At 70.9% G+C, this 57671-nt stretch carries 49 protein-coding genes, 2 tRNA genes and 2 pseudogenes (1 of these 53 running past the window's edge); 10 read left to right on the top strand and 43 right to left on the bottom strand.

The features are described 5' to 3' along the window. The 10 genes from AB0D85_RS43750 to hrcA form a co-directional block, all read right to left on the bottom strand. On the bottom strand, positions 1 to 46 hold the 5' portion of the coding sequence (locus AB0D85_RS43750) for an adenosine deaminase (RefSeq protein ID WP_362333986.1). The gene continues 980 nt to the left of window position 1, outside the view; 46 of the gene's 1026 nt are visible here — the first part of the coding sequence; its start codon is at positions 44 to 46; the stop codon falls past the left edge of the window. A gap of 20 nt (positions 47 to 66) precedes the next feature. Further along, entirely contained in the window at positions 67 to 981 is a 915-nt protein-coding gene (locus AB0D85_RS43745) for a ribonuclease Z (protein ID WP_362333984.1), read from the bottom strand. 6 nt (positions 982 to 987) lie between these two features. Further along, positions 988 to 1341 (bottom strand): histidine triad nucleotide-binding protein, encoded by a 354-nt coding sequence (locus tag AB0D85_RS43740; RefSeq protein WP_362333982.1) that lies wholly within the window; start codon positions 1339 to 1341, stop codon positions 988 to 990. 147 nt (positions 1342 to 1488) lie between these two features. Continuing rightward, positions 1489 to 4698: a S41 family peptidase gene (locus AB0D85_RS43735; protein WP_362333980.1), complete on the bottom strand. Its 3210-nt coding sequence runs from the start codon at positions 4696 to 4698 to the stop codon at positions 1489 to 1491. A gap of 46 nt (positions 4699 to 4744) precedes the next feature. Next, a complete protein-coding gene (locus AB0D85_RS43730; RefSeq protein WP_362333977.1) occupies positions 4745 to 5296 on the bottom strand; it encodes a hypothetical protein in 552 nt (183 codons plus the stop codon). A gap of 108 nt (positions 5297 to 5404) precedes the next feature. Continuing rightward, positions 5405 to 5797 (bottom strand): VOC family protein, encoded by a 393-nt coding sequence (locus AB0D85_RS43725; protein ID WP_362333975.1) that lies wholly within the window; start codon positions 5795 to 5797, stop codon positions 5405 to 5407. Positions 5798 to 5838: 41 nt separating this feature from the next. After that, a complete protein-coding gene (locus tag AB0D85_RS43720) occupies positions 5839 to 6588 on the bottom strand; it encodes a 16S rRNA (uracil(1498)-N(3))-methyltransferase (protein ID WP_362333973.1) in 750 nt (249 codons plus the stop codon). After that, positions 6585 to 7688 (bottom strand): nitronate monooxygenase, encoded by a 1104-nt coding sequence (locus tag AB0D85_RS43715; protein ID WP_362333970.1) that lies wholly within the window; start codon positions 7686 to 7688, stop codon positions 6585 to 6587. The genes AB0D85_RS43720 and AB0D85_RS43715 overlap by 4 nt, the downstream gene beginning before the upstream one ends. Positions 7689 to 7810: 122 nt before the next feature. Beyond that, positions 7811 to 8947, bottom strand: a complete 1137-nt coding sequence (dnaJ, locus tag AB0D85_RS43710) for a molecular chaperone DnaJ (protein ID WP_362333967.1) — start codon at positions 8945 to 8947, stop codon at positions 7811 to 7813. After that, positions 8948 to 9964, bottom strand: coding sequence for a heat-inducible transcriptional repressor HrcA (gene hrcA, locus AB0D85_RS43705; RefSeq protein ID WP_362333964.1), 1017 nt, complete (start codon positions 9962 to 9964; stop codon positions 8948 to 8950). Between the two features lie 172 nt (positions 9965 to 10136). Here hrcA and AB0D85_RS43700 point away from each other — a divergent pair. From AB0D85_RS43700 to AB0D85_RS43690, 3 genes and pseudogenes are all read left to right on the top strand, one after another. Continuing rightward, a pseudogene (locus tag AB0D85_RS43700) lies at positions 10137 to 10397 on the top strand (MBL fold metallo-hydrolase); the annotation flags it as partial. Positions 10398 to 10525: 128 nt separating this feature from the next. Further along, positions 10526 to 10870, top strand: a pseudogene (locus AB0D85_RS43695) (MBL fold metallo-hydrolase); the annotation flags it as partial. A gap of 34 nt (positions 10871 to 10904) precedes the next feature. Beyond that, complete coding sequence (locus AB0D85_RS43690; RefSeq protein ID WP_362334190.1) at positions 10905 to 11720, top strand: DUF3097 domain-containing protein; 816 nt, start codon at positions 10905 to 10907, stop codon at positions 11718 to 11720. Here the strand turns inward: AB0D85_RS43690 and AB0D85_RS43685 are convergent. The 3 genes from AB0D85_RS43685 to AB0D85_RS43675 form a co-directional block, all read right to left on the bottom strand. Then, positions 11698 to 12276, bottom strand: a complete 579-nt coding sequence (locus tag AB0D85_RS43685) for a Uma2 family endonuclease (protein WP_362333960.1) — start codon at positions 12274 to 12276, stop codon at positions 11698 to 11700. The two genes, AB0D85_RS43690 and AB0D85_RS43685, sit on opposite strands and share 23 nt — an antisense overlap. A gap of 103 nt (positions 12277 to 12379) precedes the next feature. Beyond that, positions 12380 to 13612: a radical SAM family heme chaperone HemW gene (gene hemW, locus AB0D85_RS43680; protein WP_362333956.1), complete on the bottom strand. Its 1233-nt coding sequence runs from the start codon at positions 13610 to 13612 to the stop codon at positions 12380 to 12382. A gap of 44 nt (positions 13613 to 13656) precedes the next feature. Then, entirely contained in the window at positions 13657 to 15561 is a 1905-nt protein-coding gene (locus tag AB0D85_RS43675; protein WP_362333953.1) for a SpoIIE family protein phosphatase, read from the bottom strand. Positions 15562 to 16131: 570 nt separating this feature from the next. Here AB0D85_RS43675 and AB0D85_RS43670 point away from each other — a divergent pair. Then, positions 16132 to 16692 (top strand): response regulator, encoded by a 561-nt coding sequence (locus tag AB0D85_RS43670; protein WP_362334187.1) that lies wholly within the window; start codon positions 16132 to 16134, stop codon positions 16690 to 16692. Positions 16693 to 16753: 61 nt separating this feature from the next. Here AB0D85_RS43670 and AB0D85_RS43665 read toward each other — a convergent pair whose 3' ends face one another. Continuing rightward, complete coding sequence (locus AB0D85_RS43665; protein WP_362333950.1) at positions 16754 to 18628, bottom strand: AMP-dependent synthetase/ligase; 1875 nt, start codon at positions 18626 to 18628, stop codon at positions 16754 to 16756. Between the two features lie 273 nt (positions 18629 to 18901). Further along, positions 18902 to 20776 (bottom strand): translation elongation factor 4, encoded by a 1875-nt coding sequence (gene lepA, locus AB0D85_RS43660; protein WP_362333947.1) that lies wholly within the window; start codon positions 20774 to 20776, stop codon positions 18902 to 18904. Positions 20777 to 20997: 221 nt separating this feature from the next. On the opposite strand from lepA, the gene rpsT reads away from it, so the two are divergent. Next, positions 20998 to 21264 (top strand): 30S ribosomal protein S20, encoded by a 267-nt coding sequence (gene rpsT, locus AB0D85_RS43655; RefSeq protein ID WP_046733201.1) that lies wholly within the window; start codon positions 20998 to 21000, stop codon positions 21262 to 21264. 262 nt (positions 21265 to 21526) lie between these two features. Here rpsT and holA read toward each other — a convergent pair whose 3' ends face one another. The 9 genes from holA to leuS form a co-directional block, all read right to left on the bottom strand. Further along, complete coding sequence (gene holA, locus AB0D85_RS43650; protein WP_362333942.1) at positions 21527 to 22516, bottom strand: DNA polymerase III subunit delta; 990 nt, start codon at positions 22514 to 22516, stop codon at positions 21527 to 21529. A gap of 83 nt (positions 22517 to 22599) precedes the next feature. Further along, positions 22600 to 22845 (bottom strand): hypothetical protein, encoded by a 246-nt coding sequence (locus tag AB0D85_RS43645; RefSeq protein WP_362333939.1) that lies wholly within the window; start codon positions 22843 to 22845, stop codon positions 22600 to 22602. An 84-nt stretch (positions 22846 to 22929) separates the two neighbouring features. After that, positions 22930 to 23811 carry a YceI family protein gene (locus tag AB0D85_RS43640; protein ID WP_362333936.1) on the bottom strand — a complete coding sequence of 294 codons (882 nt, stop codon included), beginning with the start codon at positions 23809 to 23811 and terminating at the stop codon, positions 22930 to 22932. 174 nt (positions 23812 to 23985) lie between these two features. Then, on the bottom strand, positions 23986 to 24831 hold the full coding sequence (locus tag AB0D85_RS43635; protein WP_362334184.1) for an arylamine N-acetyltransferase: 846 nt from the start codon (positions 24829 to 24831) through the stop codon (positions 23986 to 23988). A gap of 13 nt (positions 24832 to 24844) precedes the next feature. Continuing rightward, entirely contained in the window at positions 24845 to 27418 is a 2574-nt protein-coding gene (locus AB0D85_RS43630) for a ComEC/Rec2 family competence protein (RefSeq protein ID WP_362333933.1), read from the bottom strand. Continuing rightward, entirely contained in the window at positions 27415 to 28536 is a 1122-nt protein-coding gene (locus AB0D85_RS43625) for a ComEA family DNA-binding protein (RefSeq protein WP_362333930.1), read from the bottom strand. Before AB0D85_RS43625 ends, AB0D85_RS43630 begins: the two co-directional genes overlap by 4 nt. Before the next feature lie 130 nt (positions 28537 to 28666). After that, positions 28667 to 29512: a DegV family protein gene (locus AB0D85_RS43620; protein ID WP_362333927.1), complete on the bottom strand. Its 846-nt coding sequence runs from the start codon at positions 29510 to 29512 to the stop codon at positions 28667 to 28669. Positions 29513 to 29584: 72 nt separating this feature from the next. After that, the gene (locus AB0D85_RS43615; RefSeq protein ID WP_362333924.1) at positions 29585 to 30313 is read right to left on the bottom strand and encodes a hypothetical protein; all 729 of its coding nucleotides are present in this window, start codon (positions 30311 to 30313) and stop codon (positions 29585 to 29587) included. 148 nt (positions 30314 to 30461) lie between these two features. Beyond that, positions 30462 to 33341, bottom strand: a complete 2880-nt coding sequence (leuS, locus tag AB0D85_RS43610; RefSeq protein WP_362333921.1) for a leucine--tRNA ligase — start codon at positions 33339 to 33341, stop codon at positions 30462 to 30464. Between the two features lie 427 nt (positions 33342 to 33768). Between leuS and AB0D85_RS43605 the strand changes: the two genes are divergently transcribed. After that, a complete protein-coding gene (locus AB0D85_RS43605; RefSeq protein ID WP_362333918.1) occupies positions 33769 to 35085 on the top strand; it encodes a cytochrome b/b6 domain-containing protein in 1317 nt (438 codons plus the stop codon). Further along, positions 35082 to 36695: an NADH-ubiquinone oxidoreductase-F iron-sulfur binding region domain-containing protein gene (locus AB0D85_RS43600; RefSeq protein ID WP_362333915.1), complete on the top strand. Its 1614-nt coding sequence runs from the start codon at positions 35082 to 35084 to the stop codon at positions 36693 to 36695. Before AB0D85_RS43605 ends, AB0D85_RS43600 begins: the two co-directional genes overlap by 4 nt. A 179-nt stretch (positions 36696 to 36874) precedes the next feature. Here AB0D85_RS43600 and AB0D85_RS43595 read toward each other — a convergent pair. Next, positions 36875 to 36947, bottom strand: a tRNA-Ala gene (locus AB0D85_RS43595). 113 nt (positions 36948 to 37060) lie between these two features. Here AB0D85_RS43595 and AB0D85_RS43590 point away from each other — a divergent pair. Continuing rightward, positions 37061 to 38272: a glycosyltransferase 87 family protein gene (locus AB0D85_RS43590; protein WP_362333912.1), complete on the top strand. Its 1212-nt coding sequence runs from the start codon at positions 37061 to 37063 to the stop codon at positions 38270 to 38272. Here the strand turns inward: AB0D85_RS43590 and AB0D85_RS43585 are convergent. The 3 genes from AB0D85_RS43585 to AB0D85_RS43575 form a co-directional block, all read right to left on the bottom strand. After that, positions 38251 to 38484, bottom strand: coding sequence for a hypothetical protein (locus AB0D85_RS43585; RefSeq protein WP_006136074.1), 234 nt, complete (start codon positions 38482 to 38484; stop codon positions 38251 to 38253). The two genes, AB0D85_RS43590 and AB0D85_RS43585, sit on opposite strands and share 22 nt — an antisense overlap. Positions 38485 to 38487: 3 nt before the next feature. Further along, positions 38488 to 38661 (bottom strand): hypothetical protein, encoded by a 174-nt coding sequence (locus AB0D85_RS43580; RefSeq protein ID WP_351954997.1) that lies wholly within the window; start codon positions 38659 to 38661, stop codon positions 38488 to 38490. Positions 38662 to 38729: 68 nt separating this feature from the next. Further along, complete coding sequence (locus AB0D85_RS43575) at positions 38730 to 40199, bottom strand: MFS transporter (protein ID WP_362333908.1); 1470 nt, start codon at positions 40197 to 40199, stop codon at positions 38730 to 38732. 134 nt (positions 40200 to 40333) lie between these two features. Here AB0D85_RS43575 and AB0D85_RS43570 point away from each other — a divergent pair, with 134 nt between their 5' ends. Continuing rightward, complete coding sequence (locus AB0D85_RS43570) at positions 40334 to 41245, top strand: helix-turn-helix transcriptional regulator (RefSeq protein ID WP_362333905.1); 912 nt, start codon at positions 40334 to 40336, stop codon at positions 41243 to 41245. A 61-nt stretch (positions 41246 to 41306) separates the two neighbouring features. Here the strand turns inward: AB0D85_RS43570 and AB0D85_RS43565 are convergent. The 7 genes from AB0D85_RS43565 to AB0D85_RS43535 all read right to left on the bottom strand — a co-directional run bounded on the left by AB0D85_RS43565 (position 41307) and on the right by AB0D85_RS43535 (position 45691). Continuing rightward, positions 41307 to 41379: transfer RNA gene (locus tag AB0D85_RS43565), tRNA-Ala, on the bottom strand. Between the two features lie 135 nt (positions 41380 to 41514). Then, positions 41515 to 42183 (bottom strand): histidine phosphatase family protein, encoded by a 669-nt coding sequence (locus AB0D85_RS43560; RefSeq protein WP_362333901.1) that lies wholly within the window; start codon positions 42181 to 42183, stop codon positions 41515 to 41517. Next, positions 42183 to 42626 (bottom strand): ribosome silencing factor, encoded by a 444-nt coding sequence (rsfS, locus tag AB0D85_RS43555; RefSeq protein WP_362333898.1) that lies wholly within the window; start codon positions 42624 to 42626, stop codon positions 42183 to 42185. The genes AB0D85_RS43560 and rsfS overlap by 1 nt, the downstream gene beginning before the upstream one ends. A 102-nt stretch (positions 42627 to 42728) precedes the next feature. Beyond that, positions 42729 to 44447, bottom strand: a complete 1719-nt coding sequence (locus tag AB0D85_RS43550; RefSeq protein ID WP_362333895.1) for a LytR C-terminal domain-containing protein — start codon at positions 44445 to 44447, stop codon at positions 42729 to 42731. 16 nt (positions 44448 to 44463) lie between these two features. Continuing rightward, a complete protein-coding gene (gene nadD, locus AB0D85_RS43545; RefSeq protein ID WP_362333892.1) occupies positions 44464 to 45156 on the bottom strand; it encodes a nicotinate-nucleotide adenylyltransferase in 693 nt (230 codons plus the stop codon). A gap of 69 nt (positions 45157 to 45225) precedes the next feature. Next, the gene (locus tag AB0D85_RS43540) at positions 45226 to 45393 is read right to left on the bottom strand and encodes a hypothetical protein (protein WP_355727877.1); all 168 of its coding nucleotides are present in this window, start codon (positions 45391 to 45393) and stop codon (positions 45226 to 45228) included. A 136-nt stretch (positions 45394 to 45529) separates the two neighbouring features. Further along, a complete protein-coding gene (locus AB0D85_RS43535; protein ID WP_362333889.1) occupies positions 45530 to 45691 on the bottom strand; it encodes a hypothetical protein in 162 nt (53 codons plus the stop codon). A 98-nt stretch (positions 45692 to 45789) separates the two neighbouring features. Here AB0D85_RS43535 and AB0D85_RS43530 point away from each other — a divergent pair, with 98 nt between their 5' ends. Beyond that, entirely contained in the window at positions 45790 to 46902 is a 1113-nt protein-coding gene (locus tag AB0D85_RS43530; RefSeq protein WP_362334181.1) for a M48 family metallopeptidase, read from the top strand. Between the two features lie 42 nt (positions 46903 to 46944). On the opposite strand, the gene AB0D85_RS43525 is transcribed toward AB0D85_RS43530, so the two are convergent. The 8 genes from AB0D85_RS43525 to AB0D85_RS43490 form a co-directional block, all read right to left on the bottom strand. After that, complete coding sequence (locus AB0D85_RS43525; protein WP_362333886.1) at positions 46945 to 48015, bottom strand: hypothetical protein; 1071 nt, start codon at positions 48013 to 48015, stop codon at positions 46945 to 46947. Positions 48016 to 48116: 101 nt separating this feature from the next. Beyond that, entirely contained in the window at positions 48117 to 48692 is a 576-nt protein-coding gene (locus tag AB0D85_RS43520; protein WP_362333883.1) for a hypothetical protein, read from the bottom strand. A 151-nt stretch (positions 48693 to 48843) separates the two neighbouring features. Next, on the bottom strand, positions 48844 to 50130 hold the full coding sequence (locus AB0D85_RS43515) for a glutamate-5-semialdehyde dehydrogenase (protein ID WP_362333880.1): 1287 nt from the start codon (positions 50128 to 50130) through the stop codon (positions 48844 to 48846). A gap of 122 nt (positions 50131 to 50252) precedes the next feature. Next, on the bottom strand, positions 50253 to 50681 hold the full coding sequence (locus tag AB0D85_RS43510) for a hypothetical protein (protein WP_046733220.1): 429 nt from the start codon (positions 50679 to 50681) through the stop codon (positions 50253 to 50255). Between the two features lie 123 nt (positions 50682 to 50804). Next, positions 50805 to 51911 (bottom strand): glutamate 5-kinase, encoded by a 1107-nt coding sequence (gene proB, locus AB0D85_RS43505; RefSeq protein ID WP_362334178.1) that lies wholly within the window; start codon positions 51909 to 51911, stop codon positions 50805 to 50807. A 150-nt stretch (positions 51912 to 52061) separates the two neighbouring features. After that, a complete protein-coding gene (locus AB0D85_RS43500; protein ID WP_362334175.1) occupies positions 52062 to 53222 on the bottom strand; it encodes a glycosyltransferase family 2 protein in 1161 nt (386 codons plus the stop codon). 386 nt (positions 53223 to 53608) lie between these two features. Further along, positions 53609 to 55666, bottom strand: coding sequence for a hypothetical protein (locus tag AB0D85_RS43495; protein WP_362333876.1), 2058 nt, complete (start codon positions 55664 to 55666; stop codon positions 53609 to 53611). A 154-nt stretch (positions 55667 to 55820) separates the two neighbouring features. Continuing rightward, positions 55821 to 57320: a bifunctional cytidylyltransferase/SDR family oxidoreductase gene (locus AB0D85_RS43490; protein ID WP_362333873.1), complete on the bottom strand. Its 1500-nt coding sequence runs from the start codon at positions 57318 to 57320 to the stop codon at positions 55821 to 55823. Positions 57321 to 57671 lie beyond the last annotated feature (351 nt).

Raw genomic sequence — 57671 nt, 5'->3', positions numbered from 1 at the left:
GGGTGCCTTCGATGTGGAGGTGCAGTTCTGCTTTGGGGAGGGGCATCAAAGCATGGTACGGCTGTGTCACCTGCGCTTCGGAACCGGCACACGGAGCAGATCCCGCGCGACGGTCAACTCCCCCTCGTATCCGGCGGCCCGCGCCTGCCGCTCGAAGCTCTCGGGGTTCTCGGGTTCGGAGTAGCGCTGGCTGAAGTGGGTCAGCACGAGGTGCCGTACCCCCGCGTCCCGTGCGACGGCGGCGGCCTGCCCGGCGGTCAGGTGGCCGTGGTCCTCGGCGAGTCCGGCGTCCTCGTCGAGGAAGGTCGACTCGATGACGAGCAGGTCGCAACCCTCGGCGAGCTCGTGCACGCCGTCGCACAGCCGGGTGTCCATGACGAACGCGAACCGCTGGCCGCGGCGCACCTCGCTGACCTGGTCGAGGGTGATGTCCCCGAGGACGCCCGTGCGCTGGAGCCGGCCGACGTCGGGGCCGGTGATGCCGTGCGCGGCGAGCCGTTCGGGCAGTATGCGGCGGCCGTCGGGTTCGACGAGCCGGTAGCCGTACGACTCGACGGGGTGCGACAGCTTCCGGGCGTGGAGCGTGTACGACGGGGTGCGGGCGAGGTCGCCGTCCGCGTCGACCGGGGCCTCGGTGATGCCGACGGTCTCCCGGTAGGCGGTGGCGTAGCGGAGGCGGTCGAAGAAGCGCTGCCCGGACTTGGGGTAGTGCGCGGTGACCGGGTGCGGGACCTTGTCGAGGTTGATCCGCTGGATGACCCCGGCGAGGCCGAGGGAGTGGTCGCCGTGGAAGTGGGTGACGCAGATCCGGTTGAGGTCGTGCGCGGCGACCCCGGCGCGCAGCATCTGCCGCTGGGTGCCCTCGCCGGGGTCGAAGAGGATGCCCTCGCCGTCCCAGCGGAGCAGGTAGCCGTTGTGGTTGCGGTGCCGGGTGGGGACCTGGCTGGCCGTGCCGAGGACGACCAACTCACGTACGGACATGGTGAGTTACCCGGGCGGCCACTGCAGACCACGGCCGCCGAGGACGTGCGCGTGGGTGTGCCAGACGGTCTGGCCGGCGCCGCTGCCGGTGTTGAAGACGATGCGGTAGCTCTCCAGCTTGTCCTCGTCGGCGACGGCCCGCGCCTCGCGCAGTATGTCGGCGGCGACGGCGGGCTCGGCCTCGGCGAGCTCGGCGGCGTCCCTGTAGTGGACCTTGGGGATCACCAGGACGTGGGTGGGTGCCTGGGGGTTGATGTCCCGGAAGGCGACGGTGGTGTCCGTCTCACGGACGATCGTCGCGGGGACGTGGCCTTCGACGATCTTGCAGAAGAGGCAGTCGTCCTGGGGTTCCCCAGCCATGCGGCTTCCTTCCTGGGCGCCGTGATCGATCTTCCGGGGCATCGTATCGCCGTTGGGTGCGGGTCCGGTGGGGGCTGGTCGCGCCCACGCGGCGGAGCCGCATATCGACTCGGCCCCGCGCCCCTTGGCCGGACCCGGCACCCCTCCCTACATCGGCAACGTCGGCGGAGTCTTCGCCGGCGTCGTCTCCAAGGCCTCCAGCGCCATCCGTACCGCCTCGTCCAGCTGGGGATCTCTCCCCGCCCCCCAGTCCTGCGGGGTCTGCAGGACCTCCACGTCCGGGTCGACGCCGTGGTTCTCGACGCCCCAGCCGTAGCCCTCCAGCCAGAACGCGTACTTCGGCTGGGTGACCAGCGTGCCGTCGACCAGGCGGTAGCGGCTGTCGATGCCGATCACGCCGCCCCAGGTGCGGGTGCCGACCACCGGGCCGATGCCGAGCGCCTTGATCGCCGCGTTGACGATGTCGCCGTCCGAGCCGGAGAACTCGTTCGCGACCACGACCACCGGCCCCCGGGGCGCGTCCCTCGGGTAGCTCTGCGGCCGCATGCCGCGCGGCAGGTCCCAGCCGACGATCCGCCGGGCCAGTTTCTCCACGACGAGCTGGGAGGTGTGCCCGCCCCGGTTCTCCCGGACGTCGACGACGATGCCCTCGCGGGCCATCTCCACGTTCAGGTCGCGGTGGATCTGGGCCCAGCCGGGCGCCTGCATGTCGGGGACGTGGAGGTAGCCGAGCCGGCCGCCGGACAGTTCGTGGACGTGGGCACGGCGGTCGGCGACCCACGCGTGGTACCGCAGCGGCTCCTCGTCGGCGACCGGCACGACGACCGGGTGGCGCAGCTCGCCGCCGCCCGCCGGGGACACGGTCAGTTCGACCGCCTTGCCCGCCGTGCCGACGAGCAGCGGGCCGGGGCCGGTCACCGGGTCGACGGGGCGGCCGGCGACGGCCACGATCGCGTCGCCGGGGCGGACCGCGACGCCGGGTGCCGCGAGAGGGGAGCGGGCGCCGGGGTCGGAGGTCTCGGCGGGCAGGATGCGGTCGATGCGCCAGCTGCCGTCCGCGTGCCGGGAGATGTCGGCGCCGAGCAGACCCTGGCGGGCGCCGCCGCCGTGGCCGCCGCGCGGGGTGACGTAGGCGTGCGAGGTGCCGAGTTCGCCCTGGACCTCCCAGAGCAGGTCGACGAGGTCGTCGTGGGTGGCGACACGCTCGACGAGCGGCCGGTAGCGGGCGAGGACGCCGTCCCAGTCGACGCCGCCGAGGTCCGGGCGCCAGAACTGGTCGCGCATGATGCGGCCGGTCTCGTCGAACATCTGCCGCCACTCGGCGGCCGGGTCGACGGTCTGCCGTACCCGGGTCAGGTCGACGGTGATGTTGGTGTCGCTGTCGTCGTCGCCCGAGGCGCGGCGGTCGCTGGGTACGACCTTGAGCTTGCTGTCGGCCCACAGCAGGACGCGTTTGCCGTCGCCGCTGACCTCGAAGTGGTCGGCGTCGGAGGCGAGGTACTCGATGCGCTGCTGGGCGAGGTCGTAGCGCTCCAGCTCGGTCTTGGGGTCGGGGTCCTCGGGGTGGGCGCGGGAGGCGCCGAGCACGCCGCGCACCGGGTGGCGCAGCCACAGGACGCCGTCCTTGGCGGCGCGCAGTCCGGAGTAGCGGCCGGCCTCGACGGGGAACGGCACGATCCGGTCGGCGAGGCCCTCCAGGTCGATGCGGGTGGCGGGGGTGCCCTCGGCGTCCGGGGTCTCGTCCTTGTCCGGGGTCTCGAAGGGGCGGCCGTGCCGCTGCGGTCCGAACGGCGAGGGGGTGGTGGCCGCGAGGGTGATCAGGTGGGGGCGGTCGCCGACCACGAAGGCCAGGTCGAAGACGTGCTCGTCGTAGACCGGGTCGAAGGAGCGGGTGGAGAGGAACGCCAGGTGTTTGCCGTCGCGGGTGAAGGCGGGGGCGTAGTCCTGGAAGCGCAGCGGGGTCGCCTCGGTGACGGTGAGGTCGGTGGTGTGGGCGATGCGGAGCTGGGCGAGCCCGCCGGCACCGGGGTGCGACCAGGCGAGCCAGCCCGAGTCCGGTGAGAAGGCCAGCCCGGAGACATCGCCGTCCTCGCTGCGGTCGACCTCGCGCACCTCGCCCGTCTCGCGTTCGACGAGCAGCAGGCGTCCGTCGTGCGCGGCGACGGCGACCCGGCCGCCGTCGGGGGCGACGGCGAGTTCCAGGACCCGGCCGAGCTGCCCGGCGGCGAGCCGGCGCGGGGTGGAGCCGGGCACGACGCCGGTGGCGGGGGCGAACTCCAGGGCGTCCTCGCCCTCGGCGTCCGTCACCCACACCACCCACTCCTCGGTGTCCGCGCGGAAGGTGACGGGCCGCCGGGCCCGCACCCCGGGCTGGGCGGCGAGGGCCCGCGCCGGGCCGGAGCGGTGGGTCACCCAGTGCACGCCGCCGCGTACCAGGACGGCGCTGCCGCGCGCGGTGTGGTCGGGCGAGGCGGAGCCGAACCAGCGGGCCGCGTTGACCGGGTACGGCTGCCGGTCGACGCGGGGCCCGCCGAGCCGGATGTCCAGCGGGCGCGGTTCGGCGCCCTCCAGGTCGTCCAGGAGCCAGAGTTCACCGGCCGAGGCGTAGACGACCCGGGTGCCGTCGCTCGCCGCGTGCCGGGCGTAGAAACCGTCGAGGGGGGTGTGCCGGCGCAGGTCGGAGCCGTCGGCGAGGGAGGAGTAGAGCGCCCCGGTGCCCTCGTGGTCGGAGAGGAACGCGAGCCGGTCGCCGACCCACGCCGGGTACTCCAGCTGGCCGTCCAGCTCCTCGTGCAGCCGTACGAACTCCCCGTCCCCCTCGCGGTCGATCCACAGCTTGCCGGCCGTGCCGCCCCGGTACCGCTTCCACCAGGCCGCGTCCCGTCCCATCGGCGAGGACAGCAGCACGGCGCTCGGCCCGAAGGCGACATGCCCGACCGGGCCGTACGGCAGGACGGTGGAGGGGCCGCCGTCGAGCGGGACGGTACGGGCCCAGCTGCGCCTCAGGCTGGCCTGGCCGTACGTGCTGATCGCGAGGACCTGCCCGTCGTCGGTCCAGCCGCGCACCTGGGTGCGCATGCTCCCCCAGTGCGTCAGCCGGGTCGAGGAACCGCCGTCGACGGGGGCCACATGGATCTCGGGGGCGCCGTCGCGGGTGGAGGTCCAGGCGACCGTGGTCCCGTCGGGCGAGATGCGGGGCAGGGTCACCGGGACGTTGTCGGCGCTGACCCGCCAGGCCCGGCCGCCGTCGAGGGGCGCGAGCCACACGTCGTCCTCGGCGGTGAAGGCGATCAGATCGCCGTGGACATGGGGAAATCGGAGGTAGGACCGCGGTCCTGTCGCTGCACCCTGAGTCACCCGCTCAGCCTATGCACCGCGGCGCATTTCCGGCGGTCGATTTCGATCACTTTCCCTGCACGGGCCAGCACTTGGGGTCACCCTGGCACCAGATGGTCCTGGTGACGGTGACCGTGGGACCGGGCTGCTGCCCGTACGTGGGCGGCCGGTAGCTGTACGACGGGCCGGGCGTGGCGGTGCAGTTGCCCAGGCCCTTCACATGGAACCACTCCTTGCCGCCGACCTCGGCGACGAGGTCCCCGCGCACGCAGGCCCCGTTGACCGCCTTCGTGACCTTCCCGGTGACGGTGATGTTCCGGCCGTCCTTCGTCTTCCCCCTGCAGTCGACGGAGACGACGGTGGTCTCGGAGGGGGACGGCGTCCCGGTGGCCTTCGACGCCGAGCCGTAGTTGCCGGTGCAGGTGAGCCAACTGACGTCGACGTGCTGCCGTTTCAGCTCGGCGGTGGCGGTCTGGTCGGTGGTGTACGCGACGGTCGCGGTGTTCAGGTCGCTCGGCTGGCACGCCACGGCACCGCCCGCGCCGAGCACGACAAGGCCCGCCACGGCCGCCACCCTGGTCGCGCGCGGCCGACGCCAAATCCGCCTCAATGCCCCCATGGAGGGCAGCCTGCCACCGCCGGGCCCGTGACGGTAGGGGGCATACGGCCACTCAGGTGTTCGGTCATGTCCCCCTGGGGGACCGGGAGCCGCTCCCGGCGGCCGCCGTCAGGGGCGCAGCAGCAGCCACTCCTGCAGTTCCACCAGGTTCCCCTCCGGGTCCTTGAGGTGGGCGACGCGCATGCGTTCCGTCATCGGCGCCGGGCCGTGCACGAGGACGGCGCCCTGTGCGGTGATCTGCTCGCAGTAGGCGTCGAGGTCGTCGACGCGCAGCACCACCAGCGACCGGTGCCCGGTAGCCGGCTCTCCCAGTTCCTCCAGCACCTCGGCCATCATCGCCCGGTCCTGCAGGGCGATCCCCGCGGACCCGGCGTGCGGGCTGAACTTCTCGTACGGTCCCTCGCTCGCCCCCGACTGCGGCTTCAGCCCGAGCACCTCGGAATAGAAGCGGTAGCAGGCGGCGAAGTCGGTGACCAGAAGCCGGACCTGGGCAAGTTCCACGGCGTGTTCCCCCCGGGGTGTGTTCGCGGTCGTGTCGCGGTTCAGGACCAGCGGCCGGTGCGGCCCAGCAGCAGGGCCGCCGCCGCCGTGCCGGCGGTCGATGTGCGCATCACGGTGGGCCCCAGGGTGCAGGCCCTGGCACCCGCCTCCTCGAAGAGCGCCAACTCGTCGCGGGCGACGCCCCCTTCGGGCCCGACGACCAGCACGATCTCGCCGCCGGCGGGCAGTTCGGCCGCGGCCAGCGGCTCGCTGTCGTGCTCGAAGTCGGAGTGGAGTACGGCGGCGAGGTCGGCTTCGGCGAGAAGTGCGGCGACCTGCTTGGTCGTCGCCGCGTCCGCGACCTCCGGGAACCGCACCCGGCGGGACTGCTTGCCGGCCTCGCGGGCGGTGGCCCGCCACTTCGCCAGCGACTTCAGGCCCCGCTCGCCCTTCCACTGGGTGATGCAGCGGGCGGCCTGCCAGGGCACGATGCGGTCGACGCCGACCTCGGTCATGGTCTCGACGGCGACCTCCCCGCGGTCGCCCTTGGGGAGGGCCTGGACGACGGTGATCCGGGGCCGCGGCGCGGGTTCTTCGGACACCGTCGTCAGGTGCACGACCAGCCGGTCCTTGCCCTCGACGGCGACCACGTCGCACACCGCGTAGCGTCCGGCGCCGTCGGTGAGGACGACCTCCTCGCCGGGCTGGAGCCGCTTCACGGAGACCGCGTGCCGCCCCTCGGGCCCGTCCAGGACGTACTGTCCGGTGCCGTCCGCGGGGAAGTGCTCGACGACGAAGACGGGGGCGGTCATCGCCCGTCCCCCCTCTCGGTGTCCGCCTTGGTCGCTCCCGTGGTCGACAACGCTGTCGACGCGGCGGCGAGTTCCTCGGCGAGGGTCTCCACCAGCTGTCCGGCGGGCAGTTCCCGGGCCATCCGGTGCCCCTGCCCGGCCCACAGGGCCATGCCCTGGGCGTCCCCGGCCTTGGCGGCGGCCTTGCGCAGCGGGGAGGTGAGGTGGTGGACCTCCGGGTAGGCGGCGGGCGCGTACGGTCCGTGCTCGCGCATGAAGCGGTTGACCAGTCCGCGGGCGGGCCGCCCGGAGAACGCCCGGGTCAGTGCGGTCCGGGTGAACAGCGGGTTGGTCAGCGCCTGCTTGTGGAGGTCGGCGGCGCCGGACTCGGGGGTGGCGAGGAAGGCCGTACCCAGCTGGGCGGCGCTCGCGCCCGCGGCCAGCACGGCGGCGATCTGGCTGCCGCGCATGATGCCGCCGGCGGCGACGACGGGAATGCCCACCGTCTCCCGGATCTGGGCGACCAGCGACAGCAGCCCGATCCCGGAGCCGTCGTTCTCCTGCACGTCCCGGTGGGTGCCCTGGTGACCGCCGGCCTCCACGCCCTGTGCGATCACCGCGTCCGCCCCGGCCCGCTCGACGGCGAGGGCCTCCTCGGCGGTGGTCGCGGTGACGAGGGTGAAGGTTCCTGCGCGGCGCAGGGAGTCGAGGACGTCCCGGCTCGGGACGCCGAAGTGGAACGAGGCCACGGCCACCGGGTTGTCGAGCAGCACGGCCAGCTTGGCCTCGTACCCGTCGTCCCGGCCGCTGTCGGGGTCGCCGAGCTCGGTCTCGTACCAGGCGGCCTCACCGGCCAGCTGATGCGCGTAGACCTCCACGGCCCCGGACTCGGCATGCTCGGGCTGCGGCATGAAGACGTTCACACCGAAAGGACGGCCGGTCAGCCCCCGGAGCTGCTTGATCTCCTGGTACATCCCGTCGGCGGTCTTGTACCCGGCGGCAAGGAACCCCAGCCCGCCCGCCTCGGACACGGCGGCGGCGAGCTGCGGGACGGAGACCCCGCCCGCCATGGGGGCCTGCACGATCGGAAGGGGGAAGAGATCGGTCAGCGCGGAGGACATGACGGCATGTTGTCACGTCCTCCGAACAAGTCCGAATCGGGCCGCCCCCTTGGCACATGCCAGAAATTTCGGCCTCGGAATCCGGACAACCGCATTCCGACCCCGCCGGGGGCGGGCACCCGTCAGCGCCCGTTGAAGGCGTCCTTCAGCCGCGAGAACAAGCCCTGCTGACCCGGCTGGAACTGGCCCGTCGGCCGCTCCTCGCCGCGCAGCTTCGCCAGCTCGCGCAGCAGCCGCTCCTGCTCGGGATCCAACTTCGTCGGCGTCATGACCTCGACGTGCACGATCAGGTCACCCCGCCCACCGCCCCGCAGATGCGTGACCCCACGCCCGTGCAGCGGGATCGACTGCCCGGACTGGGTGCCCGGCCGGATGTCGACCTCCTCCATGCCGTCCAGCGTCTCCAGCGGCACCTTCGTGCCGAGCGACGCCGCCGTCATCGGGATCGTCACCGTGCAGTGCAGATCGTCCCCGCGCCGCTGGAACGTGGAGTGCGGCAGCTCGTGGATCTCGACGTACAGGTCACCGGCGGGCCCGCCGCCGGGCCCGACCTCGCCCTCACCGGCCAGCTGGATCCGCGTGCCGTTGTCGACACCGGCCGGGATCTTCACGGTCAGCGTCCGCCGCGACCGCACCCGCCCGTCGCCCGCGCACTCCGGGCACGGCGTCGGGACGACGGTCCCGAAGCCCTGGCACTGCGGGCAGGGCCGCGAGGTCATGACCTGGCCCAGGAAGGACCGCGTCACCTGCGAGACCTCACCACGGCCCCGGCACATGTCACACGTCTGGGCCGAGGTGCCCGGCGCCGCGCCCTCACCGTTGCAGGTGTTGCAGACGATCGCCGTGTCGACCTGGATGTCCTTGGTCGTACCGAAGGCCGCCTCGTCGAGCTCGACCTCGATCCGGATCATCGCGTCCTGGCCGCGCCGCGTACGCGAGCGCGGACCGCGCTGGGACGCCGTTCCGAAGAACGCGTCCATGATGTCGGAGAAGTTCCCGAAGCCACCGGCCCCGAAGCCGCCCGCGCCACCGCCGCCCGCCTGCGAGAGCGGGTCGCCGCCGAGGTCGTAGACCTGCTTCTTCTGCGGGTCGGAGAGCACCTCGTAGGCGGCGTTGATCTCCTTGAACCGCTCCTGGGTCTTCGGATCCGGGTTGACGTCCGGGTGCAGCTCGCGTGCGAGCCGACGGAAGGCCTTCTTGATCTCTTCCTGCGACGCGTCGCGGCGCACGCCGAGAACGGCGTAGTAGTCCGTGGCCACTTACGACTCCGCCAGGATCTGTCCGACGTACCGTGCCACCGCTCGTACCGCTCCCATCGTTCCCGGGTAATCCATGCGGGTCGGTCCGACCACGCCGAGTTTGGCGAGTGCCTCGCCGCCCGAACCGTAACCGACCGACACCACGGACGTGGAGTTGAGTCCCTCATAGGCGTTCTCGTGACCGATGCGTACGGTCATGCCCGAATCCCCCGCCTCGCCCAGGAGTTTGAGAAGAACGACATGTTCCTCCAGGGCCTCCAGGACGGGCCGGATGATGAGGGGAAAGTCATGTCCGAAGCGGGTGAGATTGGCGGTGCCGCCGATCACCAGCCGCTCCTCGTTCTCCTCGACGAGCGTCTCCAGCAGCGTGGAGAGCACCGCCGTGACCGTACCGCGGTCCTCGGCCTCGAAGGCGTCCGGCAGGTCCTCCACCAGCCGGGGGACGTCCGAGAACCGGCGCCCCGCGACCCGGCTGTTCAGCCGGGCCCGCAGATCCGCCAGAGACGTCTCCCCGAAGGGTGCCGGGCAGTCCACCAGCCGCTGCTCGACGCGCCCGGTGTCGGTGATCAGCACCAGCATCAGCCGGGCCGGCGCGAGCGAGAGCAGCTCCACGTGCCGCACGGTGGACCGCGTCAGCGAGGGGTACTGCACGACCGCGACCTGCCGTGTCAGCTGCGCCAGCAGCCGCACCGTGCGCGCCACGACGTCGTCGAGATCGACGGCGCCGTCGAGGAAGTTCTGGATGGCCCGCCGCTCGGGCGCGCTCATCGGCTTCACGCCGGCCAGCTTGTCGACGAACAGCCGATAGCCCTTGTCGGTCGGAATCCGCCCGGCGCTGGTGTGCGGCTGGGCGATGAACCCCTCGTCCTCCAGGGCGGCCATGTCGTTGCGCACGGTCGCCGGGGAGACCCCGAGGTTGTGCCGCTCGGTCAGCGCCTTCGACCCGACCGGTTCCTCGGTGCCGACGTAGTCCTGGACGATGGCGCGCAATACCTGAAGCCTGCGTTCACTCAGCATCTCGCGCCACACCTCCAGAAAGTCGTCCCCGCGGCCTTTCGGGTCCTTCGGGTCTTTCGTCTGGCACTCTGCGAGCCCGAGTGCCAGCATCCCCGGCCCAGTGTACGGCCGTCGGGTACTGACTGGGCAAGGTCGGTCAGGACCCGTGACGTTCTGTGGATAGCGTCGCGGCATGACGGTGACTTGGGAAGAGCTGGGCTGGGAGCGGGTGGCCGAAGGCGTCGGCCGGTGCCGGCTGCCGGGCTGGGACTGCACTGCGGGGCTGGTCCTCGGTACGGACGCGGCCCTGATGGTGGACGCCGGGTCGAGCCTGGCGGAGGGCGCGCGGTTGCGTACCCAGGCGCAGGCGCTCGCCGGCCGCCGTGTGACCCATCTCGCGCTCACCCATCCGCACTTCGACCATGTCTTCGGCGCGGCCGCGTTCACGGACGCGTTCACGGACGTGGAACTGTACGCGGCGGCGGGCGCGGAGGACGTCTTCGCCCACGACCGCGAGGAACTCCGCCTGGACGCGGTCCGCAACGGCCTCCCGGCCGAGGAGGCCGGGGAAGCGGCGGCCGCCCTCCCGCTCCCGGCCGTCCGGTCTCCGGCGAGTGGAGCCTCGGCCTCGGCGACGGCCGCCGGGCCCTGCTGGCCGATGTGGGCCCCGGCCACACCCGCCACGACCTCGCGGTCCTCGTCCCCGGAGACCCGGGGGTGGTCTTCTGCGGCGACCTGGTGGAGGAGTCCGGCGATCCCCAGGCCGGCCCCGACGCCGTACCGTCCCGATGGCCCGCCACCCTGGACCGCCTCCTGTCGCTCGGCGGCGAGCGCGCCCTGTACGTACCCGGTCATGGAGCGGTGGTGGACGCGGCGTTCGTACGGGCCCAACGCGACGCCCTGGCGGCCCGCTTCGGCGTGTCGTAGGCACACCGGATCGGCTTCTCCTATCGTCATCCGAATGCGCCAGTACTCCCCCGACCTGACCCCGCCGTGGAAGAAGCCGAAGCCGGTGCCCGAGGTGGCCGCCGAGCCCGGACTGGTGGTGGAGGAGCCCGGCACGGGTTTCTGCGGCGCGGTGATCCGCTGCGAGGCGGGCACGGTGACCCTGGAGGACCGCTTCGGCAAGCACCGGGTCTTCCCGCTGGAGCCGCGCGGCTTCCTCCTGGAGGGGACGGTGGTGACCCTCGTACGGCCGGCGTCCTCGGCTCCGGTGCGCCCCGCCCGCACCGCCTCCGGCTCGGTCGCCGTCCCCGGCGCACGCGCGCGTGTCGCCCGCGCGGGCCGCATCTACGTGGAGGGCCGCCACGACGCGGAACTGGTCGAGAAGGTCTGGGGCGACGACCTGCGCATCGAGGGCGTGGTGGTGGAGTACCTGGAGGGCGTCGACGACCTGCCCGCGATCGTGGCCGAATTCGCACCCGGCCCCGACGCCCGCCTGGGCGTCCTGGTGGACCACCTGGTGCCGGGCACGAAGGAGTGGCGCATCGCGCAGTCGGTGACGAGCGGGCACGCGCTGGTCGTCGGCCACCCGTACATCGACATCTGGGAGGCGGTGAAGCCGTCGTCCCTGGGCATCGAGGGCTGGCCGCGCGTCCCGCACGGCCAGGACTGGAAGACGGGGGTGTGCCGGGCACTGGGCTGGCCCTCGGACAACACGGGCGCGGTGTGGCAGGCGATCCTGGCGAAGGTGACCTCGTACAAGGACCTGGAGCCGGAACTGCTGGGAAGGGTGGAGGAACTGATCGACTTTGTCACGGGAGCCGGTGACGCCTGACCCCGGTGAGAGTCCCGAATTCGCTCGTGTCCAGCTCGACGCCGAGCAATTCGAGCAGCACCGGATCGCCGAACTTCGTGATCCACTGACCTCGGTAGTCGGCTTGGTCTCCTTCGCCCACGGGGTCGGACAGCAGGACGAAGTGCGCCATGATCGGATCGATGATCAGGTAAGCAGGGATTTCGCCTGCCGCATAGATGGACCGCTTGATCCCGTAGTCCCGGTCGACGCTCGTCTTCGAGACCACCTCGACCACCAAGGTGACCCATTGGGACGGCACCAGATTGCCTGAGGACGGAGCTACCCCCCGTTCCGACACCACCAGGTCCGGAATGGGCTCACTGGCCTCATCAATGATGTCCAGATCCGTCGTCTGGAGACGTTCCCAGCGCTTGCGCGGGATCTGGTCCTGCACGTCCGTCACGATCCGGTTGTGCACCAGATCGGGAGCGGCCGTCATCACGATTTCCCCCCGGAGGAGCTCGACCTTGATGCCCTCGGGAGGCTCGAAGCCCTCGAAGAACTTGGTCATCCCGCGCTCGTCCACAGCGGCCATCTCCGTGGCCCTCCGGTTTCTGCCGCCGTCAACTACGGCGGCAGCCTACGAAGCAGATTACGGACCGAACCGGCGTTCCGCACCGATTCACTCCCCCGAGTGATCAGTCCACCAGATCCCGTACCACCGCATCCGCCAGCAACCGCCCCCGCAGCGTCAGTACGGCCCGCCCCTCGTCGTACGCCCCCTGCGCGAGGAGCCCGTCCGACAGCGCCCGGCGTGACGCCTTCAGCCCCTCCTCCTTCAAAAGCCCCAGCGGCACCCCCTCCCGCAGCCGCAGCTCCAGCAGGATCCGCTCCACCCGCCGGTCCTCGTCCGACAGGACCTCCCGGCCCGCCCCCGGCGTACGCCCGGACGCCAGCGCCGCCGCGTACGCCCCCGGGTGCTTGACGTTCCACCAGCGCACCCCGCCCACGTGCGAGTGCGCCCCCGGTCCCGCGCCCCACCAGTCCGCGCCCCGCCAGTACAGCTCGTTGTGCAGGCAGCGGGCCGCCTCCGAGGTGGCCCAGTTGGACACCTCGTACCAGTCGAAGCCCGCTCCGGAGAGCACCGACTCGGCGATGAGATACCGGTCCGCGTGGACGTCGTCGTCGGTCATCGGGACCTCGCCCCGGCGGATCCGGCGGGCGAGCTGCGTGCCCTCCTCGACGATCAGCGCGTACGCCGACACATGGTCGGGCCCGGCGCCGATCGCGGCGTCCAGCGAGGCCCGCCAGTCGTCGTCGGACTCGCCCGGGGTGCCGTAGATCAGGTCGAGGTTGACGTGCCCGAACCCGGCCGCGCGGGCTTCGGCGACGCACGCCTCGGGGCGGCCGGGTGTGTGCGTCCGGTCGAGCACCCGCAGGACGTGCTGCCGCGCGCTCTGCATGCCGAAGGAGATCCGGTTGAAGCCGCCCTCGCGCAGGGCCGTCAGGTACGCCGGGTCGACGGACTCCGGGTTCGCCTCCGTCGTGACCTCCGCGTCGGCCGCGAGCCCGAACTCGTCGCGGATCGCGCCCAGCATCCGTACCAGGTCACCGGCGGCCAGCAGCGTCGGCGTACCGCCGCCCACGAACACGGTCCGCACCTCGCGCGGGTCGTCGCCGAGGACCTTCCGCGCCAGCCTGATCTCGTCGATCAGCGTGTCCGCGTAGTTGTCGCGGGAGGCGAGGACACCGCCGGTGCCGCGCAGCTCGGTCGCCGTGTAGGTGTTGAAGTCGCAGTAGCCGCAGCGGGTCGCGCAGTAGGGGACGTGCAGGTAGAACCCGAGGGGGCGGGCGGCGGCGCCGGCGAGCGCGGACGCGGGGAGCGCGCCGTCGTCGGGGACCGGCTCGCCGTCGGGAAGTGCGGAAGGCATGTCCCCCATTGTCCCGCACGTCGCCGCTCGCTCGGCCGGGCGGTTCACTCCGCCTGGAGCACCAGCAGCGCCAGGTCGTCCTCGGGCTGCCCGCCGCCGAACTCGTGGACGAGCCGTCTGATCCGCTCGGCGATCAGCTCGGCGCTCAGCCCCGCACAGCCGGCGAGCGCCCGCGCGAGCCCGTCGCCGTCGTCGAACTGTCGGGAGCCGGAGCGGCGCTCGGTGACCCCGTCGGTCACGCACAGCAGGCTGTCGCCGGGCGCGAGCTCGATGGTCTCGCTGATGTACGTCTCGTCCTCGACGACCCCGAGGAGGGTCTGCGGGCACGCGGCGGTACGGACCTCCCCGTCCGGGCCGAGGATCAGCGGCAGGGGATGTCCCGCGGAGGCGAGGGTGCAGCGGACGCCGCCCTCCTCCAGGAGGGTGAGTTCGCCGTAGAGGAGGGAGAGGAAACGCGTCTGCGGGCCGTCGCCGGGCGGCGTGGGGCGGCCGCCGGCGGCGACCAGGGCGCGGGCGGCGGCGTCGGCGGCCTCGGTGGCGTCGTCGAGGAGGAGCTGGTTGAGCCGGTCGAGGACGTCCGCGACCCGGTACCCCTCGCGGGCGAGGAGACGCAGCCAGGGCCGGGCGAGCCCGATGACGACCGCCGCCTCGGGGCCCTTGCCCTGGACGTCGCCGACGGCGAAGCACCAGCGGCCGTCGCCGGCCGGGAAGAGGTCGTAGAAGTCGCCGCTGGGTCCGCCCTTGTCGCAGGGCTCGTAGACGAGCGCGCTGCGCACACCCGGGATCTCGGCGACCGCGCCCGGCAGCAGCCCGCGCTGCAGTACGGCGCTGATGGTGGCCTGGCGGGCGTACTGGCGGGCCGCGCCGATGGCGAGGGCCACCCGGCGCCCGAAGTCCTCGACGAGTCCGGTGATCTCGTCGGGGAAGCCGTCGGAACCGGAGCGTCCGATGACGAGCGTGCCGAGCGGGCGGCCACCCGCGATCAGCCGGTAGGCGAGCGCCGAGCCGACGGAACCCTGCGGGCCGAGCGCCTCACCGGGCCACGGATAGGGCTCGGGCCCGGACCGTAAGCCGTCCCGCGCGCCGGGCGGCTCCTTCTCCAGGACGCGGCGCAGTTCCTCCATGCGGTTCTCGCTGCCGTGCCAGACCCGGGCCAGCCGCGGACCGCCGGCGCCCGCGGGATCGCTCCAGCCGCCCCCGCGCACGGTCGCCTCGTCCTCCAGCCACACCGCGCACCAGTCGGCGAGCCTGGGCACGATCAGCTGGCCGGTGAGCGCGGCGACCAGGTTCTCGTCGAGCTGCCCGGCGAGCAGGTCGGAGGCCTCGGCGAGGAAGGTCAGGGCGCCCCGGTTGAGCCAGTCCCGGTCCCGTTCGGTGCGCTGCGGCTCGGGTGCGAGGATCTCGGCGACCTTCAGCTCCTGCTCGTCGGGGAGCGTGCCGCCCCGGCCGGTGAGCCGCGCCCACACCGTCTTGGCGCCGGTCCGGTACGTCACGCCCCAGGACTCGGCGAGCGAGGCGACCAGGCGCAGCCCGCGCCCGTACTCCGGGGTCTCGTACGGCGTCTCGCCCGGGTGGTCGCGCGGGGCGCGGGAGGGATGGTGGTCGGTGACCTCGACGACGAACGCCGTCTCCTCCGGCTCCTCCAGCCACCAGTCGACCTCGACCTCGGTGCCGGCGTGCACGACGGCGTTGGTGACGAGTTCGCTGACGACGATCATGACGTCCTCGGCGATCCGCGTCTGCTCCTGGCCCAGCAGGCCGCAGTCGGCCCACTCGTCGAGGGAGGCGCGCACCAGGGCGCGGGCGGAACCCGGCGCGAGGGGGCTTCCGGGCAGGGTCGCGCGCCCCTGAGCGCGCGGGCCCGTGCCCTGGTACGCGGGCGCCTCCCCGTGCGCAGGCGCCTCACGGACCCGGGAGACGGTCTCCCGTTGCGTGGGTATGGCCCCCATGTCCAGCTCCCCGAGCAGTTCGGACGAATGCATCCCGATGGATGCGGACAGAGTGACAGACTGACTGCGCCCATAAGCACCGAGTTACCGAAGTGGGCCGCCATGAGTGAGAACCGTGCTACGCGCGTGCTCGAAGACGGACAGAAACCGGAACAACTCCGAGCATCCGCACCGCGCACTCTGCTCGCCGCGACGACCGCCGCCCGCGACGGCGACTTCACCGAGGTGCCGGAGACCGGGGAGGGGATCGTCGCCGAACTCACCGCGGTCTTCCACCAGATCATGGATCGCAGCGTGCACTTCAACACCGATGCGCAACGCGTGAAGCGGGAACCGGTCCGGCACGGCCGCCCTGACGAACGGCTGTCGGCGAGCCCCGGCCAGGGCGCCTGGACGTCCCGCGTCGACGACGTCGACCAGGTCCTCGACGCCCTGGTGGCCCCGCCGGCGAACGCCACGCGCGTGCCGGACACGGTGGCCGACGGCGATCTCACCCGGCTGTCCCGTCATGATGCCGGGCGACCGGGAGAAGTCCATCGCGCGCGGCGCCGACGAGGAACGGACGGAGCAATGATCGCTGACGAGCGTGCGGGCATCCTCGTGGTCGACGACATGGAGGACAACCTGATAGCGCTGGAGGCCGTCCTGGGCTCGCTGAACGAGCCTATAGTTCGGGCGCGTTCCGGCGAGGAGGCGATGAAGGCCCTGCTGCGCCGCCGCTTCGCCGTGGTCCTCCTCGACATCCGTATGCCGGGCATGGACGGCTTCGAAACAGCCGCGAACATCAAACGCCTCGACCAGACGAAAGACGTCCCGATCATCTTCCTGACGGGAGCGGAGGAGAACGCGGGATACGCGTTCCGCGGCTACGCGACGGGCGCCGCCGACTATCTGACGAAGCCGTTCGACCCGTGGGTGCTGCGGGCGAAGGTCAACGTGTTCCTGGAACTGCACCGCAAGAACCAGCAACTGCAGGCGCTGCTGGCGCGGGAACAGGCGGATTTCAGCGAACTGAGCAAGCGGCTGACGGTGCTGGAAGACCGGCTGACCGAAGAACCTCTCGACGTAGCAACGCTAAGAGAAGAAGCCAGAAAGCTGCGGCGACTGCTTGGCCAAGGCAGGCCGCACTGACATGAAGGGGCGCGGGGAACTGTGCGACCAGCCCCCACGCGCCCGCACCCGACAACGCCCCCTAGGCCTCTCGCGTCCCCGCGTACATCTCATCGATGAGGTGCTTGTACTCCCGCTCCACGACCGGCCTCTTGAGTTTCAGGCTCGGTGTGATCTCCCCGTGCTCCACATCGAGATCCCGGGGCAGCAGCCGGAACTTCTTGATGGTCTGCCACTTCTGCAGCCCCGCGTTGAGTTCCTTGACGTAGCCGTCGACCATCTCGACGGCCGCCGGCGCGGCCACGACCTCGGCGTAGGACTTGCCGCCCAGGCCGTTCTCCTTGGCCCACTCCAGGATCGCGACCTCGTCGAGGGCGATCAGGGCGGTGCAGAAGTTCCGGTCGGCGCCGTGGACGAGGATGTTGGAGACGTACGGGCAGACCGCCTTGAACTGTCCCTCGACCTCGGCGGGCGCGATGTACTTGCCGCCGGACGTTTTGATGAGGTCCTTCTTCCGGTCGGTGATCCGCAGATAACCGTCGGGGGACAGTTCGCCGATGTCACCGGTGTGGAACCAGCCGTCGGCCTCCAGGACCTCCGCGGTCTTCTCGGGCAGCCCGTGGTAGCCCTGCATGATGCCGGGGCCGCGCAGCAGGATCTCGCCGTCGTCGGCGATCCGCACCTCGCAGCCGGGCAGCGGCTTGCCGACCGTACCGGTGCGGTAGGCCTCGCCGGGGTTCACGAAGGACGCGGCCGAGGACTCCGTGAGGCCGTAGCCCTCCAGGATGTGCACGCCGGCGCCGGCGAAGAAGTAGCCGATCTCGGGCGCCAGCGCGGCCGACCCGCAGACACAGGCGCGCAGCCGCCCGCCGAAGGCCTCCCGCAGCTTGCTGTAGACGAGCCCGTCGGCGACCTTGTGCTTGGCGGCGAGCGCGAAGGGCGCGGTCGCCTGTCCGGTGCGGCGGAAGTTGTCCTGGGTGGCCTTGGCGTATTCGCGGGCGACCTCGGCCGCCCACTGGAAGATCTTGTACTTGGCGCCGCCGCCCGCGCGGGCCTTCGCCGCGACACCGTTGTAGACCTTCTCGAAGATGCGGGGCACGGCGGCCATGTACGTCGGCTGCACGACCGGCAGATTCTCGATGATCTTGTCGACGCGGCCGTCGACGGCGGTGACGTGGCCGACCTCGATCTGCCCGGAGGTGAGCACCTTGCCGAAGACATGGGCGAGCGGCAGCCACAGGTACTGCACGTCCTCGCTGCTGATCAGCCCGGTCGCGGCGATCGCCTTCGCCATGTACGACCAGTTGTCCTGCGGCAGCCGTACGCCCTTGGGGCGGCCGGTGGTACCGGAGGTGTAGATGAGGGTGGCGAGCTGGTCCTTGGTGATCGCGCCGACCCGCTCCTTGATCAGCTCGGGGTGCTTCTCCAGGTACTTGGCACCGCGCTGCTCCAGTTCGGCGAGCGTGACGACCCAGTCGCCGGTCTCGACGCCGGCCGGGTCGATGACGACGACCTGGATGAGCTCGGGCAGTTCGGCGCGCTTCTCGACGGCCTTGGCGACCTGTGCCGCGTCCTCCGCGATCAGCACCCGGCTGCCGGAGTCGGAGAGGATGAACGCCGACTCCTCGGCGTTGGTCTGCGGATAGACGGTCGTGGTGGCCGCGCCCGCGCACAGGATGCCGAGGTCGGCGAGGATCCACTCGACGCGGGTGGAGGAGGCGAGGGCGACACGCTGCTCGGGCTGGACGCCGAGTTCGATGAGACCGGCCGCGATCGCGTAGACCCGCTCGGCGGCCTGCGCCCAGCTGAGCGACTTCCAGTCGTCCGGGCCCTGACCGGAGGCCGCGGGCACCGGGTAGCGGTAGGCCTCGGCGTCCGGTGTGGCCGCAACGCGATCCAGGAAGAGGGCCGCCACGGACGGCGGTCGGTTCTCGATCAGTGTCTGTGTGTCGCTCACGACATCCTCCGGGGCCCGCGACGGTGCGGCTGGCTCAGTGCGGCTGGGGTTTACTCACGGTGGGGTCAGTACTGGTTGTTTAACTCGCGAGTAACTATCGAGCAGGGATCAGAGTAAGCCGCGACCGGCCCGTACGTAAGGGGCATCGGCCTGTCTGTTTCCCCGCATGTTCCACGCAGAGCGACCCTACGCACGCGTAGGGGCCCGCCACACTTTCGTACGACGGACCCCTGTTGCATCCGATTTGCGGCCGTGACCGATTGTTACCCGCGATTACTTCTTGCTCTTGGCCGATCCCACGCTGTCATCACTGCTCAGCACGGCGATGAAGGCTTCCTGCGGAACCTCCACGGAACCCACCATCTTCATCCGCTTCTTGCCTTCCTTCTGCTTCTCCAGCAGCTTGCGCTTCCGGGAGATGTCACCGCCGTAGCACTTGGCGAGGACGTCCTTGCGGATGGCGCGGATGGTCTCGCGGGCGATGACCCGGGAACCGATGGCGGCCTGGATGGGCACCTCGAAGGCCTGCCGCGGGATCAGCTCGCGCAGCTTGGCGACCAGCCGCACGCCGTACGCGTACGCCGCGTCCTTGTGCGTGATCGCCGAGAAGGCGTCGACCTTGTCGCCGTGCAGCAGGATGTCGACCTTGACCAGGCTGGAGGTCTGCTCGCCGGTGGGCTCGTAGTCCAGCGACGCGTAACCGCGCGTCTTCGACTTCAACTGGTCGAAGAAGTCAAAAACAATTTCCGCGAGCGGCAGCGTGTACCGGATCTCGACGCGGTCCTCCGACAGGTAGTCCATCCCGAGCAAGGTGCCGCGCCGGGTCTGGCACAGCTCCATGATCGAGCCGATGAACTCGGTCGGCGCGAGGATCGTGGCCCGTACGACGGGCTCGTACACCTCGTTGATCTTCCCCTCGGGGAATTCGCTCGGGTTGGTGACCGTGTACTCGGTCCCGTCCTCCATGACCACGCGGTAGACCACGTTCGGCGCGGTGGCGATGAGATCGAGCCCGAACTCGCGCTCCAGCCGCTCGCGGATCACGTCCAGGTGCAGCAGGCCGAGGAAGCCGACGCGGAAGCCGAAGCCCAGCGCCGCCGAGGTCTCCGGCTCGTAGACGAGCGCGGCGTCGTTGAGCTGGAGCTTGTCGAGGGCGTCGCGCAGCTCGGGGTAGTCGGACCCGTCCAGCGGATACAGGCCCGAGAAGACCATGGGCTTGGGGTCCTTGTACCCGCCGAGCGCCTCGGTCGCGCCCTTGTGCAGGGTGGTGATCGTGTCACCGACCTTGGACTGGCGGACGTCCTTCACGCCGGTGATGAGATAGCCCACCTCGCCGACCCCGAGCCCGTCGGCGCCGAGCATCTCCGGAGAGTTGGTGCCGATCTCCAGCAGCTCGTGCGTGGCGCCGGTGGACATCATCCGGATCCGCTCGCGCTTGCTGAGCTGGCCGTCGATGACACGGACGTACGTCACGACACCGCGGTAGGAGTCGTAGACGGAGTCGAAGATCATGGCGCGGGCGGGCGCGTCGGCGACGCCGACCGGTGCCGGGATCTCCTCGACGACCTTGTTGAGCAGCGCGTCGACGCCGATACCGGTCTTGGCGGAGACCCGCAGCACGTCGTCCGGCCGGCAGCCGACCAGGTTCGCCAGTTCCTCGGCGAACTTCTCCGGCTGTGCGGCCGGCAGGTCGATCTTGTTGAGCACGGGGATGATCGTGAGGTCGTTCTCCATCGCCAGGTACAGGTTGGCGAGGGTCTGCGCCTCGATGCCCTGGGCGGCGTCGACGAGGAGGATGGTCCCCTCGCAGGCCGCCAGCGACCGCGACACCTCGTAGGTGAAGTCGACGTGCCCCGGGGTGTCGATCATGTTGAGGATGTGCGTGCTGCCCTGGCCTGGGCCCTCGGTGGGGGCCCAGGGCAGACGTACCGCCTGGGACTTGATCGTGATGCCACGCTCGCGCTCGATGTCCATCCGGTCGAGGTACTGAGCACGCATCTGCCGCTGCTCGACCACACCGGTCAGCTGGAGCATCCGGTCGGCGAGCGTGGACTTGCCGTGGTCGATGTGCGCGATGATGCAGAAATTGCGGATCAGAGCCGGGGCGGTACGGCTCGGCTCGGGCACATTGTTAGGGGTCGCGGGCACGCAGGGTCCTGTCTCTTGAGGCGCCTTATGCCTCGGGTCGGATCTATACGTAGTCTCCATGGTCCCATGGCGAGGGACCGGGGACCGGTTTGGGCCATTCTCCGGCTCGCTGGTAACGTGGGCAGCTGTGTCTCATGCCCTCTCAGCGCGAGGCACATCTTCAAGAAATCATCGGTGCGGGACCTGCACGGCCCCGTACCTGAACCTGAAAAGGCTCATTCGTGGCGAACATCAAGTCCCAGATCAAGCGGATCAAGACCAACGAGAAGGCTCGGCTGCGCAACAAGGCCGTCAAGTCCTCCCTGAAGACCGCGATCCGCAAGGCCCGCGAGGCCGCTGCCGCGGGTGACGTCCAGAAGGCCACCGAGTTGCAGCGCGCTGCCGCGCGTCAGCTCGACAAGGCCGTCTCGAAGGGCGTCATCCACAAGAACCAGGCCGCCAACAAGAAGTCGGCGCTCGCTTCCAAGGTCGCGTCCCTCCAGGGCTGAACCTCTTCTTTGATCTGACCGCCGAAAGGACCCGGGCGGGCCCTCTCTCATCCGCCCCCGATCGGCACCCCGGAGCCACGCGCGGCCTGCGTTCGCCACGCGGGCGTGGCTCCTCACAGCGTGAACCGAAGGCCCCGGCACTTCGCCCTTCCCCAGGGCGGATGCCGGGGCCTTCGGCACTGTCCGGCACTGTCCGGCACTTACCGGCGGACGAAAGCCGGTCCGCCCCGCTCCGGCCCGTTGGTGGAGGCCCCGCGACGCCCTACCCGCGCCCCCGCGACCGCGCCGCCCGCGCGATGGTCACTACTGCCTTCTCCAGGGCGTACTCGGGGTCGTCCCCGCCGCCCTTCACCCCCGCGTCCGCCTCGGCGACAGCCCGCAGCGCCACCGCGACCCCGTCCGGCGTCCACCCGCGCATCTGCTGCCGCACCCGGTCGATCTTCCAGGGCGGCATGCCCAGCTCCCGCGCCAGATCCGCCGGCCGCCCGCCCCGCGCCCCCGACAGCTTCCCGATGGCCCGCACCCCCTGGGCAAGCGCACTCGTGATCATCACCGGCGCGACCCCGGTCGCCAGCGACCACCGCAAGGCCTCCAGCGCCTCGGCCGTACGCCCTTCCACGGCCCGGTCGGCGACGGTGAAGCTCGACGCCTCGGCCCGCCCGGTGTAGTACCGGCCGACGACGGCCTCGTCGATGGTCCCCTCGATGTCCGCGGTGAGCTGGGTCGCGGCCGACGCCAGCTCCCGCAGATCGCTGCCGATGGAGTCGACGAGTGCCTGGCAGGCCTCCGGCGTGGCGGACCGCCCGAGCGCCCGGAACTCGCTTCTGACGAACGCGAGCCGGTCCGCCGGCTTGGTCATCTTCGGACAGGCGACTTCCCGCGCCCCCGTCTTGCGCGCCGCGTCCAGCAGCCCCTTGCCCTTGACCCCGCCCGCGTGCAGCAGCACGAGCGTGATCTCCTCGGCGGGCGCCCCGAGATACGCCTTCACGTCCTTGATCGTGTCGGCGGACAGATCCTGTGCGTTGCGTACGACCACGACCTTGCGCTCCGCGAACAGCGACGGGCTGGTCAGCTCCGCAAGGGTGCCGGGCTGCAACTGGTCCGGGCTCAGGTCCCGTACGTCCGTGTCGGCGTCGGCGGCCCGGGCAGCGGCCACCACCTGCTGCACGGCACGGTCGAGCAGCAGGTCCTCCTGCCCCACGGCAAGCGTCACCGGGGCGAGCGGATCGTCATCAGCAGTCTTCTTGGCCATCGCGCCAAGCATCCCACGGCCCACTGACAACGAGTCCGCGCAGCCGTTCGCCCCTCAGCGGCACGGCTGCCAGTACCGGAAGGTCACGGCTCCTCCCGCCAACCCTCCCACTGCCCGGCGAACTCGTCCAGCTCCGCCGGATCCAGCCGCCCCGCCTCGTCCCTCAGCAGCACCAGCCACTGCGCGTCCTCGGCGTCGTCCTCCCCCGCCAGCGCGTCCCGCACCAGCCGGGGCTCCTCCACGCTCCCGAAGCGCTCCCCGAGCGCCTCGGCGGCTTCCTCCGCCGCATCCCGGTCCGGCAGCACCAGTACATGTCTCACATCGCTCACGGCCCCATTCTCGGGCACCGCCGGCCACCGCAAAGAGCCGGAACCGGCCGGCACGGGCCGTGGGCGCGAGCGGGCGCGGCCCGCTCAGCCCTTCGGCACGATCTGCACGTCGAGGTCGACCCGGATGCTCGGCCCGACGACCGCGATCCCGCGCGCGAGCATCGTCTGCCAGCTCACGGTGAAGTCGTCCCGGTGCAGTTCGGTCGTGGCCCGGCAGGCCGCCCGCACCTCGCCCTCCATGCCGTTGCCGAGCCCGAGGTACTCCGTGTCGAGCGTGACCGTCCGCGTCACACCGTGCAGCGACAGCGCCCCGGTGACGGCCCACCTGGTGCCGCCCTTGTGGACGAACCGGTCGCCGTAGAACTCCAGCGTCGGAAACCGCCGCACGTCCAGGAAGTCCGCCGACCGCAGATGGTCGTCCCGCATCCGGACGCCCGTGTCGATGGTCGCGGCGTCGATCACGATGTGCATCGCGGACTGCTCGACGGGGTCGGCGATCCGCACGACGCCCGCGAACGAGTTGAACCGCCCGTGGATCCGGGCCAGTCCGATGTGCCGCGCGGTGAAGCCGATCGAGGAATGCGTCGGCTCGATCTCCCAGTCCCCCGGTGCCGGCAGGTCCGGGGGCTGGGCGACCTGGAGGGTCACGTCACCGAGCGAGGCGAGGCAGTTCTCGCCGACCAGCGCGGTCGCCCGGTACGGCGTGAACCCCTCGGCGGACACCGCCAGCCGGTACTCCCCGGCCGGCACGGTCGTCACGAACGACCCGTAGGGGTTCGCACCGCCGCTGACCACCGTGCGTCCCATGGTGTCGCTGACCGCGAACTCCGCGTTCACCACCGGTTCGTTGACCGGGTCGAGCACCCGGCAGCTGAGCACCCCGGCGTCGGGCGGAGTCTGCACCGCCGCGAGGGGACTCGTTCGTTGCATCCGGTTCGTCCGGTTTCCCATCAAGCGGCCGAACATCCACGCCACCCCTGTACGCCTCGCCACCATCCGTTGCCGAAGATACATTCGATCACTGATGCGGCTTTCGAGGCAACACGAGCCCACATCACGGTAATCAAGCGCATGCGCCGGAACTACGCACGAGTAGCGTGCTACGCGCCAGTAGTAACTGGTTCTCCCGCGAAGCCCGAATTAACCATTCCGGTTGGCGTTTCGCGGATTTCGCACAGTCGGCACACAGTTCAGCCCGATCCCGAACCGCTCCCGGTAGACCCCGAGCACATCCTCGTCGCGCTCCAACTCCCGTACCTCACGCGTCCCGTCGGCCGCCGTCACCGTCAGCGTCCGCCCACTGAGCGTGATCCGCCCGCCGTCCTCGGTGATCCGGGAACAGACCAGCGACTGCGTGAAGTGGGACGACGGCGAGGTGCTGTGCCACCACGCCCCGGCCGTGAAGTCCCCGAGCACCCGCGGCCGGACCTCCAACCGGTACTCGGGCTTCCCGTCCCGCAGCACGTCCAGGTCCCCGGCCAGCGCGCCGTCCTCTCCCCGTACCCCCGCCGCGTCCGGCCCGGCCCCGGTGATCCGGAACGTCCCGCCGGGATCGGCCTGCTCACCCCGCTCCCCGAACGCCAGCGGGTAGTGGCTGTGCGCCCCGAACCCGACATCGGCGAGCCACTCGTCCCCGTCCACCGTGCGCACCCGCAGCGCGAGATGGTCGTACGGGATCCCGAGCCGCCCCTCGTCCCCGTACACCCGCCCCGCCAGCGGCGTCACCTCGAAACCGAGCGCGGTCAGCAACACCGCGAAAACGCCGTTGAGTTCGTAGCAGAACCCGCCCCGGCCCGCGTCCACCACCTTGTCCAGCAGCCGCTTCTCCTCCAGCACGATCTCCTCGCCGAGGTGGACCGACAGGTTCTCGAAGGGCACGGTCCGCAGATGCAGCAGATGCAACTCACGCAGAGCCCCGGCGGTGGGCCGGGCCGGGCGGGCGGCCCCGAGACGGCGGAGGTAGGCATCGATCCGAGCGGAGTTCACCGAGTTCATGCCCTCAGTCTCGCGCCACTGCCAACTCCCCCGCCTCCCGCCCCGTACGGCCGCCGGTCACGGCGAGCGCCCCGTCCCGGTCGGTCCGCAGCACCACCGCCCCCAGACCCTTGAGCTCGGCCACCGTGCCCGGCGCCGGGTGGCCGTACGGGTTGTCCGCCCCGCACGAGATGAGTGCGACCCTGGGCGCAACCAGCCGCATCAGTTGCGGATCCTGATAAGCGGAACCGTGATGGGCCACTTTCAGAACGTCCACCCGGCCCAGCTCCGCGGCCGCCGGCGACCTCAACAGCTCCTGCTGGGCCGGGGGTTCGAGATCCCCGAGCAGCAGCATCCGCAGTCCCGCCGAACGGACCAGCAGCGTCACACTCGCGTCGTTCGGGCCGTCCGGCACCGGTGCCGGATCCGGCGGCGGCCACAGCACCTGCCAGTCCAGCGGCCCGGCCCTGCGCCGCTCCCCGGCGACCGCCCGCGTGATGGGCACGTGGTGCTCGGCCGCCTCCCTCCGTACGAACTCGGCCTGGTCCGTGGGCTCCTCGAACCCGGTCGTCTCGATCTGCGCCACCGTCCGCCCGCGCAACACCCCGGGCAGCCCCGCGACATGGTCGGCGTGGAAGTGGGTGAGGACGAGGAGCGGGACACGGGTGATGCCGAGTTCCCGCAGGCAGTGGTCGACCAGTGCCGGGTCGGGTCCGGCGTCGACCACCACGCCCGTTCCGGCGCCCGCCGCGAGTACGGTCGCGTCGCCCTGACCGACGTCGCACATCGCCAGCCGCCAGCCGGGCGGCGGCCAGCCCGTGATCACCCGGGCCAGCGGCACCGGCCGCACGACCAGCAGGACGAGCAGCACCCCGAGCGCCCCGCACCACCACGGATGCCGCAGCAACCGCCGTCCCAGCAGTACGACGACCACGGTGACCCCCGCCAGCAGCAGCGCCCCCGCCCAGCTCCCGGGCCAGTCCACTGCCGCACCCGGCAGCCCGGCCCCGGCCCTGGCGATCCCCGCGATCCATCCGGCCGGCCAACTCGCGCACCACGCCAGCACCTTGGCCACCGGCATCGCCACCGGAGCCACCGCGAGCGCCGCGAACCCCAGCACCGTGGCCGGGGCGACCGCGATCTCGGCCAGCAGATTGCAGGGCACCGCCACCAGACTCACCCGCGCCGACAGCACCGCGACCACCGGCGCGCACGCCGCCTGGGCGGCCGCGGCGGCCCCCAGCCCCTCGGCGAGGCGTTCCGGCACCCCGCGTCGCCGCAGTGCCTCGCTCCACCCGGGTGCCAGTACCAGCAGTGCCCCGGTGGCCAGTACGGACAGCAGGAAGCCGTAACTGCGGGCCAGCCACGGGTCGTACAGCACCAGCAGCAGAATCGCCGTCGCCAGCGCCGGCATCAGGGACCTGCGGCGGCCGGTCGCCAGGGCGAGCAGGGCGACGGCTCCGCAGGCCGCGGCCCGCAGCACACTGGGGTCCGGCCGGCACACGACGACGAACCCGAGCGTGAGCGCCGCCGCGAGCAGCGCGGTCGCCCGCAGCGACAGCCCGAGACGCGGGGCGATGCCGCGCCGCTCGACCTGCTGGGCCAGTCCCGGCGGTCCGATGAGCAGGGCGAGCAGGATGGTGAGGTTGCTGCCCGACACCGCGAGGATGTGCGCGAGGTCGGTCTCCTCGAATGCCTCGTCCAGCTCGGGGGTGATCCGCGAGGTGTCCCCGACGACCAGCCCGGGCAGCAGTGCCCGCGCGTCCTCGGGCAGCCCGTCGGTCGCCTCCCGCAGCCCGGCCCGCAACCGCCCGGCCAGCCGCTGCGGCCCGCTCGGCTCCCCCGTCACCGTCGGCGGGGGCGAGTCCCGCACCCGCAGCATCGCCGCTACGTCCCCGCCGGACGTCGCCGGCGCCAGCCGCCCGCTCACTCTCAGCCGGGTGGAGGGCAGCAGCCCGAGCCACTGCGCCCGGCCGCCGCCACCGGGCGCCCGCACCCCCGGATCGATGGTCATCAGCACCGGCGAACGCATCGTCACCGCCGTCCCGTCGCCCGTCTCCACCCGCCGCACATCCCCGCGCACCAGCACGGCGACCGGAGCGGCGTGGTCCCCCTGCACCCGCGGCCTGCTGACCCAGGGATCGCCCGTGAGCTCCACCTCGGCGGTGACGGTCGTGTACCCGCGGGCCAGCCCGGGCACGGGCCCACGGCGCACATCCGCCCCGTGCAGCCCGGCGGACGCGGCCGCCCCGGCGACACAGAGGAGCAGGGCGCCTACGGAGGCGTGCCGCCAAGTCACCTGGGAGGGTGACGTGTTGACGGTCCCCGTTCCCGGTCGAGGGGTCACCCGGCTCCGCCACAGCAGGGCCGCCCCCACGACCAGGCAGGCGACGGCGATCCCGGCCGTCCATCCCGGTGGCACGTCCAGCATCAGTGCCGCAGTCGCCCAGGCGGCCAGCGCGGGCGGCACCAGCCGCAGGTCGGCAGCTCCGTCCTGCCGGGGGTGCGCGGTCCCGAGCCGCCTGCCCGAGCCGGCGTGCACGGCCCGGCGGGATACGCTCCCGGGTCCCGGCGGCGCGCCGTCGGTCACGGCACTCATGGCCGTACCAGATCCCGCAGGTCGGAGAAGCGACGGTCACCGATGCCCTTGACCTGGCGGAGTTCGTCGACGGAACGGAATCCGACGTGCTGGGTGCGGTAGTCGACGATGTGCTGGGCCAGGACCGGGCCGACTCCGGGCAGGGCGTCGAGCTGCTCCACAGTCGCCGTGTTCAGGGAGAGCGGGGCGGCCGGGCCCGCTCCCGCCGCGGCACCCGCGACCTGGCCCGGCGCGGCCGGCGGGGCGGGTCCCCCGACAACGATCTGTTCGCCGTCCACCAGGAAACGGGCCCGGTTGAGACCGCCGGTGTCCGTACCGGGCCGCACCCCGCCCGCCGCCCGGAGCGCGTCGGTCACCCGGGACCCGGCCGGCAGGCTGTGGACCCCCGGCTCACGGACCTTCCCGGTGACGTCCACGACGATCTCACCACCGGACCCACCGGGCGTGGTGGCGGGACGGGCGCCCCCGGTCGGGGCCTTCTCCGCACTCTTCTCGTAGGGTGCCTCAGCGCTCTTCTCGTACGGTGCCTCCGCGCGCACGACCTCCGGTGCGCTCACGGACTCGGTCCGGCCTGTCCAGAAGTGCTGCACGGCCAGGGCCGCGGCCACGACGAGGACCGCTCCGAGGGCGACCGCGCCCCGGCGTTCCAGCCCGCAGCGGGTCTGCAGCCAGACCGGCATCCGCTCCCGGACGGCGATCCCGAGCCTGGCCCGCACTGTGGGGAGCGCCGGCCGGCGGCGGGGTGTGGTCTCGCCGGCCAGCGCGCGGGCCGAGGACATCACGGCCGCCGCTGTGGACAGTGCGGCCGCGGCGGTGCGCACTCCGGATGCGGCGGCGCGCATCCCGGCGGTGGCAGTGGCCGCCGTCAGTCCGGTCGCCGAACCGGTACCGGTCACCGTTCCCGCGTGCGGCGGTCCTTGTCCCGGCTCCGGCCTGGTGACTCCCCGTTCACCGAAGAGGAGTTCCGCACGGCGGCGCAGTTCGTCCGCCGGGGCCGGACGGTGGCGGGTGCGGACCCGGACCGGGGACCGGCGGTGCCGGGTGCGGCCGTCGGAGGTGGGGCCCCGGCCCGGGCCACTGGTCGCATGTGTCGTGTGTGAGCGTGATCGAAGTGCCATGCGACGAGGATGGGGCTTCCCGCCCATTCACGATGATCTTGGTCGATTTCCGTGGATCACGGGCGGGTTGTGGACAACTTCACCACCCGGACGAGTGAAGACGGGGCAGCTGCCGCCCCGGATCCACAGGTCACCGCGGGGAGACGACCGCCCCGAGCAGCCCGGGTCCGGTGTGGGCGCCGATGACCGCGCCGACCTCGCTCACATGCAGGTCGGCCAGCCCGGGCACCCGCGCCCGCAACCGGTCGGCGAGGGCCGAGGCACGGTCGGGGGCGGCGAGATGGTGGACGGCGATGTCCACCTCGGCGCTGCCCGCACGCTCGACGGTGAGCTCCTCGAGGCGGGCGATGGCCCGGGACGCCGTCCGTACCTTCTCCAGGAGTTCGATGCGGCCGCCGTCCAGCTGGAGAAGGGGTTTCACGGCGAGAGCGGAACCCAGCAGAGCCTGGGCGGCACCGATACGGCCGCCGCGGCGCAGATAGTCGAGGGTGTCGACGTAGAAGTAGGAGGAGGTGCCCGCGGCGCGCTTCTCCGCCGCTGTGACGGCCTCGTCGACGGTGCCGCCCGCCTCGGCGGACTCGGCCGCCGCGAGCGCGCAGAAGCCGAGCGCCATCGCGACCATCCCGGTGTCCACCACCCGCACCGGGACGGGTGCTTCGCGGGCCGCGACGACCGCCGCGTCGTAGGTGCCGGAGAGTTCGGCGGACAGGTGCAGCGAGACGATTCCGGCGGCCCCGGACTCGGAGACCCTGCGGTAGGTTTCGGCGAACACCTCCGGGCCGGGCCGGGAGGTGGTGACGGAGCGCCGCTTCTGCAAAGCCTGCGCCAGGGAACGGGTCGAGATCTCGGTGCCCTCTTCGAGGGCCCGGTCGCCCAGGACGACGGTCAGGGGTACCGCGGTGATGCCGTGGCGCTCCATCGTCCGCGGCGGCAGGTAGGCCGTTGAATCGGTGACGATCGCGACATGGCGGGACATGAGCTGGAGGTTACCTGCCGTAGCCCGGGTGCGGCAGCCCGCCCCCACTCACCCGGACCGGGACCGGCCGGATCAAGTGGTGCTCTCCGGCCGGGGCTTCTTCTGCCAGGGGTAGGCCTGACGTCGGCCGGGCGGGGTGATCGCGGGCTTCGCGGGCTCCTCCGGGGCGGCCGAATGCGGTGCCTCCGGCCAGGTCTGGCGGTCGCCGGGGCCGGCGGCGGCATCGGGCCACGGCGGGGTCTCGGACGCGGGGGCCGGTCGGGTCCAGTGCCGCAAGGCGTCCGCCTCGACGCCGATCTGCGTGCTCAGAGTGTCCAGATCGTCGTCGGCGAACCGGCGGGCCCGGTCGCGGGCCGCCCAGCGCAACGCGTCCGCGGACTCGGTGATGCGCTCGGTGCGCCGGCGCAGCTCCGGCAGCCGCGCGGCGAGCGTGGCGCGGTCCGGCTCGGACTCCAGACGCCTGAGCTCGCCGTCCAGTTCCTGCCCGTGCGTACTGAGCCGCTGGAAGAGACCGAGGGACTCCTTCAGCGACTCGTCCTCGGCGACGCCCGCGTGCAACGCGTCCTGGGTGGCCCGCATCGAGGTGCGCAGGCTGAGCCGGAGCTGGGCGATCTCGGCCGCCGGACCGATCTGGACCATGGACTTGGCGCGCAGCGTGTGGTCCTCGACCGTACGCCGGGCCTGCGTGATCGTACGGTCCACACCGCGCTTGGCGGCGCCGACCGCCTTGAACGTGACGTACGCCCCGCCGGCGACGAAGAGCAGAAAGAGCAGGGCAAATACGGCGATCACTGCTTCCACGGCGCTCCTCCGCTCCCGACCACCCGACCGCTTTCGAGCACGGCGTGGGTGGCCGCGCTCTTCAACGGTAAACGCAAAGGGCAGGCCCGGAGTTCCAGAAAAACCCCGAACCTGCCCGTAGGGGACCACCCGGAGGCGGCCTGTGGCGTCACGCCGTGACGATGTTCACCAGCTTCGGCGCGCGCACGATCACCTTGCGGATGTCGGCACCGCCCAGCGCCGCGACGACCTTCTCGTCGGCCAGCGCCGCCTTCTCCAGTTCCTCCTCGGAGATCGCTGGCGGCACCTCCAGGCGGGCCTTGACCTTGCCCTTGATCTGCACGACGCAGGTCACGGTCTCGTCGACGACGAAATTCGGGTCGGCAACCGGGAAGTCCCGGTGCACGACCGAATCGGTGTGGCCCAGCCTGCGCCACAGTTCCTCGGCGATGTGCGGGGCCAGCGGCGCGATCATCAGCACCAGCGGCTCGGCGACCGTACGCGGCACCGCGACACCGGCCTTGGTCAGGTGGTTGTTCAGCTCGGTGACCTTGGCGATGGCGGTGTTGAAGCGCAGGCCCTCCAGGTCCTGACGGACGCCGTCGATCGCCTTGTGCAGGGCACGCAGCGTCTCCTCGTCGGCCTCGGCCTCGGTGACGGTGATCTCACCGGTCGCCTCGTCGATAGTGTTGCGCCACAGCCGCTGCAGCAGCCGGAACTGGCCGACCACCGCACGGGTGTCCCACGGCCGGGAGACGTCCAGCGGGCCCATCGCCATCTCGTACAGGCGCAAGGTGTCGGCGCCGTACTCGGCGCAGATCTCGTCCGGAGTCACCGCGTTCTTCAGGGACTTGCCCATCTTGCCCAGCAGGCGGGTGACCTTCTCGCCCTGGTAGTAGTACTCGCCGCCCAGTTCCTCGACCTCGGCGGCGGGGACCGGGAAGCCGCGGGCGTCGCGATAGACGTAGGCCTGGATCATGCCCTGGTTGAACAGCTTGTGGAACGGCTCGGCGGACGAGACATGCCCCAGGTCGTACAGGACCTTCGACCAGAAACGGGCGTACAGCAGGTGCAGCACCGCGTGCTCGGCGCCGCCGACGTACAGGTCGACACCGCCGTGCGGCATGCCCTCGCGCGGGCCCATCCAGTACTGCTCGATCTCCGGGTCGACCAGCTGCTCGCTGTTGTGCGGGTCCAGGTAGCGCAGCTCGTACCAGCAGGAACCGGCCCAGTTGGGCATGGTGTTGGTCTCGCGGCGGTACTTCTTCGGCCCGTCGCCCAGGTCCAGGGTGACGTTGACCCAGTCCTCGTTGCGCGACAGCGGCGTCTCGGGCTGGGTGTCGGCGTCCTCGGGGTCGAAGGTGCGCGGCGAGTAGTCCTCGACCTCCGGCAGCTCCAGCGGCAGCATCGACTCGGGCAGCGCGTGGGCGACACCGTCCTCGTCGTAGACGATCGGGAAGGGCTCGCCCCAGTAGCGCTGCCGGCTGAACAGCCAGTCGCGCAGCCGGAAGTTGACGGTGCCCTCGCCGATGCCCTTGCGGGCCAGCCACTCGGTGATACGAGCCTTGGCCTCGACGACCGGCAGGCCGTCCAGCTTGATGTCGTCGTTGGAGGAGTTGATGATCTTCGCGTCGTACGACCCGAAGGCGTCCTCCCACGCTGCGGTGTCGGTGCCGCGGCCGTCGGTCGGCTCGACGATGCACACGATCGGCAGCTCGAAGGCGTGCGCGAACTCGAAGTCGCGCTGGTCGCCGGCCGGGACGGCCATGATCGCGCCGGTGCCGTAGCCCATCAGCACGTAGTCGGCGATGAAGACCGGGATCTTGTCGCCGTTGACCGGGTTGGTCGCGTACGCGCCCGTGAAGACGCCGGTCTTGTCCTTGGCCTCGGCCTGCCGCTCCACGTCGGACTTGGCGCCGGCCTGCGCGCGGTACGCGGCGACGGCCTCGGCCGGGTTGGCGTGACCGCCGGTCCACACGTCGTGGGTGCCCTCGGGCCAGGCGGCCGGGACGAACCTGTCGACCAGCGGGTGCTCGGGGGCCAGCACCATGTAGGTCGCGCCGAACAGGGTGTCCGGGCGCGTGGTGAAGACCGTGATCTTCTCGCCGTCGATCGGGAAGTCGACGCGGGCACCCTCGCTGCGGCCGATCCAGTTGCGCTGCTGCAGCTTGATGGCCTCGGGCCAGTCCAGCGCCTCCAGGTCGTCCAGCAGCCGGTCGGCGTAGGCGGTGATGCGCATGTTCCACTGGCGCAGCTTGGCCTTGAAGACCGGGAAGTTGCCGCGCTCGGAGCGGCCGTCGGCGGTGACCTCCTCGTTGGCCAGCACGGTGCCCAGCCCGGGGCACCAGTTGACCGGCGCGTCGGAGGCGTAGGCCAGCCGGAACTCGCCCAGGACGTCGCCGCGCTCGGTGGCCGTCAGCTCGTTCCACGCGCGCGTGTGGCCCGGTACGGAGCGCTCACCCGACTCGAACTGGGCGATCAGCTCGGAGATCGGGCGGGCCTTGTCCGCCTCGTCGTCGTACCAGGAGTTGAAGATCTGCAGGAAGATCCACTGGGTCCACTTGTAGTAGTCCGGGTCGATCGTGGCGAACGACCGGCGCTTGTCGTGGCCCAGGCCCAGCCGGCGCAGCTGGGCCTTCATGTTCTCGATGTTGGACTCGGTGGACACACGCGGGTGCGTGCCGGTCTGCACGGCGTACTGCTCGGCCGGCAGGCCGAAGGCGTCGAAGCCCAGGGTGTGCAGGACGTTGTGGCCGTTCATCCGCTGGAAGCGGGCGAAGACGTCGGTGGCGATGTAGCCCAGGGGGTGGCCGACGTGCAGGCCCGCACCGGACGGGTAGGGGAACATGTCCATGATGAACTTCTTGGGCTTGGCGACCAGCGCGGGATCGCCCGCCAGGTCGCCCTTGGGGTTCGGCGCCGCGTAGGTGCCGTCGGCGTCCCAGAAGTCCTGCCAGCGTGCCTCGATCTCGGCCGCCAGAGCGGCCGTGTAGCGGTGCGGCGCTGCCTCCGCCGACGTGGCGGCGGCAGCGGGGTTCGTCTCGCTCATGATCCTCAAAGCTCCATCGATCGTCTCTGCCTGCGGCTGCGAACTTTCTAGAAACGAAAAATCCCCTCGCACAGGAGGGGACGCCGCGCCGATGCCGACCAGCCGTTTGGTCCGGCGGTCGGGACTGATCAGCGCGGCCCGCTAAGCAGAAGGCGTACGGCACGCATGGCGTCAGGGTACCGCAGCCCTTGAGCAAGCTGCGACGCACTTACGTATCAATGGTTGACACGTGCGTCTAAGGCGACCATCGGGACGAGAGTTGAACTACGTTCAAAAATTACTTCGCGTAACGCCCGCTAAGGGACATCACAAGAGCCGCACCGCTCTTTGATAACAACGCAATAACTCAAACCTCGTACTGATCGGTATGGCGCCACTTAGGCTGCGGCACCGGGACCGCTTTCCCGAACTGCTCGGAGTTGCCCCCATGAACCCTCGTCGTAGTAACAGCTCGCTCCCCAAGCCAGGCCGCTCGGCCTACGGGGTGGCGTCCGCTGTCGTTCTGCTGCTCATACCCGTTGTGGTCCTACTTGGAGGTGACTGGCTGCAGCAGTTCCTGAACTTCGGTGCGGGCGTCCTGTCGCTCGTCTGTCTCACCTGCTCATGCATCTGGGGCCTGGTCGCCCAGGACCGGATCCTCCTCAACATCCGCCAGCGGATCGTGGCACAGGCCATCCACCGGGTCACCGCCGTCGCGTCGATCGCGTTCGTGTTCGTGCACATCGGAGTCAAGATCGCGCTGGACCACGCCGACTGGATCGCGGCCCTGATCCCCTTCGGCTGGCTCGTCACAGGCAGCGGTGAAGCGAACCCCGGCAGTGCCACCCTCATCGGCATGGGCTCCATGGCCGCCTACCTCATGATCTTCGTGGGCATCACCGGAGCACTGCGCAACCAGTTCGCCACCCCCGCGCCGGTCGCGGCCCGCTGGCGCGCGATGCACATGATGGCCTACCCGGCCCTGTGCTTCGCGATCATCCACGGCCTGTTCGCGGGACGAGCGGCGAAGCCGTTCTTCATGATCTCGTACGAGCTGTGCCTGGCCGGAATCATCGCGGCCCTCGCTCTGCGCGCGGCGCCGCGCCCGTTCAAGCGCAAGTTCGCCGACCGGCTGGTCACGCTCCTGGGCGACTCGGAGCGGTCGAGCCTGAACGACCTGGACGCCAGCCGCGCCCGGGTGGGCGAGTCCGGGCTGTCGGGCTACGAGGGCGGGCGTGAGCGTGAGCCGAGGCCGTCGCGTGCCGACACGGCGACCTCTCAGTCGAACCCGCTGTTCCCGACCGCCGCACCCACCCCCGAGCCGGCCTCCGGTTTCGCGGCCGCCTACCGGGCCACGACGCCCACGCCCGGCCAGCCGCAGTCGCCCTTCGCCGCCGGTCAGACCGCGCGGATGGAGCGGCTGGACATGCAGGGCACCCAGGCCATGCCGCGCATGGACGGCCCCGGCAGCACCTCGGGCAGCTGGCCGATCCCGTCTCCGCCGCCGGTCGGCGAGGCACCTCCGTCGGCGTACGACCCGATGCAGGACACCGGATACAACATTCCGGTCTACGGCAATTCGGGCGCCGGTGGAACGGCGGGACGTGATGTGTATGACACCGGTGAGACGAACGCCCGCTATGGGACGTACAACTCGAACGACACGTACAACAGCGGTCCCGCCAACGAACCAGCGCCCGGCGCGTCCTTCGACGCACCGGGTTCGGGCGAACCTTGGAACACGCCTTCCGGAGGCTATAGGTGAACGAGGCCCTGCCCGACGTCCCAGAAGTCCGCGTGGTCGGCCTTCCGCAGCTCACGTCGGGCTTCGACCTTGTCGAAAGACTCGATCTGCCCATGCACCTCAAGGTGCACGGGCCGCTTGAACCCCTGGGCGGGGAGCAGCTCGCGCAGCTCTCCGAACGCATCAACCTGAAGGGCCGCGGCGGCGCGGGCTTCCCCTTCCACAAAAAGCTGCGCTCGGTCGCCGAAGCGGCGATCAAGCGTGGCATTCGGCCGGTGGTCGTCGTCAACGGCAGCGAGGACGAGCCGGCCTGCCGCAAGGACACGGTGCTGATCAACCGTGCTCCGCATCTGATCCTGGACGGCGCGCTGCTGTGCGCCGAGGCGCTGGGTGCCCGCACGCTCGTGGTGGGGGTCACCCGGGAGTCCACGCAGCGTTCCATGGAGCAGGCGCTCGCCGAACGGGGTCTGAGCACGGGCCGCCGTTCGGCGCTGAAGGCGTTCGTCCAGCGCAACCCGGTCCGCATGGTCACCGGTGCCGCCGCGTCACTGATCCGCTCGATCGACGGCGGCCCGGCGATCCCGCCCGGCCGCAAGACCAGCGCCTCGCAGAACGGCGTCGGCGGGGCGCCCACGCTGCTGTCGAACGCGGAGACGTTCGCACAGCTGGCGATCGCCGCCCGTATCGGCCCGGAGCGTTACGGCAACACCGGGCTGTACGACGAGCCGGGCACCGTGATGCTGACGGTCTCCGGTGCGGTCGCCCGCCCCATGGTGATCGAGGTCCCCACGGGTGTGCCGCTGCGCTACGTCCTGCAGCTGGCCGGCGCCCCGCCGGTGCCGCAGGGTGTGCTGACGGGCGGCTACCACGGCAGGTGGATCGACGCGGCGACGGTCAACGAGGCGATCGTCTCTCGCAACTCGCTCGACGCGGTGGGTGGTGCGCTGGGCGCCGGGGCGATCCTGCCGATCACGCAGGAGACGTGTCCGCTGGGCGAGTCGCTGCGGGTCGCGCAGTGGCTGGCGGAGGAGAGCGCGGGACAGTGCGGTCCCTGTTACCTCGGTCTGCCGGCGGCCGCGCGCGGTATGGAGGACATCCTCAACGGCGGCGGGCCCGCCGCTCTGGAGGCGCTCAAGCAGGTCGCGAAGAACGTGAAGCGGCGCGGCGCGTGCTCGCACCCGGACGGCTCCGCGATGTTCCTGGAGTCGACGATCAAGGCGTTCACCGACGACCTGGCGGCGCACGTCCTCGGAAACGGCTGCGGACGGCCCGTGGAGGGCGTTCTGCCGCTCTTCGAGGACGGCAAGATGCCCACCGGCATCCCGGGCGGCGGAGAGCCCGAGGACAACGGTGGCGGCAGCCGTCAGAAGATCTACGTCGACTGGACGCTGTGCCGCGGCCACGGTCTGTGCGCGGACATCCTCCCGGAGGTCTTCGAGCTGGGCGCCGACGGCTTCCCCACCGTGGCGCAGGCGAAGGTGCCGCGGTTCGCGGAGGCCAAGGCGATCCGCGCAGTGCGGCGCTGCCCGGCGCTCGCCCTGCGTATCGAGGAGGACACCCGTTCCCAGGCGCCGGCCAAGAACCTGCCGGTTCTCTCGCAGGGCCGCGGCCGCCGGGCCCTGGGCCGCTGACGGCGCCGAACCGCATCAGGACCACGGCAGGCACGACGTGGTGAGGGGGGCCACCCGACCGGGTGGCCCCCCTCACCACGTGGCACATGTATTCCGGTGTTGTTGAACAACCGTTTCCGATGTTCCCGAACAACGCCGAAGGCGGACCGTCCAACCGGACGATCCGCCTTCGATTTCTGTGGAGCTAAGGAGAATTGAACTCCTGACCTCCTGCATGCCATGCAGGCGCTCTACCAACTGAGCTATAGCCCCTTGTTTTGGTCCGCCCGGTTTCCCCGGCGGCGACGCCAACATTACACGGTCGGCAGGGTGCACCACCAAATCGTTTCCGTTCTGCGTGGATACGGGCGCTAGTGTCGGACTTCGTGACCGTGATCGCGTTCTCGGAGACCCGGCGCCGGGTGTCGGTGGCCCTGGGGGCGTGCCTCTTGTCGTTCACGGCGTTCTGGTTGGCGCAGCGGGCCGCGCACGTGTCGATGATCGACCTGATGGTCTACCGGGCGGAGGGGACGACCGTCCGCGCGGGCGGCGACCTCTACGCACTGCGTACGACGGCGGCTCATCTGCCGTCCACCTACCCGCCGTTCGCGGCCCTGTTGTTCACTCCGCTGACGCTGCTGGACGTCACGGGCATGCGCACGCTGGCGACGGCCGGGAATCTCGTCCTTCTGGTGGTGTTCGTCGGGCTGTCGATGCGTCTTGTGGGGCACGCGCGCGTGGAGGGCGTGCTGTGGGTCGCCGCCGCGGCGGTGTGGTGCGAGCCGGTGTGGACGACCGTGCGCTACGGGCAGGTCAATCTGCTGCTGGCCGTGCTGGTCCTGTGGGATCTGTCACGCCGTCCCGCCGAACGCCCGGGCCGCTGGGCGGGGGTGGGCGTCGGGCTCGCGGCCGCGGTCAAGCTGACGCCGGCCCTGTTCGTGGTGTTCCTGCTCGCCACGGGCCTGGTGGCGCGGGTCGGGGGCCGGGACGGGGGCCCGTGGCTGCGGCACGCGCGCGGGGCGGCGGCGGCCTTCGCGGGGGCGACCCTGCTGGCGGCGGCCGTCCTGCCGTACGACTCATGGCGGTTCTGGACCGGGATGGTGTTCCGGACGAGCCGGGTGGGGCGGGCCGAGGAGACCGCGAATCAGGCCCTGCGCGGCGTTCTGGCGCGGTTGCTGCACACTCCCGAGCCGGGAGCCCTCTGGGCCGCCGCGGCGGCTCTGACGGCCGTTGTGGGGCTCGCGGTGGCGGTCGCGGCGGAGCTGCGCGGCCGGCGGGCCTGGGCGGTGGCCGTGTGCGCGGTGACCGCGTTGCTGATCAGCCCGGTGTCCTGGTCGCACCACTGGGTGTGGTGCGTGCCGGTGGTGCTGCTGCTGTGGACGCGCGGGCACCGGGCGGCCGCCGTGGGCACGCTGACGGTCTTCTGCTCGTACGCGCTGTGGTGGGTGCCACACGGGCACGGGCGGCCCGAACTGCACCAGAACGCCGTCGGCTTGTCGCTGTCGGCGCTCTACCCGGTCACCGGTGTGCTGTTCCTGGCGCTCGCCCGGACATCGTTGCCGAAGCCGGGCCCCGCTCAGGCCGTGACGAACGAATAGAACCTCTTGAGCGTGCAGTGCTCCTCGAGGAGACGGCCGTAGATCGGCTCGCCCTCCAGCTCACGGTAGGTCTCGATCGGGTCGCCTTTTATGATCAGCGCCCGCGCGCATTCCTCGCACCAGTACTGGTAGTCGGGGTTGATCGGCTCCATGTCGCGGACGATCGGGGTACCGCTCCCGCACCAGTCGCACTTCCGCCTGTGTGCACCCATCGATCAGCTCCAGCTGTGGCCGCAGGCCGTGCACACGTAGGAGATCCCGCCGTTGTCGCCCAGTACTTGGGCCACATGCGCGGAACCGCAGGAAGGGCAGAGCAGCCGGGTGATCGTGTCCCGTATCAACGCCGCACCGAGGAGGTGGCCGCCCTCCCCAAGGATGCTCGCAGGCATCGCTACTCCTCCCGTCGGGCCGCGCCCCCTTCCGGCCGTTTGATTCTGCCACGGCCGGACCAATACGGTCAGCGACGCCTCAGTACCAGTCCGGACACGGCACCCGCGGCCGCCGTCGCGGCGAGCGCCCATGCGCAGGCTGACAGCGCCTCCGCAGAGGTATACGCCCGTGGGACCCCAAGTGACTCAAGGCGGTTCAAGAACAGTGTGCCGAATGCGGCGACGCCGATGAGCTGGCCGAGTTGGGTGACGGTCGCCAGGAGGCCGCTGGCGTCCGCCGCGTCCTCGGGGCGCACGGTTGCGAGCGCGCCGGTGAGCGTCGGGCTGAAGGCGAGCGCGAGCCCCACGCCCACGCCGGCGTACGCCACATAGAGCCACGCGCCCCCGTCGCCGCCCCCGTGGAAGGCCAGCCCGACGCCGGCCACGCCCAGCGCGGTCAGTGCGAAGCCGACCGGGACCAGCGTCCGCTGCCAGGAGGCGGGCCAGCGGCGCCAGGTCAGGGCGACCGCGCCGAAGACGACGGCGGTCGGCGCGAAAGTGAGGCCGGCGCGCAGCGCGCTGTAGCCGAGGCCGCTCTGGACGTGCAGGGTGATCGTGAAGAGGAATCCGGCGTTGACGGCCATGACGGCGAGGACGCGGAAGACGGCCACCCCCATGCCGGGGTGGCGCAGCACCCGGGGTGCGACGATCGGGGCGCCGCCGCGCCGGGCCAGCCGGGACTCGTAACCGCAGAACAGCGCGAACAGGAGCACCGCGGCGGCCAGGGACAGCCAGGACCACAGCGGCCAGTCCTCCTCCTGGCCGAGCACCAGGGGGACCGTCAGCAGCGACACGGCTGCCGCCAGCAGGACCAGCCCGGGCAGGTCCATGCCCCGCGCCCGCTCCGGCCCGGATCCGGCGCCGGACGGCAGGACGCGCCTGCCGAGGAGGAGGAGTACGGCGCCGACCGGCACGTTGACGAGGAACACCGGCCGCCAGCCGGTGCCGAAGAGGTCGGCGCTGACCAGGACGCCGCCGACGACCTGGCCGGCGGCGGCGCCGACCGCGAGGACCGCCGAGTAGGCGCCGAGCGCCCGGATGCGGGCCTCGCCGGTGAAGGTGCGCTGGATGATGCTGAGGACCTGCGGGATCATCACCGCGGAACCGGCGCCCTGCACCAGCCGGAACACGATCAGCTCGGTGACACCGTGGGCCAGGCCGCAGGCCAGTGAGGCCGTCGTGAACAGGGCGAGTCCCGCGAGGTGGACGCGGCCGTGGCCGAGCCGGTCGCCCAGGCGGGCGCCGGTGATCAGCAGCACGGAGTAGGTGATGGCGTAGCCGGCGACGACCAGTTGCAAGTCGGCGCCGGTGGCGTGGAGTTCGGAACCGATGGTGGGCGCCGCGACGTTCACGATGAAGACGTCGAGCACCGCCATGAAGAGGGCCGCGAGGACGACCGCGAGGAGCAGCCGGGGCCGGTTGTCAGTGCCGGGTGCTTCACTTTTCGCAGGGCTCGGAGCGGGTGCCGGGCCGGGTCCCGGCCGGGATGTCGTCGTCATGTGTCCGAGCGTGGCGACGGGCCGGTACGGGTGCCGAGAGCCCGCCGATGCTGGTACTGGCAGCACCTGGCAGCACCTGGCAGGGGGCGGGTGCTGCGACCACGATGGAGGACGTGACGACGGGGGACGTGAGGATGGGGACGACAGCACACCGCCGCAGGCCGGAGCTGGCCGCGTTCCTGCGCACCAGGCGGGCCCGGGTGAAGCCGGCCGACGTAGGTATGCCGCCGGGGTTGCGGCGGCGCACTCCGGGGCTGCGCCGGGAGGAGGTCGCCCAGCTCTCGGGGGTGGGTGTGACCTGGTACACATGGCTGGAGCAGGGCCGGCCGATCAACGCGTCGCCGCAGGTGCTGGACGCGGTGGCGCGCACGCTGATGCTGGACCCGCCGGAGCGGGAGCATCTGTACCGGCTGGCGGAGGTTCCCTTCGCGCCGGCGCCCGAGGGGTTGTCCCGGTCGGTCGGCGCGGAGGTGCAGGGCATCATCGACGCCCTGGACCCCCTGCTCGCGGTCGTCTACACGTCGCGCTACGACGTGCTGGCCACCAACACCGCCTACCGGGACCTGTTCCTGGTGCCGGAGACGGTGCGGATCGGCGTGCCGAACGTGCTGTGGACGCTGTTCACGGTGTCGGAGGAGGCCTGCCCGGTGGTGTACCGGGAACGTGAACTGCCGAAGATGGTGGCGACGCTGCGGTCCTCCTACGGCAGACATGTCGGCGAGCCGGCCTGGGAGGACTTCATACGCGCGCTTTCGGAGGCCAGTCCGTTCTTCGCCCGGCTGTGGGCGAGCGGTGCGGTGGCGCAGCCGGGGCCGCGGGTGAAGACGTTCCGTCATGAGTCGGTGGGCGAGTTGCGGATGACGTCGCAGTCGCTGTCGATCGACGGGATGCCGGAGTCCCGGATCGTGGTCTACACGCCGGAGGACGAACGGACGCGGGAGAAGGTCGCGTTGCTGCGGGAGCGCAGGCAGCGGCTGTGGCCGGTGACCGGCGAGGAGGTCGCGGCGATCATCCGGGACTGGAACACGGAAAATCCCGCCCTCTGAAGAGGACGGGATTCCCATCACCGATCTTTGACAACTCGACAGTGTGTGGAGTGTCGATCTGTGGAGCTAAGGAGAATTGAACTCCTGACCTCCTGCATGCCATGCAGGCGCTCTACCAACTGAGCTATAGCCCCTTGTGTTCTTCCCGTCTTTCCGCTTCGCGGGCCGAACAAGAAGAACTTTAGCCTGCGACCTGCCGGAAAGTGAAATCCGGGGTCCGGGATGGTCCGGGCGGCCGGAGGAACCCCGGACGGGCGGCCGGAGGATCCTCAGTCGTCGTCGCCGAGGACGGGCTCCGGAAGGGTGCCCGCGTTGTGCTCGAGGAGCCGCCAGCCGCGGGCGCCTTCGCCGAGCACGGACCAGCAGCAGTTGGTGAGTCCGCCGAGGCTCTCCCAGTGCTGGGAGTCCAGGCCGAGGAGGCGGCCGATGGTGGTGCGGATGGTACCGCCGTGGCTGACGACCACGAGGGTGCCGTCCTCGGGCAGTTTCCCGGCGTGCCCGAGCACGACGGGGGCGGCCCGGTCGGCGACCTCGGTCTCCAGTTCGCCGCCGCCCCGGCGGACCGGCTCACCGCGCTTCCAGGCGGCGTACTCGTCGCCGTGGCGGGCGATGATCTCCTCGTGGGTGAGGCCCTGCCACACGCCCGCGTAGGTCTCGCGCAGCGCCTCGTCACGGATCACGTCGAGGCCGGTGAGGGCGGACAGCTCGGCGGCCGTGTCGGCGGCCCGCTTGAGGTCGGAGGAGACGATCGCGTCCGGACCCAGTGAGGCGAGCAGCCGGGCCGCGCGGCGGGCCTGGCCGATGCCGGTCTCGGTGAGCTCGACGTCGGTGGAGCCCTGGAAGCGACGCTCCACGTTCCACAGGGTCTGGCCGTGCCGCCAGAGGATGATGCGGCGTCCTCGGCCCTTGCGGTCGGTGACCTCTCCTGTGGCGCTCATCACCACTCTCCGCCCGGCTCGGCGGCGTCCTCGGAAGCCTTCAGCCGGGCGTGCTCCGCGGCCTTGCCGCGGGTGGCCTTGGCGTCGGCGGGCAGCTCGATCTCGGGGCAGTCCTTCCACAGCCGTTCCAGGGCGTAGAAGACGCGCTCCTCGCTGTGCTGGACGTGGACGACGATGTCGACGTAGTCGAGCAGGATCCAGCGGGATTCGCGGTCGCCCTCGCGGCGCACCGGCTTGGCGCCGAGTTCCTTCTGCAGGCGTTCCTCGATCTCGTCGACGATCGACTTGACCTGGCGGTCGTTGGGCGCGGAGGCCAGCAGGAAGGCGTCCGTGATCGACAGGACGTCGCTGACGTCGTAGGCGATGACGTCGTGGGCGAGCTTGTCGGCGGCCGCCTGGGCGGCGGCGGTGATGAGCTCGATGGAACGGTCGGTGGCGGTCACTACATGGCTTTCCGTCGGCGGTCGTTTGACACCAAGGGTCTCACGGACCGCCGAGCGCACCCCACGTGATTACCGCGTCACGTGGGGTGCGGCGGAGGGCGCTCAGGAGGAGGACGGCTTGTAGTCCTGGCCGAGGACGACCGAGACGTCGGCGCCCGAGCCGACCGTGCCCTTCTGCACGGCGCCGGTGCCGAGGCCGAGGGTCTTGGCGACCTCGGTGGCGTTCTCCTTGTCGGAGGCGTCGGAGTACAGCACCTTGGAGGTCGCCTGGGTGCCGGAGGCCGTACCGCCTTCCAGGAAGGTGTAGCCGCCGTTGACGAGGACCACGCGGGCCTTCTCGGTGTCGTCCTTGACGCCGGTGGCGTTCTGGACGGAGACCCGGACCGCGGAGCCCGCGCTGGGGCTCTTGGCGGTGCCGCCGAGGATGTCCTTGACGACGCTGGAGCTGGTGTCGGCACTGAGGGTGCCGTCGCTCTGCACGGGCAGCAGGGCGGTCTTGTAGTCGCCGCCCTTGGCGAGGTCGGCGAGCTTGGCGAGGAAGGTGCCGAGGTCTTTGTCGGTCAGCGAGGGGTCGAGGATCTGCGCGAGGGTCTGCACGGTGGTCGTGGCGGCCGACGCGTCGGAGGACATCTTGCGCAGTACGCCCTGCATGACCTGCCCGAACCGCTCCAGTTGGGCGTTCTGGGCCTCGCCGGAGGCGCGGTAGGTGGCGTAGGCGACCGCGGCCTTGCCGCCGAGGGTCTGGTCCTTGCCCTTGTTGACGAGGGGTTCCGCGCCCTTCTTCTTGGTGTCCGGGTCGGGGACGTCGGCGTTGGTGTCGATGTCGATGTTGCCGACGAGTTCGACGAGGTTCTGCAGGTAGGGGGTGTCCAGACGCCAGGTGCCCTCGATGTTGGTGCCGAGGACGGTGTCGAGCTGGTCGCGGGTCCCGGAGGAGCCGTCGCCGTCGACGGACTTGGCGAGGGTCGTGGTGGTGCCGTCGTCGTCGGTCAGGGCGAGGGAGTTGGGCAGCAGGACGGTGCTGCCCTGCTTGGTGGTGGTGTTGTCGACGAGCAGGGCGGTCGAGGTGCCGCCGCCGCTGGTGTTGTGCAGGTGGACGACGATCACGTCGCGTTTCTGGGCGGCCGCGGACGTCGTCGTACCGCCCTTGGCGCCGGAGGAGGACACGCCGGGGAGCTTTCCGGCGTACCAGAGGTAGCCGACGCCGCCGACGGCGACCAGGGCGAGGACGACGACCAGGGCGACCATGCGGCTGCGGGCGCGGCGCTTGGCCTCCTCGCGGCGCTCGGTGCGGTTCTCGGTGAAGTTCAGCCAGTCGATGACGTCCTCGGAGTCACCGTCCGGCTCCTCGACGAACGCGAACTGCTCGGTGTGATGGTCCGGTTCGCCCCCGGGCTGCCGGGGCCCGGTGGCTTCGCCGACCGGTCCGGGCTGCTGCGGGATGTGCGCGGTCTGCTCCGCGACGCGGGCCTGCCGGCCGCCGGCGGCCGCCTGCCCGTAGGGGTCGTAGGCGCGCTGGCCACCCGTGGCGTACGGGTCGTGGGCGGGCGTGGCCGGCTGCCGGCCGGTGTCGTGGACGGGCGCCTGCTGCCCGGTGTCGTAGGACGGGGCGGCCTGCTGACCGGTGTCGTACGACGGAGCGGCCTGCTGCCCGCCGCCCGCGTACGGGTCGTAGCCGTACCCCTGCCCGGCGTACGGGTCGTACGTCTGCTGCTGCTGTTGTTGCGCCGGGATCTGGCGGTACACCGGCTGCCCGTACTCGTCGTAGCCGACGAGTTCGTACTGGTCGCTTCCGTAGCCCGCGTCGTATCGGTCGTTCACCGGTGCCCCTCTCGGCTCACTCGCCGCGGTACAGCTCGCGCTTGTCGATGTAGCGCACGACTCCGTCCGGCACCATGTACCAGATGGGGTCGCCCTTGGCGACTCTCGCACGGCAGTCTGTGGAGGAGATGGCGAGTGCGGGAACCTCCACCAGCGAGACACCGCCCTCCGGGAGGCCGTGGTCGGTCAGGTGGTGTCCGGGCCGGGTGCAGCCGATGAAGTGGGCCAGGGAGAAGAGTTCCTCCGAGTCCCGCCAGGTGAGGATCTGGCCGAGGGCGTCGGCGCCGGTGATGAAGAAAAGGTCGGTGTCGGGGTTGAGGGCGCGCAGGTCGCGCAGGGTGTCGACGGTGTAGGTGGGGCCGCCGCGGTCGATGTCGATACGGCTGACCGAGAACTGCGGGTTCTCGGCGGTCGCGATGACCGTCATCAGATAGCGGTCCTCCGCCGGTGAGACCGCGCGGTGGGTCTTCTGCCACGGCTGCCCGGTGGGCACGAACACCACCTCGTCGAGGTGGAACTGGGCGGCGACCTCGCTGGCCGCCACGAGGTGCCCGTGGTGGATCGGGTCGAACGTTCCGCCCATGACTCCGAGGCGGCGTTTGCCGGTGTGCGCGGGGCCCGCCGACGTGTACCGCGGGGTCGTCACCGGGTCGTCGGCGCGGTCGACCTCGTCATTCGCCGGACCGGTAGGCATGTCCTGCTCTCCCATGCGTGCAGACCCTACCGGCCCGGCCCGTGGGCTCCGCCCGGAGGACGGGTGCCGGGCTCGACGGCCGGCTCAGCGGTCGCGGTTGAAACGGGTGGTGATCCACAGCAGGAGCAGCAGGATGATGAACGCGCTGCCCCCGGTGACGAGCGGGTTGAGGCTGTTGTGGTTGCCACCGTGCTCCTCGCCCTCGGCGGCGAGGGTGACCAACTGGGCAGCGGTGCTGTGGAGATTCATCATCTGCGGCAGGACCTATCGCGTGTGGGCGGGATAAAGACGTCGGCCCATCGTATGCGGGCGGCCCGGCGGCGATCACGCCGACTCCTCCGTTGGGCCGACTCCCGCGTCGCACCGGGCGGGGAACGATCCCGGCGGCTCAGTCGTCCTTCTGTTTGTACCCGCGCAGCAGGAACCAGGCGGTCAGCCCGCAACCCACGAACATGACGATCAGGACGACCCGCAGCAGGTCGCCCGAGCCCTGTTGCTGGGCGGCGCTCGCGGCCTGGGTCAGCCAGGCGGCCGGGGGGTGGTGCTCCATGGGGACTCCTTCGGCTGTACTGCCCGTCCACGGTATCGCCGCCTAGGCTGGGCCCTGCCCCGGGGGCACGGCAGACACTCACGCACATGGGGGATGACATGTCCGACGACGGCCACGAGCACAACGGGCACGAGCGCGTGCCGAGCAGGCAGCGCAGGCGGTTCCAGGGGATCTCCTCGCGTGCGTACGAGCATCCGGCGGACCGTTCGGCCCTGGTGGCGCTGCGCAAGCTGAGCGGCTTCGACACGGTCTTCAAGGCGCTCAGCGGGCTGCTTCCGGAGCGGAGCCTGAGGCTGCTGTTCCTGTCCGACTCGGTACGGGTCTCGGACCAGCAGTTCTCCCACCTGAACGACATGTTGCGGGACGCCTGCTACATCCTGGACCTGGAGAAGGTCCCGCCGATGTACGTCACGCAGGATCCGCAGCCGAACGCGATGTGCATCGGCCTGGACGAGCCGATCATCGTCGTCACCACCGGGCTCGTCGAGCTGCTCGACGAGGAGGAGATGCGGGCGGTCGTCGGCCACGAGGTGGGGCACGCGCTGTCCGGGCACTCGGTGTACCGGACGATCCTGCTGTTCCTGACCAGCCTCGCGCTGAAGGTCGCCTGGATCCCGCTGGGCAATCTCGCGATCCTGGCGATCGTGACGGCGCTGCGGGAGTGGTTCCGCAAGTCGGAGCTGTCCGCGGACCGGGCGGGGCTGCTGGTGGGCCAGGATCTGCGGGCCTCGATGCGCGGGCTGATGAAGATAGCGGGCGGCAACCACCTTCACGAGATGAACGTGGACGCGTTCCTGCAGCAGGCCGAGGAGTACGAGGCGGGCGGCGACCTGCGCGACTCGGTGCTGAAGATCCTGAACGTGCTGCCGCGCTCGCACCCCTTCACCACGGTCCGCGCGGCCGAGCTGAAGAAGTGGGCGGAGTCCCGCGACTACCAGCGGATCATGGACGGTCACTATGCGCGGCGCACCGAGGACAAGGACACCTCGGTCAGCGACTCGTTCAAGGAGTCGGCGGCGAGCTACGCGAGCGATGTGAAGGGCTCGAAGGACCCGCTGATGAAGCTGGTCACGGACATCGCGGGCGGAGCGGGCGGCCTGGGCGGCCGGGTGAAGCGGGGCTTCGAGGGCTTCACGAGCGCGCCGCCGTCGAAGGGCGCGCCGCCGCAGGACGGCGACCCGCAGGACGCTCCCCCGCAGGACGAGGAGTAGCGGGCCGGGTCTCCAGACCTTCGGCCCGGTCGCGGCCGGTCTTCAGACCTTCGGCTCGGCCGCTGCCGCCAGCGTCCCGCACAGGGCGGTGGCGCTGTCCGTCGCGAACGGGTTGGTGCCGGCCGGGCCGCCCGCCTTGGCCGTCTCGCCGGCCAGCAGGGGGTGCAGGTGGTTCGCGGAGTCCTCGGCGCAGGACAGGGGGCCCGCCTGGACGTAGGAGACGACCAGCTGGGCCTGGTGCAGGCGCAGGTCGTCGCGGTCGAAGCGGAAGGTCAGCTCGCGGCGGACGGTGAACAGGGAGGCCTGGGAGCCGGCCGGGGCGCCGGTGGGCCGCAGTGCGTAGACGAAGGTGTGGTCGGCGGTGACCTCCAGGGTGGCCGCGTCGGTCTCGCTGGCCTGCAGGTTGCCCTGGACGCGGATCCTGGGGTCGGCGAGTTCGGCACGGGTGGGGTCGAAGCGGACCAGCCATCCGGTGGAGGCGTGCCGGCCGTCCGCCGTGGGGTGGTCGAAGCTCTGGTCGAACTGGTCGAGCTGAGCGGGGTCGACCAGCACGCGCGCGGGCCGTACCTGGCTGCTGTCGAGGACCTCGGGGTAGAGCGAGGAGCGGACGAGGTAGTCCTTGACCGTGGTCAGGGCGGTGACGACCTGGCTGTCGGAGAAGTGCGCGGTGCTGCGGGCGGCCGGCAGGGGTATCCCCTCGGCGCCGACGGCGTACTGCGCGGCGGGGCTGTGTGCGAAGAGGGTCTCTGCGTCGGCGGCGCCGGGCACCTTGCCCTGTGGGGCGAGCGGGATGACGGTCATCCGCAGGGGTTCGACGGGCTGCTGGGTCTCCTCGGTGCCGTAGGGGTGGCGGACGCCCATGTAGATGGCGGTGCCGAAGGCGACGAGGATCAGCAGGACGAGGACCAGGGCCTGCCGGGTGAGGCCCCGGCGCAGGGGCGGCCGGCGGCGTACGGCGGGCGCATGGTCGGTCATGCGTTCGCGCGCGGAGGACTCCTGGAGGCGGGCAGCGCGGACGAACGACTCGTCGAAGACGACGGATCGGTACTCGTCCTCGCCACCCATGGGGCCGCCCTCGGGCGTCCCCTCGGGTGGGTCTCCTGGCCCGCCCATACTTTCAGAGTAGGTCTCGGGAGCCTCAGGTAAACGCCCTGCTACACGACAAGTTCTGACAGGTTCTCACCAGAAATCCCACCGGGGCGGGCAAGCGCCGCTCAGGGCGTGCGCGGGACCGCGGAGGCCGCCGACTTGGCGGGCTGGGAGTAGTCGGCGGACACTGAGGGTGCCGCCGCGGTGCCCTGTTCCAGGCCGGTGGAGGAGGGTCGCGGTACCTGGTCGCGGCTGCCGCCGGAGGAGGCGCTGCGGTAGACCGCCGCGAAGGCGAGCGCGACCATGCCGATGCCCATGACGAGGGCGAGCACCCAGGCGACGGGCCGGTGCCAGCGGACGTGTTTGCCGTACGTCCCCGAGGCTCCGTACCGGTCTTCGAGTACGTCGCTGTCGTCCAGCTCGTCGACGTCGCCGCCGGAGCCGAATTCTGGGCCGTAGCCTTCGTCGTAGCGCTCGCCTCTGGCGTGCGCGCGGCGGGCCTCGGCCTCGGAGGCCTCGGCTCTGGCCTGGGCGGCGGCAAGGAGGCGTTCGACCGCGGTCGGCTCGTGGATCACGGCCGCCTTCACGAAGGCCTCGTCGAAGACCACGGAGTCGAACTCTTCGTCCGACACCCCGTGGTCATGGTCGTCGTCGGGCTCCCAGCCGTCAGGGAACGGCGTGCCCCCCACGTCCTCCGGCACGGATCCAGAGTAGACCTGGGGGGTCAATTTGGGCAGACGGTATGGAAATTCATAGGCCCGGTGAGACGCCTCTCACGCCCGGCCGGGCCCTTCGTACGCCGCCGCGCGCGCCCGTACGCCGTACGGCGTGCGCGGTTGGGCCGTCCGGGGGTCAGCGGCGGATGTGGCCGTCACCGGTGACGATGTACTTGGTGCTGGTCAGCTCCGGCAGGCCCATGGGGCCGCGGGCGTGCAGCTTCTGGGTGGAGATGCCGATCTCGGCGCCGAAGCCGAACTGGCCGCCGTCGGTGAAGCGGGTGGAGGCGTTCACGGCGACGGTGGTGGAGTCGACCAGCTGGGTGAAGCGGCGGGCGGCCTGCTGGGAGGTGGTGACGATGGCCTCGGTGTGCCCGGAGGTCCACAGCCGGATGTGCTCGACGGCCCGGTCGAGGGAGTCGACGACGGCTGCGGCGATGTCGTACGACAGGTACTCGGTCTCCCAGTCCTCCGGGACGGCCTCGACGACGGTCGCCTTGGAGTCCTTGGCGTAGGCGAGGACGCGTTCGTCGGCGTGGACGGTGACGCCGGCCTCGGCGAGGGCGTCCAGGGCGCGCGGCAGGAACTCGGGGGCGATGTCCTGGTGGACGAGGAGGGTCTCGGCGGCGTTGCAGACGCTGACCCGCTGCGCCTTGGAGTTGATCAGGATGTCGATGGCCATGTCGATGTCGGCGTGGGCGTCGACGTAGACGTGGCAGTTGCCGGTGCCGGTCTCGATGACGGGGACCTTGGACTCCATGACGACGGTCTGGATGAGGGAGGCGCCGCCGCGCGGGATGAGGACGTCGACGAGGCCGCGGGCGCGCATCAGCTCGTGGACGGACTCGCGGCCCTCGCCGGGCACCAGCTGGATCGCGTCGGCGGGCAGTCCGGCGCCGCCGACGGCGTCCCGCAGGACCCGTACCAGGGCGGTGTTCGACTCGAAGGCGGAGGCGGAGCCGCGCAGCAGGACGGCGTTGCCTGACTTCAGGCAGAGGGCGGCGGCGTCGACGGTGACGTTGGGGCGGGCCTCGTAGATGATGCCGACGACGCCGAGCGGGACGCGGACCTGGCGCAGGTCGATGCCGTTGGGCAGGGTGGAGCCGCGGACGACCTCGCCGACCGGGTCGGGCAGCTTGGCGACGTCGCGGACGTCGGAGGCGATGGCGCGGACGCGCTCGGGGGTGAGCGTGAGGCGGTCGACTACGGACTCGCTGGTGCCGTTCTCGCGGGCCTTGGCGATGTCCTTGGCGTTGGCCTCGACGATCTCGCTCGTCCGGACCTCCAGGGCGTCCGCGATGGCGAGCAGCGCGTCGTCCTTCACGGCGCGCGGCAGCGGCGCGAGGTCGGCGGCGGCGGCCTTGGCACGGTAGGCGGCCTGGGTGACCGGGGACATGGCGTCGTACGGCGAGAGCGTGGTCATGAGGGAAGGGTAGTGCGCCCCGGCGGGCCGCTCATGCGGCATCCCACACCGCGAGACGTGGATCAAAACGGGTGAATACCGGCTGGCGCCGGAGGTGATGCCGGGGCGGCGCCGGGGCGGCGTCAGAAGGGGTGGATGCCGACCGGGGTGGCGGGCGGCGGGCCGTAGCCCTCGGCGATGCGCTGGTGGTAGGTGGCGCGGTCGATGACCTCCAGGCCGACGATCTCCCAGGCGGGCAGTCCGGCGGTCTGGCGGTGCTCGCCCCACAGGCGCAGGGCGACGGCGGCGGCGTCGTGGAGGTCGCGGGCCTCTTCCCAGTAGCGGATCTCGGCGTGGTCGCAGGCGTAGCGGCTGGTGAGGAGGAACGGATGGTCGTGGGCCAGTTGTTCGAGTCCGCGGCGCAGCTCGGGCAGGGGGACCTCGGCGCCGCAGACGCTGAGGGTGACGTGCCACAGCCGGGGCAGGTCCTTCGGCTCCTCGTAGGTGTCCCCGGCCGCGACGCTCGTCAGAGCACCGCGGGACGCCGCAGCCCCAGGGCGCACTCGTCTCACGACGGCCTCCTTCAGCTGTGCTCGTGCGGAACGTGTTCCTGAGACAAAGTTGAGCAGGCCGCAAGGGTTCGTGTGGCGGTTTTACGGAACGTCCCCCACCGGGGTCGGACGTTACGCCCCGTTTTACGGATGCAGAACCACCAGGTCGTCCCTGTGTACGACCTCGCGTTCGTACGCCGGGCCCAGCTCGCGCGCCAGCTCCCTGGTCGAACGCCCGATCAGCTGGGGGATCTCCTTGGCGTCGAAACTGACGAGTCCCCGGGCCACGGCGCGGCCTTCGGTGTCGCGCAGTTCGACCGGATCGCCGGCACTGAACTCACCCTCGACGGCGGCGATTCCGGCCGGCAGCAGCGACTTGCGGCCCTGCACGACCGCGCGGACGGCGCCGTCGTCGAGGGTGAGCGAGCCCTGCGGGGTGGAGGCGTGCTGAAGCCACAGGAGGCGGTCTGCGGACCGTTTGCCGGCAGGGTGGAAGTAGGTGCCGGTGTCGCCCCCGGAGAGCGCGTCGGCGGCGTGCACGGCGCTGGTGAGGACCACGGGGATGCCCGCGGCGGCCGCGATCCGGGCGGCCTCGACCTTGGTGACCATGCCGCCGGTGCCGACGCCGGCCTTTCCGGCGCTGCCGATCTCGACGTCCGCGAGGTCCTCCGGGCCCTTCACTTCCGCTATCCGGGAGGTGCCGGGCTTGCTGGGGTCGCCGTCGTAGACGCCGTCGACGTCGGAGAGCAGGACCAGGAGGTCGGCGTGGACAAGGTGGGCGACGAGCGCGGCGAGGCGGTCGTTGTCGCCGAAACGGATCTCGTCGGTGGCGACGGTGTCGTTCTCGTTGACGACGGGGAAGGCGCCCATCGCGAGGAGTTTGTCGAGGGTCCGGGAGGCGTTGCGGTGGTGGGCGCGGCGGCTCATGTCGTCGGAGGTGAGCAGGACTTGGCCGACACGAATGCCGTAGCGGGCGAAGGAGGCGGTGTAGCGGGCGACGAGCAGGCCCTGGCCGACGCTGGCGGCGGCCTGCTGGCGGGCCAGGTCCCGGGGGCGGCGGCGCAGGCCGAGCGGGGCGAGGCCCGCGGCGATGGCGCCGGAGGAGACGAGGACGATCTCCTTCTCGCCGCCGCTGCGGCTCTTGGCGAGGACGTCGACGAGCGCGTCGACGCGGTCGGCGTCCAGGCCGCCGGTGGCGGTGGTCAGTGAGGAGGAGCCCACTTTGACGACGATCCTGCGGGCCTCGCTCACGGCCTGCCTTGCCCTTGCCACGTCCTGTCCCCACTTCCTCGCGCGTGGCAGCAATCTACGCGAACGGGACGGCTGCGGGCCGGGCCCGTCCAGCCTCCGGACAGGCGGCGGGACAGGGATCGGAGTCGGCGGGTGGGGCCGGACCCGCCGTCAGACCGCCGCCGCCTTCACGCCCCGCGCGGGCAGCTGCCTGCGTACCTTGCGCAGGGCGCGTCGCAGGAAGGTGTTGGCCGCGTCCTCGCGGTAGCCCTCGACCGCGCGGGCCTCGCGCGGTTCGGCGAGGTAGATCCAGTCGGGGATGCCGGCCGCCTTGGAACGGAAGTGCGGGTAGGCGAGGTAGACGTGGGTGCCGCGCTTCTCCAGGGCCGCGTCGGGCTGCTTCTTCTCCCGTACGAACTCGATGACGTCGGGAAGGAGTTCGGGGCGTTTCAGGGCGACCAGGTGAAGTCGCAGCCGTTCGTGAACCCTGAGTCGGCGGGCGACTTCCGGATTCCAGTGGGCGTCGATCAGCGGCTCGGCCAACTCCATTTTGTGCCGTCGTACCGCGTCGTCGTCCTTGAGGAACTTGGGGCCGAACTGCGGGAGCAGGGTGACCTGGAACGGCCGGACCATGAGCGTGTCGCGCCGCGGTCCCGCCGGAACCATGTCGGCGATCAGGTTCATCAGGGCGCGCGCGGAGTCGAAACGGAGGGTGTAGCTGCCGCTCTTGGTGACGTGTTTGCCGTCCTCGCGGCCGACCAGGTAGTAGCACGGGTAGTCGGCGATCACGGAGACTCCGTCGGCCCGCAGATAGGCCTCCATCGTGAACAACGCGTCCTCGCCGGTCCACAGGGACTCGTCGAAGCGCATGTCGTGCCGTTCCAGCAGCGCGCGGCGGAACAATTTCTGCGCGCTGAGCGTGAACTTGATGTTGGAGGAGAAGACGTCGGTACGGTCCAGCGTCGTGCCCCACATCGACGTCGGGGGTTTGCGGTTGATCCCCTCGACCTTGCCGAGGACGACGTCCGTGTTGTTCTTGTCGGCCATGGCGACCATGCGTTCCAGGGCTTCGGGACCGAGCCGGTCGTCGGCGTCCAGGAAGAACACGTAGCGGCCGGTGGCCTTGGAGAGGCCGACGTTGCGGGGGCCGCTGGGGCCGCCGGAGTTCTTCTGGCGGATCACGGTCACCGGTATGGCGGCGCGGTCCGCGAACTCCTCCAGACACTCCCCCGTGCCGTCGGCCGACCCGTCGTCGACCGCGATGACCTCCATGCGTGCCGGGTCGAGGGTCTGGTGCTCGACGGAGGCCAGGCACTCGACGAGGTACGGCATCGCTTCGTACGCCCCGATGATCACGGTCACATCAGGCTGCGCAACGACGGTCACGTTTCCCCCTAGTCAATGGTGCGTTCCCCCTGTGTCGCCCTGAACGCAACGTGTTAGATGGCCGACCGGCACAACCGGTTGCCTCACGGAATGCCTCCAGTGGCCCAGCTCACATGACGAACGGACAGCCAGGTGGTGTACAGCGGGTTACACGGGACAGTACGGGCGGGCGGTAAGAGCTGCTCATCGTGAACGGCGTAGCACGGGTAAGAAAAAACGCCCTCGATTGCTAAGCAGGGGTAAGAGGAAGGCGTGCCCGGGGTACGCCGAAAAGGGCTCGGTCCCGGGGAGAAATCCCCGGGACCGAGCCCTTTTCGGCGTTCGTGTCGGCGTCAGCCTGCGGTGGCGCCCTCCGCCTCAACGTCACCGGCCGCGATCCGGGTCTCCTGGCCCAGGTTGCGGGTCTCGGCCTTGCGGGCGAGCGCGGCGACCGCGCCGTTGAACTGTTCGATGGAGGTCGGCTCGTCCGGTCCCAGCAGGTAGCGCTTGAGTTCGTCACGCTCCGCGGCCAGCGGATCGGCCGACGGGTCGCGTACGGCGTCGAGCAGGCCGCCCAGTTCCTTGGCGCTGTTGGAAAGGATCACGGCGGCGCGCACGGCGGTGTTCGCCCGCTTGAACTCCTCCACGCCGAGGCCGGCGGAGTCGGTGACGGCGTACGGCTTGCCACTCGCGATGAAGTCGGAGACGACGCTGGAGATGTCGGAGACCATCGCGTCGGAGATGTTGAAGCAGTCGTACAGGCGCGGTTCGGCGCCGGTGACGACGGCGTGCTGGTGCGGCGGGAGGGACTGCCAGTAGGCCTCGTTCCACTCGGCGCGCAGCCGGGTGACCTCCTCGTGCTTCCTCAGGTCGACGACGTCGTCCCGGCTGGCCTCGGCCTCGTCGCGCTTCTCGTCGCCGGTGCGGGTCAGCTCGGTCAGCCGGGTCTCGATGCGGGTCAGCTCGGCCTTCGCCGCCGCCTGGGCGGCCGCGTCGACGGTAAAGCGGGAGTCCGTGGCGCGCGCGGCGGCGGCCTTCTCGACGAGGGCGGTGACGCGCCGGTGGGCGGCGCCCGCCTCGGCGCTGACGGTGCCGGTGAAGGGATGCGGCTTGTAGAGGACGCGGACCGGCGGGTCGGCCTTGACCAGCTTCTTCACGATGTTCTCGCCGGCGAGCACGAGGGAGGTGTTGCCGGGGTTGCCGTCCCAGCCCTCCCAGGTGGGCGCGTACAGCACGGTCGGGACACGGTCCTCGTGCACGCTCTGCCGACCCTGGATCGGCGCCAGCTGCGGGCGGCCGACCTCGACGATGTCGTCGTCGCGGACGCCGACGTCGGCGATGGCGTAGCGGTCGCGGCCCGCGCGGCCGGCGGTCCACACCTCGTCGTACGCCTTGCTGAACGGGTTGACGCTGGCCAGCTTGTCGCTGTCGCCGTGACCGATGAAGACGTGCTTCATCGTGGGGACGCGCAGCAGGTGGATGTTCTTGCCGACGTTGGCCGCGTAGAGGGCGACGCGGACCGTGGAGAGGTCCATGTTCATCAGGTGCACACCGCCGGGCACGCAGATGACGGGGGCCGTGGTCGGGGCGAGGTTCTGCAGGATGACCCGCTCGCGCAGCAGGACCAGCGGGCGGGAGTCCAGCTGTTCCATGGTCTCCAGCCACATGTTGACCTGGTAGGTGGAGTCCTTGGAGCCGGAGAAGTACAGGACGGTCTCGGGCTTGTACTCGCCCAGCCAGTCGTCGACGGCGGCGAGCACGGTGTCCGCGTCCGGCGGGGTCTTGCGGCCGCGGACGTAGGGCATCAGCACCAGTACGTACAGGCAGCCGAAGCCGAGGCTGAAGGCGATGCCGATGAATCCGGCGACGGCGCTGTCCGTCACCGCGGAGATCAACAGGCCGACGACGGCCGCGAGGTCGAGGTGGAGGATCTTCTCGGCGGAGCGGTCCAGCAGGCCCTGCGGCGGGGCGTCCGGGATGCGGATGCGGGACTTCAGGTCGACGTTGCGGGTGGCGACCGGCATCCGGCGGCGGTTGCGGATGAGGGTGACCAGGGCGCCGTGCGGGGCCTGCAGGCCGTAGAAGGCGATGAAGCAGGCGATCGCGCCGTAGAAGATCAGGCCGTTCGAGAGGTCCATGCGGGCCAGCAGCAGGATCAGCAGCAGCTGCCGGATCAGGAAGCGGATCGACAGACCGGCCCGGACCTTGCTCAGGCGGCTGATGAGGTAGCTGCCCTTGTGGTGCAGATACTGGTCCGCCAGGTACGTGACGGCGGCCGCGGCCGCGAAGGCGTAAACGCTCGGGACGAGCGCGGCGATCATGAGCACCGGGAAGCCCAGCATCATGAGTGCCGCCGCGGCCAGCTCGGCCGCGCTGCCCACCCGGGCGACGCGAATAGCGGTGGATATCACGGAGAACCTTTTGCTGACAAAAAGGCCTGAATTTGACCTTGCGGACAATCTGATGTGGTAGTCGATCTGGTTTTTTACGGGTTCAGGCCCCTGTGAATGCTCAGCGAACGCGCAACCACAGAGGCCTGAATAACAGATGACTAATGGACGCCGATTATGCCACGCCGTCCTGTCGGTCCAGGACACTGGCCAGTGCCTGCTCGAAGCCGGAGGCCTGGCCCGCGGCCGCCGTCGGGTCCTGCTGGCGGACGTCGATGACATGGCCGGTGAGTTCGGACAGCAGCACGTCGAGGGAGGTGCGGGCGACGGCCTCGGAGGAGAGCAGCGAGCCCGTCGGCTCCTGGCCGAACGCCTTGGTGCGCATCGGGGTGGCGGTGCGCTCGGGGTTGATGCAGTTGACGCGGATGGCGTCGCCGGCCCACTCGTCGGACAGGGCCTGGGTGAGGTTCACCATGGCGGCCTTGGTCGAGGAGTAGAGGCTGTACTCGGCACGGCCGCGGGTGTAGCTGCTGGAGGTGTAGAGCAGCAGCTGGCCCTGGGTCTCGGCGAGGTACTTGTAGCTGGAGCGGGCGATCTGCACCGGGGCCAGGTAGTTGACCTTCAGCGCTTCCTCGATGGTCGCGTTGTCGGTCTCGGCGAGCTTGCCGATGCGCAGCACGCCCGCGGTGTTGACGACGTAGTCGATCCGGCCGGTCTCGGCGTACGCCTTGGAGAGCGCGTCGTCGACCTCCTCCGGGTTCTCCACATGGGTGCCGGTGGTGGAGCGGCCCAGGGCGTAGACGCTGGCGCCGTAGGACTCGGCGAGTTCGGCGATGTCCTTGCCGATGCCGTACGAGCCGCCGAAGATCACCACGGTCTTGCCGGTGAGGAGCTCTCGGTAGGCCTCCTCGCCGTTCTGCTCGGGGGCCGCCGTGGAGGCGAGCTGGAAGAGCTTGTCGGCGATGAAGACGTCGACGGGCTGGGTGACCTTCATGTTGTACTCGTCGCCCGCGACGACGTGGATCGGCACGTCCGGCAGGTACTTGAGCACGACGGAGCAGTCGTCGGTGGCCTGGAAGTTGGGGTCGCCGTCGGCGACCCGGTAGGCCCGCTTGATCGTGGACAGCTTGAACGCCTGCGGGGTCTGGCCGCGGCGCAGCCGGGAGCGGTCCGGGATCTCGGTGATGAACTCGCCGTCCTCGCCGTGGGTCCGCGTGACGATGATGGTGTCGGCGGACGGGATGGCGACGTCGACGGCCTGGTAGCGCTCCAGGGCGGCCACGCAGTCGTCGATGACGCGCCGCGACAGCAGGGGGCGTACGGCGTCGTGGAAGAGGACGTTGAGGTCCTCACCCTCGGCCAGGCCCTCGCCGAGGGCCTGGATGGCGCGCTCGGTGGTCTCGTTCCGCGTGGTGCCGCCCTCGATGACCTTCTTGACCTTGGCGAACCCGGCCTTGGTGACGATCTTCTCGACGTCGGCGACATAGCCGGGCGCCATCAGCACGATGATGTCGTCGATCGAGTCGGCCTTCTCGAAGGTGGCCAGGGTGTGCTCGATGACTGCCTTGCCGGCGATCTTCAGCAGCTGCTTGGGGATCGACAGACCCACCCGCTGACCGGTGCCACCGGCCAGGATCACTGCGGTGGTTCGGGGCTTGGCTATGTGCTGGGACACAGGTGACCTACCTTGGGGCATCAGGGAACCAGGAAATGGTCCCACTTCCGGTAACCGCTGTGCAAGGTGAGCGCCGTCCACTGCATATGTGCCCGCAACCTTTCATTCATCTTGCATCGCTGGTGATGGGCGTCGCCCGTGAGGCACCCGGGGAAGTTCCATGAATTTGCTGTGAGTAACTACACAGGGCATTTCGATTGCTGTGCGTGACGCAGTGCACGTCTCAGGGTTGCTAAGACGTGCATCCGTGACGGCTTAGCCTCGCTGTTTCGCTTCGGGCGGCTGGGCTGGACTGATCGTGTTGGACGGGTGATTCCGGTTGCTGGCCTGCCAGCGGGCATCGCGGGGGCC

This window comes from Streptomyces sp. NPDC048277, from assembly GCF_040652235.1.
Classification (GTDB): Bacteria; Actinomycetota; Actinomycetes; order Streptomycetales; family Streptomycetaceae; genus Streptomyces.
The sequence above is the reverse complement of the archived record's forward strand: the minus strand, read 5'-3'. Positions and strand labels throughout refer to the sequence as shown.

What these genes read in the sequence shown, in the direction of transcription:
- AB0D85_RS43525 (WP_362333886.1), bottom strand. Translation starts at nt 48,015, where the DNA reads ATGGGCGGGCCAGGAGACCCACCCGAGGGGACGCCCGAGGGCGGCCCC.
- leuS (WP_362333921.1), bottom strand. Translation starts at nt 33,341, where the DNA reads ATGAGCGAGACGAACCCCGCTGCCGCCGCCACGTCGGCGGAGGCAGCG.
- AB0D85_RS43500 (WP_362334175.1), bottom strand. Translation starts at nt 53,222, where the DNA reads ATGCCGTACCTCGTCGAGTGCCTGGCCTCCGTCGAGCACCAGACCCTC.
- AB0D85_RS43515 (WP_362333880.1), bottom strand. Translation starts at nt 50,130, where the DNA reads ATGACCACGCTCTCGCCGTACGACGCCATGTCCCCGGTCACCCAGGCC.
- AB0D85_RS43740 (WP_362333982.1), bottom strand. Translation starts at nt 1,341, where the DNA reads ATGGCTGGGGAACCCCAGGACGACTGCCTCTTCTGCAAGATCGTCGAA.
- AB0D85_RS43540 (WP_355727877.1), bottom strand. Translation starts at nt 45,393, where the DNA reads ATGATGAATCTCCACAGCACCGCTGCCCAGTTGGTCACCCTCGCCGCC.
- AB0D85_RS43575 (WP_362333908.1), bottom strand. Translation starts at nt 40,199, where the DNA reads ATGACGACGACATCCCGGCCGGGACCCGGCCCGGCACCCGCTCCGAGC.
- AB0D85_RS43640 (WP_362333936.1), bottom strand. Translation starts at nt 23,811, where the DNA reads ATGTTCGGCCGCTTGATGGGAAACCGGACGAACCGGATGCAACGAACG.
- AB0D85_RS43560 (WP_362333901.1), bottom strand. Translation starts at nt 42,183, where the DNA reads ATGAGCGCCACAGGAGAGGTCACCGACCGCAAGGGCCGAGGACGCCGC.
- AB0D85_RS43730 (WP_362333977.1), bottom strand. Translation starts at nt 5,296, where the DNA reads ATGGGGGCATTGAGGCGGATTTGGCGTCGGCCGCGCGCGACCAGGGTG.
- hrcA (WP_362333964.1), bottom strand. Translation starts at nt 9,964, where the DNA reads ATGCTGAGTGAACGCAGGCTTCAGGTATTGCGCGCCATCGTCCAGGAC.
- AB0D85_RS43570 (WP_362333905.1), top strand. Translation starts at nt 40,334, where the DNA reads ATGGGGACGACAGCACACCGCCGCAGGCCGGAGCTGGCCGCGTTCCTG.
- AB0D85_RS43690 (WP_362334190.1), top strand. Translation starts at nt 10,905, where the DNA reads ATGCGCCAGTACTCCCCCGACCTGACCCCGCCGTGGAAGAAGCCGAAG.
- AB0D85_RS43605 (WP_362333918.1), top strand. Translation starts at nt 33,769, where the DNA reads ATGAACCCTCGTCGTAGTAACAGCTCGCTCCCCAAGCCAGGCCGCTCG.
- AB0D85_RS43535 (WP_362333889.1), bottom strand. Translation starts at nt 45,691, where the DNA reads ATGGAGCACCACCCCCCGGCCGCCTGGCTGACCCAGGCCGCGAGCGCC.
- AB0D85_RS43585 (WP_006136074.1), bottom strand. Translation starts at nt 38,484, where the DNA reads ATGGGTGCACACAGGCGGAAGTGCGACTGGTGCGGGAGCGGTACCCCG.
- AB0D85_RS43670 (WP_362334187.1), top strand. Translation starts at nt 16,132, where the DNA reads ATGATCGCTGACGAGCGTGCGGGCATCCTCGTGGTCGACGACATGGAG.
- AB0D85_RS43720 (WP_362333973.1), bottom strand. Translation starts at nt 6,588, where the DNA reads ATGACCGCCCCCGTCTTCGTCGTCGAGCACTTCCCCGCGGACGGCACC.
- hemW (WP_362333956.1), bottom strand. Translation starts at nt 13,612, where the DNA reads ATGCCTTCCGCACTTCCCGACGGCGAGCCGGTCCCCGACGACGGCGCG.
- holA (WP_362333942.1), bottom strand. Translation starts at nt 22,516, where the DNA reads ATGGCCAAGAAGACTGCTGATGACGATCCGCTCGCCCCGGTGACGCTT.
- AB0D85_RS43620 (WP_362333927.1), bottom strand. Translation starts at nt 29,512, where the DNA reads ATGTCCCGCCATGTCGCGATCGTCACCGATTCAACGGCCTACCTGCCG.
- nadD (WP_362333892.1), bottom strand. Translation starts at nt 45,156, where the DNA reads ATGGGAGAGCAGGACATGCCTACCGGTCCGGCGAATGACGAGGTCGAC.
- AB0D85_RS43685 (WP_362333960.1), bottom strand. Translation starts at nt 12,276, where the DNA reads ATGGCCGCTGTGGACGAGCGCGGGATGACCAAGTTCTTCGAGGGCTTC.
- AB0D85_RS43625 (WP_362333930.1), bottom strand. Translation starts at nt 28,536, where the DNA reads ATGGCACTTCGATCACGCTCACACACGACACATGCGACCAGTGGCCCG.
- AB0D85_RS43530 (WP_362334181.1), top strand. Translation starts at nt 45,790, where the DNA reads ATGTCCGACGACGGCCACGAGCACAACGGGCACGAGCGCGTGCCGAGC.
- AB0D85_RS43715 (WP_362333970.1), bottom strand. Translation starts at nt 7,688, where the DNA reads ATGTCCTCCGCGCTGACCGATCTCTTCCCCCTTCCGATCGTGCAGGCC.
- AB0D85_RS43580 (WP_351954997.1), bottom strand. Translation starts at nt 38,661, where the DNA reads ATGCCTGCGAGCATCCTTGGGGAGGGCGGCCACCTCCTCGGTGCGGCG.
- AB0D85_RS43745 (WP_362333984.1), bottom strand. Translation starts at nt 981, where the DNA reads ATGTCCGTACGTGAGTTGGTCGTCCTCGGCACGGCCAGCCAGGTCCCC.
- AB0D85_RS43630 (WP_362333933.1), bottom strand. Translation starts at nt 27,418, where the DNA reads ATGAGTGCCGTGACCGACGGCGCGCCGCCGGGACCCGGGAGCGTATCC.
- AB0D85_RS43675 (WP_362333953.1), bottom strand. Translation starts at nt 15,561, where the DNA reads ATGGGGGCCATACCCACGCAACGGGAGACCGTCTCCCGGGTCCGTGAG.